This is a genomic window from Pseudovibrio sp. SCP20 (genome assembly GCF_057774105.1).
In genome coordinates, this window is record NZ_JBYMDH010000001.1 from 630,361 (window position 1) to 688,031 (window position 57,671).

Consider the following 57,671-nt stretch of genomic DNA (forward strand, 5'->3'; position numbering starts at 1 on the left):
TCACAAACTGGACTTCGGATCACTGGAAGGAACAAGCAGCTCCGATCCAACCCAATGGCCAGCTCCCTATCGTATGCGCTACACAACAGTGCCATATCTGGTGGAGATGGAAACAGACCACTGGGTGTGTGCCCCCGGAATGGAAGCCATGCGTGATATCGTGGGACTGGGAGGCAGTCACATATGATCACCCGACGCTTCCTGAACGCAGCGCTTGTCTTTGCAGCTCTTGCATTCCCATCCGCTTCCTCCGCTCTGGTGCTGAAAGAAACGCCCGGCATCCCTCCGGGCTTACCTCCTGTTGTCGACCGAGTGCCCAAAGAACCGCTCGTGACCTATCCGGAAGATATGGGCCGAGTCATCGGCGTACAGGGAGGCTCTCTGCATACGCTGATTTCACGCCCCAAGGATGTTCGCCTGATCAACGTATGGGGGTATGCGCGACTGGTCGGTTACAACGAAAACCTCGAGCTCAATCCGGACATTCTGGAAAGTGTCGACAATCACTACGACAAAGTCTTCACGCTGCACTTGCGGGAAGGACACAAATGGTCTGACGGCAGCTCTTTTACAGCTGAGGATTTCCGCTTCTGGTTTGAAGATGTGGCCCTCAATGACGAACTCAACCCTATCGGCCTGCCAGGCTTTATGCTGGTGGACGGGGAGGGGCCGGAGTTTACGGTGATTGACGAAACCGCCGTCCGCTTCGAATGGCATGAGCCAAACCCACTGTTCCTGCAAGAACTTGCAAAGGCTCGCCCCCCATTCATCTATCGGCCCGCCGCCTACATGAAGCAGTTCCATGAGAAGTATGGAAACCCCGAATTCATCCGTCAGATTGCGCGTATTGAGAAGGTCCGCGGCTGGGCACCTCTGTTTAATCGCATGGACGATATGTACGGCGCGTCGAACCCACACATCCCCACATTGCAGCCCTGGGTACCGCGCACAGCTTCAGGTGAACGCCGGGCGGTGATGGAGCGCAATCCCTTCTTCCATCGTGTTGACAATGCTGGCCAGCAACTGCCCTACATCAACCGCATCATCATGGATGTGGTAGATGGCAAACTCATCCCAGCAAAGACATTGGCAGGTGAGAGTGACCTCCAAGCACGCGGACTGGGTTTTTCTGACATCTCAGTACTCAAACGCGGCGAGCAAACGCAGGATTATGATACTCGTCTCTGGCTCAACTCCAAAGGCTCTGAAATCTCAATCCTGCCCAATCTGAGCGTCAAAGACCCAGTCTGGCGAAAACTCATGCAGGACCGCCGGTTCCGCCACGCACTCTCCTTAGGCATCGATCGTGAGCTCATCAACAAGGTGCTCTATTTCGGCTTAGGTCGTGCCGGCAATGACACCGTGCTCAACATTTCTCCTCTCTTCCAACCAGACTTCCAGACGGCATGGGCTGAGTTTAATCCTGACCTTGCCAACCAACTGCTCGATGATATCGGCCTGACGGATAGGCGCGGAGACGGTGTCCGCCTTTTGGAAGATGGGCGCCCGCTACAGCTCATTATCGAGATCACTGGTGAGAGTTCCGAGCAGGATGATGCTTTGGAGTTGGTTGCTGAAACATGGCAAGAGATTGGTGTCTCCGCTTTCATCCGCCCCAGCCAACGCGATACAATCCGTGCTCGCGCACTATCAGGTGCTCTGATGATGTCTGTCTGGTCGGGTTTTGAAAATGGTGTCCCGACGGCTGACATGCCTCCCGTAGACTACGCTCCGACACGAGAGGATTTTCTCTCCTGGGCACCATGGGGCAATTACTATGAGAGTGATGGTCATGCAGGTGTCAGACCAGACTGGCCGCCTGCCATCCGGCTGATCGAACTCTTTGATCAATGGCTTGTCAGCAGCAGCTTTGAAGAACGGGATATGATCTGGGAGCAGATCCTCCAGATCCATGCCGATGAAACCATTCATATCGGTCTGGTCAACGGCGTCCGGCACCCGGTTGTTGTTAAGGGCCTGCTCAATGTTCCAGAGATGGGCATCTATGGGTGGGATCCGGGCGCTCAGTTCGGCATCCATCGCATGGATCTCTTCTTCTTCAAGGACTTACTGTCGGATGAAGATAGCTGAAAAAGCAAACCTCCGATGTAAGCTTAAGCGCCCGCTAATGGGGCTTCTCAAACCTGATTAGATTTTCTCAGAGAAAGCCAAGAGTGCTCCTTTACACTTCACCCACGAGTGGTGTGAGAGAAGAAAGGGAAGCGGGTGCTCAATTACATCCTGCGGCGGCTTTTGGTGATGATACCAACGCTTGCCGCCATCAGTTTCCTCATCTTCTTCATCATCGAGCTGCCGGAAGGGGATTACATCTCCAACCAGATCTCCATGCTACGATCAACCGGAGAGAGCGCCTCCATCGGCAGGCTGGAGTTTCTCCGTAAAGAGTTCGCCTTAGACCGCCCCTTTGTAGAACGCTACGGCATATGGGTCGGCCTCTGGCCGGGGCCAAACGGATTTGACGGGCTCATTCAGGGCAACTGGGGCTGGTCGTTTGAGTATGATCAGCCAGTGGGGGAGGTTGTTGGTCCAACATTACCGCTCACAATTGCACTCAACCTAGCAACCATCCTCTTCATCTACTGCGTTGCTTTTCCAATCGGCATCTACTCGGCAACACACCAATACTCCGTTGGCGACTACTCCTTCACCCTCATCGGATATCTCGGCCTTGCCACACCTAACTTCCTGCTTGCTCTCGTGCTCATGTATCTGGCCAACAGCTGGTTTGGCCTGACTGTCGGCGGCATCATGGAAGAGCGTTACATCGGTGAACCCATGAGCAGCGGCAAAGCCCTTTCCATTGTTGCTCACCTTGTCGTTCCGGTCATCGTCATTGGCACATCCGGCACAGCAGCAATGATCCGCCGTTTGCGCGCAAACCTACTCGATGAACTTTTCAAGCAGTATGTCACCACCGCCCGCTCCAAAGGCATGCGAGAAAGCAAGCTCCTCGTTAAGTACCCACTTCGTGTAGCCCTCAATCCATTCATCGCAGATATCGGCAATCTGATCCCGTCGCTGGTCTCAGGCTCTGTGATCGTTTCAGTTGTTCTGAATCTACCAACAGTTGGTCCGGTTCTTTTGGGCGCGCTGCAATCGCAGGATCAGTTCCTTGCTGGGTTCATTCTGCTCTTTGTCTCCATCCTCACTCTCATTGGCATGCTGGTCTCTGATGTCCTGCTTGGGTATCTCGATCCACGCATCCGACTTGGTAAGGAGGGTGTCAGACAATGAAACAGGGAGATCGCGGAGAAGACAAGGTAGAGCACTACGTCAATCCTAAGGGCTTCGACCCCAAGGAAGTGGAAATCCTGACCAGAGAGCAGGAACGCTACTACCAGGCGCCTCAATGGAAAATCATCTGGTGGAAGTTCCGCAAACACAAGCTGGCTGTCGCGTCAGCTATTGTGCTCTTCTTCTTCTATCTCTGCGTGCCTTTTGCTGAAATCATTGCTCCTTATCCAGTCGCCAAACGAAACGTAGATTTCCTTTTCGCTCCACCTCAGGCCATCCATCTGTTCCATGAAGGCAAGCTTGTTGGTCCCTTCGTTTACGGGCTAAACCCTTCTGTTGATCTTGAGAACCTGAAGTGGGTCTACGAAACCGACACCACCAAAGTGCAGAAACTTCGCTTTTTTTGTGAGGGAGAGCCTTACAAATTCTGGGGCCTGTTCCCTGCTAAGTTCCACGTTGTCTGCCCTGCAAAAGACGGCACTCTCTTCATCGCTGGTACAGACAGGCTGGGGAGGGATCAGTACTCCGGCCTTGTCTATGGAGCACGTCTGTCTCTCACCATCGGCCTTGTTGGCGTAAGTATATCGATGGTGCTTGGAGTGATGCTGGGTGGCCTTGCCGGTTTCTTTGGTGGTTGGATCGACAGCTCCATCCAACGCGTCATTGAGATCATGCGATCGCTCCCCGAACTCCCCCTCTGGATGGCGTTATCGGCTGCACTTCCCATCACGTGGTCGCCTGTCTGGATTTACTTCGGCCTGACAGTCATCTTGGGTCTGCTGGATTGGCCGGGGCTAGCCCGTGCTGTTAGATCCAAACTGCTTTCTTTGCGGGAGGAAGAGTACGCTAAAGCAGCAGCTCTCATGGGCGCTAGCCCAAGCCGCATCATCGTCAAACACCTGCTCCCCGGATTTACCAGTCACCTAGTTGCATCGGCAACTCTGTCTGTGCCCGCCATGATATTGGGGGAAACAGCATTGTCCTTCCTCAATCTTGGCCTCAGGCGACCTGCCGTTTCGTGGGGCGTTCTGCTCAATGAAGCCCAGAATATCTCGGTGGTCACCATATATCCGTGGTTGATGGCTCCGGTTATTCCAATCATCATCGTGGTGCTTGCATTTAACTTCATGGGGGATGGGCTGCGCGATGCGGCGGACCCATACAAGTAGCTGGAGCCTCGGGTGTCATGGAAGAGCAATCAGAGGACTGGGACCGCCAGTACAAAGAAGGTCGCTGGCATTTTCTCAATGACATCAAAGAAGCAGCCCGCTACGGCATACTCACCGCATGGCTGTGTCAGATTGAGGCAACACGAACCGTGCTGGATGTGGGTTGCGGTGAAGCAATCTTGTATCACTATCTCAAAGCTTCAAGCCTACAGCACTATTGCGGTGTCGACCTTTCTGAAACCGCATTGAGTAAAGCCGAAGTAAACCCGGATGAGGCACAGCTGGTGCAATCTGATCTGGAGAGTTTCTCTCCTAAATCCGGACAGAAGTTTACAGCGATCATCTTCAATGAAGTGCTTTATTTCTGCGAAGATCCGGAGCAGCAGCTCAAAAGGTATGTTGAGTTTCTGGAGCCCGATGGTGTTATCGCAATCTCCATGTACACACCGGCTCGAGAGAAATCCGGTGCGCACAAGTCTCTCCAAAAGGTCTGGACTGAAACAGATAAGGCCACGCACTGGCAAGTGCTGGATGATTTAGAGCTGAACTCCCGCTCAAAGAACGTCGGCTGGAAGCTCCGCCTCGTTAAACCTGTCCGCTCGACAGGCTGAAGTCACGCTTCGCTTCTTCGAGCAACTCCTGAGAACTAAGCCAAACAGCAGCAGGGTGTGCTGAGGTTATCTTGAAAAACACCTCCAAAAACTCAGAGCACCCTTCGCCATGATCCAGATGGTGGGTTAGCAATCCGATAGGCTCACTCGCATTCGTCCGTCGCCGGCTGAGCTGAAGGTCTAGCCGCTTCCGTGCTGCGTCCCAACCAATAAAACGCTTGTTCTTTTTCCATTTAATGATGTCTACGTGGCTTTGCAGGCGTGGCAATCGGAAATGGTTGATCCATGTGAACGCCGAGAGGCCATAATCACCTTGTTGCTGCAGCAGTTGCACGGCACGCGGAGCAATCCTGTTCCATGGCGGCACAAACAGCGGCACAAAGCGCTCAGCAAACAAGCCTCGCAGGACCTCTTTGCCTTCCAGAAGTTCCTTCTCCATGTCCAAAGCAGTCCGCCGCCAACCAAACTCACTGGCTTTTTCACCACGAGATTTATCCTGATAGTTCTTATGCTGCCATCCATGATGAAGAACTTGAACGGTGCGCGTACGTGCAAGACGCTGGGCCAAATCCTCTGTCGCAAACTTAGGGATAACTGCAAGCGAAAGCGGAACATCGAACCGCTCAGAAAAGCCAATCAACTCGTCCAGTTCGGGCGTAGGAGAAACTGCATCATCATCGCGCCACCAGAACCTGACAGTGAGCCCACGCTCTACAAACCAATCCAGATGTTGAGTGAGTGCCTGCTCAAAATACTCCTGATCCCTATCTGTGGCTTTATCCTTTGAGAGGGCGGAAACGACAACTGCAGCAGGGCTAGAGGTCACGAGAAACGTTCCTTTCCCAGATGATCCCAACTGTACTGTCCAAAGCAGTCTCCATACCAAGATCAGCAGCAAGAATTTGTGCTGAGATCTCCGCACCATTCAGCGCCACATGCAGATCAGGGGCGGGAAGTCTAAGCGCTTTCTGAGCAGCTTGAGCCAGCGTGTTGGGGCTGAGAACCTTCTCCGGCACGGCCACCGCTCTGCGATGTTTCATCAGGCTGATGGCCCGCTGTGTCTGTTCTGTCTCCGCTTCCTGCGCAAAGGGAACCAACACAGATGGAATGCCTGCACGCAGGATATCGACCACCGTATTGTAGCCAGCTTGTGAGATGGAGAGCTTGGCGTTCCTCAAAAGAGCAGGGAAGTCCTTACGCGCCCGCTCAATAATAAGTTCAGAGGACGAATGCCGGGAAAGCTGCCGAAACTCTGCCTCAGAAATGTCATGCCCCACAAGCACTCGCCATTTGGGTGTTTTGTTTGGTGGCATGTGGTTGGGAGCTGAAAGTACAGCCCGCAGCAAAGCAGAGCCCACAGCCCCGCCACCGCAGGAAACGATCACCTCATCAGTCCCATCTGCTGAGGTCGCCTCTGTCGAACGATCATCACTGATATAGCCCGTGTAACGAACATGCGAGCTGACCCGATAAGCAAAGGGGAAGCTGTCGCCCAATGTGATGAGCTGCGGGTCGGAGTGGACAAGAATGCGGTCGTAAAAGGCCGTTGCCTGCGAGGCCATCCACTCTTCCTTCCAAGCCTCATCCTTGCGCACCAGAATATCGCGCACTGAACAGACCACCCACGGCGGAGATGATTTGGTGCCAGCACACTCCAGAAGCCGGGTCATCTCAGCAGCAAACATGCGCCTGCCAAACGGGTAGGTCTCGGTAATCAGCAGATCAAAATGTTCAGAGGAAAAGGCGGAGAGCGTCGCCGCAATACGCTTCTCCCACCATGCTTCATCAATTGGATTGTTATGCTCGTCCAGCAACACATCAAACTTGGCACTGGCCGCTCGAACTGCAGGCAACTGCACCACAGACAACCCACCACAGTCCAGCGTCGCAGGAATACGGTTGCCGGTGGCGAGTGTCACAGCAATACCCTGACGAACCAGCGCTTTCGCCAGCGCAACAGCACGCACAATATGGCCGGAGCCAAGTAGATGCTGAACATGGATGAAGGCTTTCATCATCGGCCTCCGTGCACTCTCCGCTTAAACTGGTGGTGTTCAAGAGCGGCATGGAGAACTTTGTCCAACCCTCTCGCACCAGCCTCCAGACTGTGGTTCTTGTGAATGTTCTCTATGGCGGCAAGGCCCATGTTCTCACGTTTATGCGGGTTTTTGATGAGCGACATCAGGTTCTGTGCCAATGCCGAGGCATCCCCTTCATCAGAAAGCAGACCACTGGTACCTTCCTCAACAATGTCAGGAACTCCAAACACCCGTCCACCCACCACAGGCAAGCCGCAGGACTGGGCTTCCAGGAACACAAAACCAAACGCTTCACGAATAGCGGGCCAGACGAACACGTCGTGAGAGCGATAAAGCCGGGGCATTTCCTGCCATGGGATCAAACCAACAAATTCAGTTCGTTCCGGATCAAACAGCGGCTCAACCTCACCGCGGGCAGGGCCGTCTCCAGCGATTGTCAGTCGCCATGGCAGATCTGCAATCTGTTTCAGCGCAGCCGCAAGCACCATGTAAGAAAACTGCTTGTCACCCTCACGCATCATACCGGCGCAGAGCAGACGTATCTTCCCGTCTGCAGACCCTTTGGTAACACTATGGCTGACTTCGAACTTCGCAGTCTCCAGAAAGGGGGGAAGCACTGTCAGAACATCATCATTCAACACCTCTTTCAGGCATTGAGCATCTGCGTTAGTGAGCGCGACAACTTGGTTCGCCTGCGCAAGAGCAGCATCTGCTGCATTGAACCCAAGCGCCCAGTTCCCTGCCTGTCGTTTCGGTGCGCGGCTTGCCTCCACCACCACATAAGGAATGTTGAACTTGGCGCAAAGGTAAGGGCCAATCCAGTCTGGGGCTTTGTGGTAGAGATGATAGGTGAGGAACACATCCGGCACGTCACCACGCTCAATCCAGCGTTCCGCGATTGCCTTGGCTTCTGTGATCGCAAGCTCTTTCACTTCCCGCGTAACATCTTCACCGCCCTCTGCCCGCCAACTGCGGAATGTGGACGCCACATCAACCTCATGCCCAGCCAGCTGCAATGCCCGCACAATCAGACGGCCCATGGTCCGGTCCCCCGAAGGCACAGGATGGTCGATTGGTTTCATGGGAGCGGTAAAGGCAACTTTCATGAGCAAGGCTCCAGGCTTCTCGAAAACTGTTCTTCCAGAAAATCCAGACCGGGCGAGGCACTGAAACGATCATGCACACTGCGAAACGCATTACTGCCAACGCGCTCGCGTTCTGCGGGCTGTGTAATCAGTGAGCGAAGCGCGTCTGAAAGGGAGGACACGTCTTCTGGAGGACACAACACGCCGGTTTGTCCGCTCTCGATGATTTCAGGCAGCGCTGACACCTCTGTTGAGACACAAGGCAGCGACATAGCCTGAGCTTCCATCACCACATTGGGCAACCCGTCCCGATCTCCTGATTTGGAGACACGGCAAGCCAGAGCAAAAATGTCTGCCTTTTGCATCTCGTCCAAAACCCGTGCCCGTGGTTGCGGGCCGAGCCATGAAATCCGGTCATTCAGACCAAGCTGCTTGCCAAGGTCCTCTAAAGATTGGGACAACTCACCTCCACCAACATGAGTGAAGTGCCAGTTCAACTCCTTGGGCAGCTCACTGAATGCACGCAGCAAGATATCGTAGCCCTTCTTGTCCACCAGACGCCCCACGGAAATGATCTGAACACTGTCTTTTCCTGTTCCGTCTCGCAGGGTGGCAGGATGCGGAGCCTCAGGAAATCCGCAAAAATCTAGACCATGATAAACAAGGCTGATCTTGTCAGGCTTCGCGCAAAGAGATTGCAGATATGCTAGATTGGCTTTTGTGCAGGTCACACCCCAAGCGGCATCTGCCAGCTTTGTCTTAAGCTCCCACCGCTCTGTGGTCCAGATGTCCTTCGCATGGGCGGAAAACGACCACTTGCGACCAGAAAGCATGGCTGCATAGCGGGCAACGGTGCAGGGGCTGTGGAGGTAATGCGTGTGTATCCAGATAACGTCAGCGGGCAACTCATGAGCCATCACGCAAGCTTGCCCCCAACGGCGAAACCGCTCAGCGTTCCTCTTGTGCTTCAGGTCGTTCTCAAAGCAAGCTCTGGCCGCAGCATAAGTCGGCTGCCTCTTCGCCCAGTCCAAAGCTCGCTTCACGCGTGGAGGGTCGTCTTTCAGATACTCAGTCAGATAGAGTACATCCGCCGTAATCTTCTTATGCACGTCATGCACATAAGGATCATACGGGTGACGTAAAGCGACAATGAGTTGCTCGACACCTCGCTCCTGCAAGCCATAGATCTCCTGCGCAATGAACGTTTCAGAAAGACGCGGGTACCCTTTGACCACGACTGCAATACGACCAGTCTCCATCGCTACCCCGTCTTGCAAGTCAGTTTAGGATCTGCAGAAACATTCAGTCTTTGCATCAAGGCCTGATCACTCATGCCAAGAATTTCAGCGGTTCTGAGATTGATCACATCAAGCCCGCCCAGATAGTTCTCTGAATGGGCGTGAGATGGCGGGGCAATAAACGGAAGGTTGGCGAGGGCCTTTACCATCAGTTCCACACTTGGATAGGAGTCGATAGGCAGCATCTGCGCAAGGCCAAGCCGCTGGGCCTGCTCCGCACGAATGGCTTGCTCTCTGCGAGGCACAACACGTGGCACCAGCAAGGCCGGATTATCGAAGGAAAGAACCTCACAGAAAGTGTTATATCCACCCATGCCAATCACAGCCGTCGCATTGGCCATATAGGGCTCGATTTCCGGCGTGAAGCGCAGGATCTCAACATCGCGCAGATGCGAAGCACGGGTTGTAAAAGCCTCCACATCCGCCTTGCTCATAAACGGACCAAGCACGATGAGAGCCGGGAAGAGTGGACGCAGCCGAGCTTCATAAGCACGCATCACCCAATCCACCAGTTCAACGCCATCTCCGCCGCCACCGGGCGTCACCAGCACATAAGGCGCACCATCAAACGGGGCCGTGAAATCCTGAGCTGAACTTGGCATTGACCGGCGCAGATAGCCGGTAAACAGCGTCTTTTGCATCACAGACTGGTCAAAGCCAAGTCCATCCAGTGGGTTGTTCATCACGGATGGGCCGTAAACCCAGATCTCGTCATAAAGATCATTGAGGGCAGGGTAAGCCCGCTTGCGCAGCCATTCTTCCTTCAAAACCAGCGGATCATCCATCACATCGCGAAGACCCAGTACCAAGCGCGTCTTCTGCCCTTTCAGGTACTGAAGCGTAGGCAGAACCTCACTGCGCAGCCCAAGAGGCTCTTTGTCGACAATGAAGATATCTGGCTTAAACACCTTTGCAGTGTGCTCGATGATCGATGAGCGGATTGCGATCGTCTCGTTGATGTCCAGCTGCAGCGATAGGGAGGTGTACTCCCCACTGCGCAGTTTGATCACTCCGGGTATGCGGACGAAATCAACGCGGGAGCGAAACTCAAAGCTACCAATTATCGGGGAGCCGGAAAGGATGAGGACGGACATTTCCGGGAAGGAACCAACCAGAGATTGAGCGATTGTCCGGCATCGCCGCAGGTGGCCAAGGCCAAAGGTGTCGTGGCTGTAAATCAGAATTTTTGGCGTCATTACCGTCATGCGCTTCTTATTCCATCTGCTGCGCACAAACCTCAGCGTCAGATCATAGAAGTGGGGGAGGACCACCAGACAACAGCAAAACCAGTCCATCCGCTGATAGCGTCAGAACAGAACCCCAAAATCCAAGGGATGAAGAGGGTTTTGTGCCGTTTTTTTAAGATCTTGAAGCGTAAAGTTCCCTTGCGTCAGTTGAAGTGTAAATCGCATCGCCTCAGTTTGGGTTAGCCTGGCCTGAGCTTAATCGGAGTGGACATGGAAAAATCGCTTTTCCAATTCATCTGGAAGAACTCGGCCCGCTATCAAGTGGCGATTCTTCTAGTCACCTTATTGTCCTATCCGGTCAGTTACATCCTGCTGGATCTGCCTAAGACAATTACCAATGAAGCAATTCAGGGTAGCAATTTCCCGGTAGAGTTTTGGGGTGTCCAACTCGGGCAAATCGAGTACCTGGCGGTGCTGTGTATTTTGTTCTTGGTTCTTGTTGTCGTTAGCAACTGCATCAAACTCTACCTCAACATCTACAAGGGTAGACTGGGCGAGAGGATGCTACGCCAGTTGCGGTTTGAGCTGTTTCAGCGCGTACTCCGCTTCCGCCTGCCTCACTTTAAGAAGGTCAGCTCCGGCGAGATCATACCAATGATTACCGCTGAGGTCGAGGATGTAGGAGGTTTTGTTGGCGAGGCCTTCGCTCTGCCAGCCTATCAGGGCGGTATGTTGGTGGTGCAGGTTGGCTTCATTTTCATGCAGGATCCGCTGCTTGGTCTGGCCGCTATTTCGCTCTATCCGGTACAGGGCTACATCATTCCCAAGCTGCAGCAAAAGGTCGTGCGCCTGTCTCGCCAACGCGTGAAGAATGTGCGCGTGATTGCAGACAAGGTTGGAGAGAGCATCTCTGGCATCTCTGAGATCCATAGCAACGACACTTCTGCTTGGCATTCAGCGGACCTGTCCGACCGGCTTTACCGCAACTTCCGCATTCGCTTTGATATCTACAATCGCAAGTATTTCATCAAGTTCGTCAATAACTTCATGAACCAGCTGACGCCGTTCTTCTTCTACTTCATCGGCGGTTATCTGGTCATCAAGGGCCAACTCAGCATTGGTGCACTCATCGCAGTGATCGCAGCTTACAAAGATCTGGCGGGCCCATGGAAAGAGCTGCTGGCGTACTACCAGATGACGGCAGATGTTTCGGTCAAATACCAGACCGTTGTCGAGAACTTCGATCCACCAGATCTATACGACAAGCAACGCCTCTTGGAAGACGAAACGCTACCGCTATCCGGCCCGCTCACGCTCGATAAACTCGGCCTTTCAGGTGCAGGAACAGGGCAGGAGGTGCATGGCGTTTCACTTATTGTTGAACCGGGTAAACCTCTGGCGGTCACTGGCATAGATGGATCAGGACGGGCCGAGCTGCTGCAAATGGCTGCGGGTTTGCTCAGTCCAACCTCTGGCTCGGTCAGTGTCAATCAAACCAGTTTTGAGAACATGTCGGAATCCACGCTGGGCCGGCAAATTGCCTATGTAGGCGGGCACCTTCATGTCTGGACGGGGACCATTCGCGACAACCTGTTTTACGGCCTGCGCCACAGACCGCAAGAAACCATTGACTACGAAGGCAGTGACTTGAAGAAGCGCCAACGCCAGCTGCGGGAAGCGGAGATGACGCTCAATCCTTTCTTCGATCTCAAGGCGCGATGGGAAGACTTTGATCAGGCAAACGCCAGCTCCATGCAAGAGCTGGAGGAGAGAGCCCTCGAACTATGTAAAGTCGCAGGCTTCTCGCGAGATCTCTATCTTCTGGGCGTGGAAACGGTCATTGATCAGCGCTACTGCGAGGAAGTGAACTGCGAACTGGTGCCAAAGCTGCTCGCCGCACGCAAAGCCTTCTGCGAGAAGATTAAAGGCGATGCGCGACTACAAAATCTGGTTGAGTTCTGGGATCCGGAAAAGTTCAACATGTCCGCCAATCTGGCGCAGAACCTGTTCTTTGCCAGCCCCAAAGAACACTTCATGACCATCGAGCACGTCCCGACCGATCCGCAGATCTCAGCTTTCCTTAAGCAAACCGGTTTTGATGTGCTTCTGAGCGACATCGGTCTCAAAATCGCAACGACCATGGTGGAGCTGTTTGCCGATGTCAGTGCAGACAGTGACCTGTTAAACAGATACTCCTTCATCAGCCGCGAAGATCTGCCAGAATTTGGTCGTATTGTGAATGAACAGAAAGGTGGCCAGCGTCGTAGACTGAAGGATGTCGATAGAGCGCGCCTCATCGCCCTTGCACTCAAACTCATCCCTGCCAAGCACCGTCTTGGTGTTCTGGATGACGAGATGCGGGACAAAATCGTCGCCGCACGTGCTCAGTTTATTGAGAGTGTAGGCAAGGACAACGAGCGCTTTGAGTTCTTTGATCCGGAGACATACCTGACCACGCTCAGCATTGAAGACAATCTGGTCTTTGGTCATGCAAGGTTGGACCGCCGCGATGCGCGCCAGAAAATTCAGCAGGTTCTGCAGGAACTGGTCCGGGAGCGCGATCTCATCGTCCCGATCCGCCGCGCTGCCTTCGATTATCACGTGGGAGTGGCCGGTGCGAAGCTGTCCTCACACCAGCGCAGGTTGATATGTCTGGTCCGCGCATTGTTGAAAAACGCTCATATATATATTCTGGACGAGACAGCAAACAGCGCCAGTGCGACCGACAAAGAGCTGCGTACAGACCTTAAAAAGCTGATGTCAGATAAAATTTTCATGTTTGGAGTAAGTAATGAGACCGTCGCTGAGGAGTTTGAAACGGCGGTTCACCTAGAAAATGGGAGGGTTATCGAGAGATAGTCTTGGGAACTATGGTGAAACAAAGGCGAGATGGTGTGAGCTGTAACACAGATTGCTGGATTGAGTTCAGCTATGCTCATCAAGTTATTGGGAGGGAAATGTGACTATAGATGCTGAAGTCCAAGCTTTGAGCCGCGTCCCTCTCTTTGAAGGACTGGAACCGAGCAAACTTCGTCTCCTTGCGTTCATTAGTGATCGCATGGAGTTTCAGGATGGGGAACATTTGTGCCATCAGGGAGATGATGGCGACAGCGCATTTGTTGTCCTTTCTGGTGAAGTTGCTGTGTTTGTTGATGAAAATGAGGTTGCGCGGGTCGGACAATATGCCATCATTGGTGAGATTGCGATTTTGTGTGATGTACCAAGAACTGCCACGCTGCAGTCGGTTGGAACAACACATATCCTCGCAATATCTAAGGATGACTTTCTGAAACTCATCGCGGAGTTCCCGAAAGTCTCGTTGGAAATCATGCGTGTGTTGGCGTTGCGATTGGAAAAGACGACCAGAGAACTAGCGCAGGCTCGGCCTGCGTCCACTTGAAAGGCCAGATTACTTGAACGAGTTTTCTCTTAAAATTTGGGGTGTTCGCGGTTCTACAGCTGCTGCTGGTCCCGAAACTCTTAGATACGGCGGAGAAACAACCTGCTTTGAAATACGGGCGGGGGACGTTCTGTTAATGGTCGACTGTGGGTCTGGCGCACGCAATCTGGGCAAGGAAATGATGAGAGGCGCTCATCGCGACATCGACCTTCTCTTCACGCACACGCATCTGGACCACATCTGTGGTCTGCCCTTCTTCGAGCCTGCCTACGACCCAAACTTCCGCATCCGGCTGACTGCAGGCCATTTCAGTGATCCCTGTGACCTGAAGGATATCATCTGCCGGATCATGTCCCCCCCTATTTTCCCGGTAGGGGCCAACACGTTATCTGCTGTTTCCTTTAAAAGTTTCAATGCAGGTGACACCCTGAAGAAAGACAATGGCCTGATAATCAAAACAGTTGCGCTAAACCATCCGGGCGGAGCCTGTGGCTACCGGATGGAGTACAATGGTAAGGCCATGTGCATCATCACAGATCACGAAATGGGGAGCGCTCATCACGACGCTGCTGTCCTAGATTTTATCCGTGATGCTGATGTTGTGATCCAGGATGGGATGTACACCTCAGCTGAATACCCTAAATATAAGGGTTGGGGACATTCCACATGGGAGCATGTGGTCGGAATATGCCAGCGCGCCAACGTGAAAACGCCCGTGATCTTTCATCACGATCCGCGGCGCACGGATGATGAACTGGACGAAATCGGTCTGGCCGCTCAACAGATGCATCCACGAGCTATCGTGGCTTCTGAGGGGATGGTCTTCAAACCATAAAGTTCACGCACCCGTCGCTCGCTGTTGATCTGATGAAATTGCGAGCAAACCAGCAACGCCAACTGAATGGCGTGACGGGAGAAAAGTGTGGCAGTTGGAAGTGGTCCAGAAAACTCCGATCCCTCAAAAAAACGCGGATCTGACAAAAAAACGAATGTGGACTTGAGCGAGAAATTCCACGGCATTTCCTACCAGAAAAAAGCTGAACCCTCCCTCTACCAGCAGATCAAACGCGGCGTCTTGGGCCCCAAAGCCCCGGAAGGGGATCTCCCACTGCGTGTCCGCCGCGAAGTTGCCCGTCAGGAAGCAGCGTCCGAGCGCCTCATTGGTATCGTCCAGCTTGGCGTAATCATCTTCTTTGCGATCCTCTATGCGCTTGCCCCGCGCGCAGAAGGCACAATGGGCTTCAACTTTGTCCCCATCGCCTTTTCCTGCTATTTGGTCTTTACCCTCATCCGAATTTACGTCTCCTTCAAAACCATCCTGCCGGTCTGGTATTTGGTCCTCTCTATCATGGCAGACGTGGCGCTACTGGTTGGGCTGATATTCTCCTTCCATATCCAGTACGCCCAGCACCCGACCTTCTACCTCAAGGCCCCAACCTTGATGTACCTGTTCCTCTTCATCGCCTTAAGAGCACTACGTTTTGACCCAAGATACGTGATCCTCACCGGTGTCTTCGGAGCGCTGGGGTGGCTGGGACTGGTGTTCTATGCTCTCACATATCAAGGCGGTTCCACGCTTATCACCCGCAATTACATTGAGTATCTCACGGGCGAAGCTGTGCTCATCGGAGCTGAGCTGGACAAGCTGATCATCATCCTCTCGGTGACAGCGTTGCTGGCCCTCTCAATCTTCAGAGCGCGCCGAACCTTCTTCTCTGCAATTCGCCAGAAGAACGCAGTGAAAGATCTGAGCCGTTTCTTCACCCCGGAAGTGGCCAGTTCCATTGTGGAATCTGAAAGCAGGCTCAAAGCCGGCACGGGAGAAATCAGAGATGTGGCCGTCTTGTTGGTCGATATCAGATCCTTCACCAAAACCGCAGCAAAACTGCCGCCAGAAACCACCATGCGCGTGCTCAGCCTTTATCAAAAGAAGGCGGCCAAGGCGATTTTGGGAGAGGGAGGCAAGATCGATAAGTTCCTCGGCGATGGCATCCTCGCCACCTTTGGCGCCGTCTCCGATACTGAAACTTACGCGGCGGACGCATTGCGCGCAGGCGTTGAACTGGCCCACATTCTAGAAGAAGAAAGTGCTGACCTGGAAGCAGCAGGCTGGCCAATGAAGTTTGAAATCGGTGTTGGTGTCGCAGCAGGCCCTGTGAGTGTCGGCATTGTCGGGGTGCGGGACCGTCTGGAGTTCACAGTGATCGGCGATGCCGTGAACCGTGCAGCTAAGCTGGAGGCCGCCAACAAAGTGCAGGGCACCCGGTTCCTGACAGATGGAGCGACTTATTCCATGGCCCTACGACAAGGGTATAAGGGAAATATGCTAGATTTAAAGTCCGAGTGTGTTGCAGGAATCACCGGAAAAGTAGACCTTGTGGCTTTGGCATGAGAATGATTTTCTCATGCCGACCCGCATAACAGCATTTTGCAGCTTTCAAAGAATTTTGGCGGGAGCTTTGAAAGACGCGGGGCAAACAAAATGAATCGGGATGGGATTCCATGCAACTTAATAATGAAATTGCAGCCGTAGTAACTGGCGGCTCATCAGGTCTTGGCGCGGCAACCGCACGGAAATTGGCCAGCCACGGCGTGAAAGTAACTCTTTTTGACGTGAACGAAGAAGCTGGGAATGCGCTTGCACAAGAAATCGGCGCTCAGTTTGTAAAAGTTGACGTCACCAGCGATGACAGCGTGAAAGCAGGTCTGGATGCAGCTGAAGCAGCGCACGGCCCAACTCGCATCCTCGTCAACTGCGCAGGTATCGCACCAGTTGCCAAAACCACTTCTCGTGGTGAACCGCACCCGATGGATATGTTCCAGACGGTCATTAACGTAAACCTTGTTGGCACGTTCCGCTGTACATCGTTTGCTGCAACACGCATGGCAAACCTTGACCCACTTACAGAAGATGGTGAGCGCGGTGTGGTCATCTCAACCGCATCTGTCGCAGCGTTTGACGGTCAGATCGGTCAGGCAGCTTATGCAGCTTCCAAAGGTGGTATTGCAGCTCTGACACTGCCTGTTGCGCGTGACCTGTCCAAATCCGGCATCCGCGTAATGACCATTGCACCGGGCATCTTTGAAACCCCAATGCTGCGTGGTCTTTCTCAGGAAGTGCAGGACTCTCTCGGTCAGCAGGTTCCATTCCCATCTCGTCTGGGTCGTGGTGATGAATACGCGCAGCTGGTTGAAGCAATCTGCACCAACCCAATGCTGAACGGCGAAACCATCCGTCTGGATGGCGCGATCCGCATGGCTCCGCGTTAAGTTTTTATAGCCTGAGAGCGCACAGCTCTCAGGCCCGCTTTATGTCGTAAATGACAAAACCTACCTATATGGTCTAATCCAAAGGTCGACTAAGTGCTTAGGCACACGCTCGTGCAGTGATATCTTAGTCCTGCTAAGTTCGTCAGATTGTAATTACAGATCTGATTCCTCGAGACCTTCATGGCGACCTATACCAGCTCCACCCCACAGCAGTTTTTTGGCAAGCTTCCTGAGCAGACAGATGTTCTGATCATTGGTGGCGGCGTTATCGGTACCTGTACAGCCTATTGGCTGGCGCAGAAGGGCGTGAACGTCACGCTCTGCGAAAAAGGCCGTGTTGCTGGCGAGCAGTCCAGCCGAAACTGGGGCTGGGTGCGCCAACAGGGCAGGGATGCTGCTGAGCTCCCTATTTCCATGGAAAGCAATCGGCTTTGGCAGCAATTGATGAAAGAAACTGGTGAGGATCTCGGCTTCCGCCAGCACGGTGTCTTCTATCTGGCTGAGAAAGAAGAAGACCTCAAAGGCTACGAGAGTTTTCTGGAACTTGCCAAACAACACCAGCTCGATACGCGGCTGCTGAGCAAAGATGAAATCTACGCTGAGATCCCGGGTAAACCAGGTAAATGGGTTGGCGGTATGGTCACTCCAAGCGATGGCCGTGCTGAACCTTGGGTCGCCGTACCTGCCATCGGGCGGGCTGCTGAGCGCAATGGCGCTGTTATCGTTGAAGACTGTGCAGTCAGAACACTGGAGTTTGAAGGTGGCAAGCTGACTGGTGCTGTGACGGAGAAAGGAACGATCAAAGCGGACCGAGTGTTGATCGCAGCTGGTGCCTGGTCATCTCTCTTCGCGCAAAACCTCGGTGTGTCTATGCCGCAACTGTGCGTGCGGGCAACCGTTGCTGCGACCAAAGCAGCGCCTGATCTCTTCAGTGGCGATGCAGCAGATGGCACATTTGCGTTCCGCAAGCGAGTAGATGGGGGCTATACCCTTGCAGTGAGTGACATTCATGATCACTACATCGGTAAGGATTCCTTCCGCCACCTCTTCAAATGGCTTCCGGCAATCAAAGCATCTTTCAAAGGCATCACCTTTGGCATGAACTCGCCGAAGAACTATCCGGACGCCTGGAGCCACAAGCGCCGCTGGACAGGAGATGAAGTCACTCCGTTCGAAACTTGCCGCGTCCTGAATCCCGATCCAAGCCCACGAGCTCTGAAGCGGATTCAGGAGCGTCTGGTCGATCGGTTCCCGCAGCTCAAAGATCTGCAGCTGGAAGAAAGCTGGGCCGGAATGATCGATGCCATGCCAGACTTTGTCCCAATCATGGATGAAGTGCCCACGCAACAGGGTGTCTTCATCGCAACCGGCTTCTCTGGCCATGGCTTCGGCATCGGACCCGCAGCAGGGCGCGTCATGGCGGATATGTTGATGGGCAAACCAGCAGGATATGACTTGACCCGCTTCCGTTACTCCCGTTTCTCCGATGGCTCCAAGATTGAGCTCGGACCGTTTATCTAAGTTTCTTGAGTTAGTGACGTGATTTATTCAGAAAAGACACCGCAGCAGTTCCATGATGAGCAGCCGCAGGAAACCGACGTGCTTATCATTGGTGGAGGCATCATTGGCGTTTGCACTGCCTACTATCTCGCGAAGAAAGGCGTCAGTGTTACTCTCTGCGAAAAGGGTCGCGTAGCGGGTGAGCAGTCCAGCCGCAACTGGGGCTGGATCCGCCAGCAAGGCCGGGATGAGCCAGAAATTCCTCTTTCCATCGAAGCGCGCCACCTCTGGGCGCAGCTGAGCAAAGAGACTGGTGAAGATCTGGGTTACAGCGCAACAGGTGTCTACTATCTTGCTGAAAAGCATGAAGATCTAGAGAACTTCGAGAAGTTCGTTGAGCTGGGCAGGAAGTACGACCTGGACACCTGCATGATCTCAAGAGCGCAAGTCCACGAAGACATCAAAGGCAAGGAAGGTCGCTGGATTGGTGGAATGCACACCGCCAGTGATGGCCGCGCTGAACCCGGACAAGCGACACTGGGCATCGCCAAAGCCGCGCAACGCCTCGGAGCTGTCATCTGCGAAAACACAGCGGTCCGCACGCTGGTGAAGTCCGGGGGCAACGTTGTTGGTGCTGTAACAGAGCAAGGCGAGATCAAAGCAGGTCAGGTGATGTTGGCAGGAGGGGCCTGGTCCTCTCTGTTTGCAGCCAACGCAGGTATTAAGCTGCCACAGCTCTCCGTAGAGCTGACAGTGGCTGCAACCGAAACGATGCCGGATGTCTTCCCTGCCAACGCCTCAGACAACACCTTCGCCATGCGCCGCCGTCAGGATGGCGGTTACACGCTGGCTCACAAGAACAACCAGACCCACCACATCGGCTTGGATTCCTTCCGCTTTCTGAAACAGTGGCTGCCAAACATGGCGGAGAACCTGAAGGGCACCAGCATCAAACCATGGTCACCGAAGAACTATCCGGACCACTGGATGCAAAAGCGCCGTTGGACCGGAGCAGACACAACCCCATTTGAAGCCATGCGTGTTCTAAACTCCAAGCCGGATCAAAAGGAACTCGCGGCACTGACACACGCTCTTGCAGACCGTTTTCCGCAGCTCAAAGGAACCAAACTCCAATCAGCTTGGGGCGGCCTCATTGATGCAATGCCGGACTTCCTGCCCGTCATCGATCGGGCACCTGCTCAGGAGAACCTGCACATTGTAACGGGCTTTTCTGGTCACGGATTTGGAATCGGCCCATCCATAGGGCGGCTTATGGCGGATGTGCTCACAGGAAAACCGGCGGGGCACGACCTCTCCAGTTTCGCCTTTAACCGCTTCTAAAAGCAGGAAGACTTGAGGCACCGGCAGACGACACCCGAGAAATGCTCAAGCGAACAGAAGGGGAGAGGCGTACCGGCGGGTACTCTTTTTCTCTTTAGTGGTGTAAGCTGAAGAAAAGTTGCCAAATTAGTCCGATAAAACTAACTATACCGCAACGCGTAGATAACATTTCGCCAGATTGGGGTTTTCAATGCCAAACTATCGTTCACGCACATCCACACACGGCCGCAATATGGCAGGCGCCAGAGGTCTGTGGCGTGCAACCGGTGTTAAGGAAGGTGACTTCGGCAAGCCGATTATTGCTGTCGTAAATTCCTTCACGCAGTTCGTGCCTGGCCACGTGCATTTGAAAGACCTCGGTCAGCTTGTCGCTCGTGAAATCGAACAGGCCGGCGGCATCGCAAAAGAGTTCAACACCATCGCAGTCGACGACGGCATCGCGATGGGCCACGACGGCATGCTCTACTCGCTGCCATCTCGTGAACTGATCGCAGACTCCGTTGAGTACATGGTCAACGCACACTGCGCTGATGCCATGGTCTGTATTTCCAACTGTGATAAGATCACTCCAGGCATGCTGATGGCGTCTTTGCGCCTCAACATCCCAACCGTGTTTGTGTCCGGTGGACCGATGGAAGCGGGCAAAGTAACGCTCGCAAACGGTGAAAAACGCAAAGTTGACCTTGTCGACGCAATGATCGCCGCAGCCGATGACAGTGTTTCTGACAGCGATGTTCAGAGCATCGAGCGCAGCGCATGCCCGACTTGTGGTTCCTGTTCTGGCATGTTCACCGCGAACTCCATGAACTGTCTGACTGAAGCTCTAGGCTTGTCCCTTCCGGGCAATGGATCCACGCTTGCAACACACGCAGACCGGAAACGTCTGTTCATCGAAGCAGGCCACCTGATCGTGGACCTGGCCAAGCGCTACTACGAACAGAACGACGAAAATGCTCTTCCGCGCAACATTGCAAACTTCAAAGCTTTTGAAAACGCAATGACAATGGACATCGCCATGGGCGGCTCCACCAATACCGTTCTGCACCTGCTTGCTGCTGCTCAGGAAGGTGAAATTGACTTCACCATGGACGACATTGATCGTCTGTCCCGTCAGGTGCCAGTCCTCTGTAAAGTCGCCCCTTCCGTTGAAAACGTTCATATGGAAGACGTCCACCGCGCAGGTGGTATCCTCGGCATTTTGGGCGAACTCGACCGCGCAGGCCTGATCGATACCTCCGTGAAGTCTGTCCACGCGAAAGATATGGCAGAAGCTCTGGAGCGCTGGGACATCAAACGCACAGACAGCGCTAGCGTGCGCGAATTCTTCTCCGCAGCGCCGGGCGGCGTTCCAACGCAAGTCGCGTTCTCTCAAAGTTCTCGCTATGAAGAAGGCGTTGATGATGATCGCGAAAACGGTGTCATCCGCTCCAAAGAGCACGCCTATTCTCAGGACGGCGGTCTGGCTGTTCTCTTCGGCAACCTCGCTGAAGACGGCTGTATCGTTAAAACTGCAGGCGTTGACGAGAGCATCCTCAAGTTCTCCGGTCCGGCCCGCATCTTTGAATCTCAGGATACAGCTGTAAGCGCAATCCTGACCGGCAAGGTGAAAGAGGGCGACATCGTTCTCATCCGTTACGAAGGTCCACGCGGTGGTCCGGGCATGCAGGAAATGCTGTACCCAACCAGCTACCTCAAGTCCAAAGGCCTTGGCAAAGCGTGTGCGCTGGTCACTGATGGTCGCTTCTCTGGTGGATCGTCTGGTCTATCCATCGGCCACGTATCACCGGAAGCTGCGGAAGGCGGTAACATTGGTCTGCTGGAAGAAGGCGATATGATCGATATCGATATTCCAAACCGCAAGATCGAAATGCGCGTTTCTGATGAAGAACTTGCATCCCGCCGTGCGGCAATGGAAGCCAAAGGCAAAGATGCCTGGAAGCCTGCCGAAAAGCGCACCCGCAAGGTCTCTACTGCACTGAAAGCCTACGCTGCTATGACAACCAGCGCAGCAAAAGGCGCGGTCCGCAAAGTCGACTAAGCGTAAAGCAACACTGAACAATCAAAGCCCCGTGGAGTTCTGCTCCACGGGGCTTTTTCTTTAAACTCAAAATTCGAGTGCTTAACTCGGAGCGTTCACATACCGCAGATACGGCAGAACGGTTTTGACAGCACCAAACTTGTTCTCAGCATCCTCTGTAGTGACGGCTGGTGGTACGATGACATCTTCACCAACTGTCCAGTCAGCAGGTGTTGCAACGCCTTTGGCGGACATCTGAAGCCCATCCAAAGCGCGAAGGATTTCTGCGAAGTTGCGGCCAACTGTCATCGGATAGGTCATCATCAGCTTGACCTGCTTGTCAGGCCCGATGATGAAAACGGAGCGTACGGTTGCTGAATCTGCAGGTGTTCGGCCATCTGGCAGAACGTATTCTGCAGGCAACATGTCAAAGGCCTTTGCCATCTCAAGCCCCGCATCCGCAACGATCGCGAAATCAGGTTTGCTGCCGCCAACGGCCTCAATGTCGACTTTCCACTTCTTGTGGTCCTCAACACCGTCAACGGAAACACCAAGAACCTTGGTATTTCGTTTGGCCCATTCGTCACCCAACTGGGCAACTGCGCCAAACTCCGTGGTGCAAACCGGGGTGAAGTCCTTGGGGTGAGAGAAAATGATCGCCCAGCTGTCACCGACCCAATCGTGCAGATTGATCTCTCCATGATCAGTAGGAACGGTCAAATTAGGGATCGTATCGTTTATGCGCAAAACCATGACTTGTCCTCTTCTGATATGGCATCTGGACTGAGATAAGACCGCAATATGCCTTTTTTCGGCCCGCCACTATCTTCCTTCAGATTAGTTTTCCGCGAAACAATAGAGGCAAACTACAAGAGCAGGCCATCATTGAGTTTTGGCAGAAGGCCTCCTAGTTTGACAACTTGCGGATGAAAATCTAAGGCAGACTATGGCTTGCAAAGGCATTGGATAGGCTAAACCAATGAAATTGCCGCTCAACAGGAGATGAGAATGATCACGCCAGTGGTGAAAATGATCAAAGTGAACTGCACTCCGGAAAAGGCATTTGAGGTTTTCATTGGTGACTTTAGCAAATGGTGGCCGACACAAACTCATTCGGTCACAGCAATGAGAGGCGGAGAGCTGCCAGATGTCTTCTGCGAGCAAAAAGAAGGCGGCAAGCTCTATGAAATTGCCGGTGATGGTACACGTCATGACTGGGGCACCATCAAGCTCTTTCAACCACCTAAAGCACTCTCAATCCTATGGCACATCAACAATCCTGAAAGTATGGCGACCTGTGTCGACGTAACTTTCGAGAAGGATGGTGAGGGGGCGAAAGTCGTCTTGAGCCACCACGACTGGGAGAAGCTCGGCGAAATCGGCTCCACAATGCGTGAAAGCTACAACAACGGCTGGGTGAGTGTGTTCGAGCATCACTTCAAAGATGCGTGCAACGCGAGTGCAGAGTAGCATGTAAAACCTCGCTGTCATCTCCAGCGAGGTTCTCTTCTAGTGACTATCCCCGCCAGCTCAACAAGGCTTTTTCAGCTTTTCCGATCAGCCAGCTCACGCAGAGCCCTAGAATGGAAAGCATAGCCACGCCGACGATCAGCTGGTCGGTCGCAAACAAAGATCCTGCCATTAGAACATAGGCACCAATGCCGTACTCGGCACCGATCATTTCTGCTGCTACCAGCAGGATGATAGCGATACTGGCAGAAATGCGCGCGCCCGAAAGGATCGCTGGCAAAGCTCCCGGCAAGATGATCTTCCTGACAATAGAAAGCCAGCTCATCCCGAAGGACTGCCCCATACGGATCAACCCACGCTCCACATTATCAACGCCGCCATAGGTAGCGATAACAGTTGGGAAGAAGGTGCCAAACAGAATCGTTGCGACTTTGGAGCCCTCGCCAATGCCGAACCAGATGATGAAGAGCGGCAGCAAGGCGATCTTTGGAATAGGAAAAAAAGCTGATGTAAGTGGCAGCAAGCTGGCTCGTGCCAGTGAAAACAACCCAATCAGCAAGCCAACCAGAATGCCGAGCGCTGTTCCGATGCTCCACCCAAAGACCAGACGGTAAAGGCTGGTGCTCACATGCTTCCAAAGCAACCCGGAGTTATAGAGATCCAGAAATGCCTGAAAGGCTTCAGAAGGTGCCGGTAACAACAGATTGCTGATCAAACCAGTGCGGGAGCCAAACTCCCAGAACAGCACCAGAGCGAGAAACACAAAGGGCGCAACAAAGCGGATAGGCCGCGGCTTGAAGCCACCACCGCGAAACGGAACTTTTCTGCGATTGAACTGATCAGACATCAGCAAGCTCCCTGTCTGCTGCCAGAGCTTCTTCGCGCATCATGTGCCAGAGTTGTTGCTGAATATCTTCCAGCTCTGGTGCCCGTTCGCGCCGTTGTTCCAGTGGCATGTCAATCTGAACCACCTCACGCACCTTTCCGGGGCGGCGCGAGAGTACGATCACCTTGTGTCCGAGACGTACAGCTTCAGCCAAATTATGGGTCACATAGCAGGCAGAGAACTTCTCCCGTGCCCACAAATCAACCAGATCATCCATCAGCAACTCTCGAGTCTGGCTATCCAGAGCTGATAGCGGCTCGTCCATCAGCAAAAAAGCCGGGCGTACGGCAAGGGCTCGTGCAATGGCCACACGCTGCTTCATGCCGCCAGACAGCTGGCGAGGAAGGGCATCATGAAACTCAGAAAGATTGGTGCGTGCAAGCACATCGGTGATGATAGCTTCACACTCTTTCTTCGGCAGCTTGTGGTCTTCAAGAACCAGAGAGATGTTTCCTGCTACCGAACGCCAGGGCAGTAATGCGAAGTCCTGGAATATGTAGGTGAGGGGATTGAGAGAGCCCTCAGGCACTTGCCCGGCAATGTAAGCAGCGCCTTGGCTCGGTTCTTCAAGCCCACCCATTAAGCGCAATAGGGTCGATTTACCACAGCCTGAAGGACCGATGATCACGGCGATCTCACCGGGCTCAAAAGTCAGATTGATGTCTTGGAGCACCTCGACAGGGCCGTAGGAGTGCCTAAGATTTTCAATGGAAATTTGCATGTAATCCAACCGGATTATGGGGAAGGGGTATTGCCCGATAACGGCCAATACCCTTGTTGGATTAGAAGGTTTCGACGAACTTCGCGTCAACCAGCTTGTCGAGTGTTACGCCAGCTGGCACGAGCTTTTCGCTCTTGAACCAATTGAGCTGATCTTCAACACTCGCCATGTTCAGAGCAGCACCTTCATTCAGACGCATCGCACCGTTGCGAATGGAGGGTGCAGCTTTCTCATAGGGGCGATCTGCATAAACGTACTTGTGAATGAGCTTCACCATGTCTTCTGCAGCAGCATCACCTGCGGATTTATCAACCAGAGCCGCATTGAAATCTGCCGCGCCCTTGGAGTAAGCGCCAAGGAAGGTCTTAACCAGCTCAGGATTGTTACTGGTGTTTTTCGTAGAGGTGAAAACTGTGGTCACCTGATAGTTCGGCACATAGTCAGACACTTTGCCGATCATTTCCACCTGAGGAGACTTTGCCAGACCTTTGGCAATGTGCGGGACGATGGACCATGCATCGATCTGACCGCTCTTAAGCGCACCAATCACAGCGCCAACTTTCTGTAGCGGACGGATCTTGATGTCTTTGCGCTCAAAACCTTCCTTGTCAGCAATCTTGTGCGCCATGTAGTGGAAAGAAGAACCGGCAGTGGTCACACCAAAGCTTTTGCCCTTCAGGTCTGCAGGGGTTTTCAGGCCAGCATCAAAGGCTGCTTTGGAAGCAAGGATCATCTGGCCATCAATGCCATCTTCTTCCTGCAGCGCCCCACCAATCACCTTCACAGCACCTTTGTCTGCAAGGCTGATCAGACCACCGGAAATTGCGGTAAGACCAAAATCAACGTCGCCAGATGCAATCGCGAGCGCCATTGGCTGTGCCGCCTGGAAGAACTTGAATTCTACATCCAGACCAGCGTCTTTGAAGTAACCTTTTTCAAATGCAACAAAATTTGCGGCATGAGAAGTAAAGCGCAGGGCGCCAACGGTGATCTTCTCTTCTGCTGATGCTGTGGTCGCAAACGTTCCGGTCAGAACTGCTGCGCCCATCAAAACGCCGCTTAAAATACCGCGTACTTTCATCTCTATCCTCTTAAGTGAACGGTGAGAGCAAACTCTCGTCAATCAAAGCGTTTCCCGAAAAGTGGCAATCTGTCTTCGGGCAGTAACACGCAGGAATAAATCAAATGCAGTTGCCCGATCTTTATAAGAGACAACCGCGTCAACCAGTTCAATCGTGCATAGATTAATCATATAACGCAACCCGGCACACCTGAGACTTGCAATATTCTCAATCTGAATAGGTTCGCTCTCGCAACTCTGCGCATTTATATGCTGCAAATTCGAGAAGACTTAGCCAAAGATGCTTCAAGGTTTCATTCAGATAAACCATCTGCACAAAACTCTAGTAAAAAGGCCGGAAGTGATTATTCATCTCCGGCCTCATATCGAGTCCAATTGATGAACTCAATTTGATCTGTGATCAGCTTCAGCCCTTTGTAAGAAGCTTGGTCATCACATTTTCGATGATCTGATGGCCACCATCCTGATCCAGTGACATGATGGATTCTGGGTGGAACTGAACAGCACCAATCGGCTCGCTCTTATGTTCGATCGCCATAATCACACCGTCTTTGGTCTCTGAAGTCACCTCAAAGCACTCTGGCAACACATCACGCTTAGCAAACAGTGAGTGATAACGACCAACCGTCACAGGAGAACTCAAGCCATCAAACAGCACGGAGTTATGCGTGAAAGAGACAAGAGATGGCTTGCCGTGAACCGGCACATCCAGCTGATCAAGCTCACCACCAAACGCTTCTGTCAACGCTTGCAGGCCAAGACAAACACCAAAGATCGGCAGTTTACGAGCACGCGCCCGCTCAATGGTTGCTGTACAATCAAAGTCCTTCGGCGAGCCCGGACCAGGGGAGAGAACCACCAGATCTGGATTAACCCGATCAAACACTTCATCTAGCACCGGACTACGATAGGTCACAACCTCAGCGCCAGTCTGGCGGAAGTAGTTCGCAAGGGTATGAACGAAACTGTCTTCATGATCCACGAGCAGGATCTTCTTGCCCTTACCCGGCTTGGCTTTGACCACTTCTTCTTCAGATGTCAGTGCCAGGCCTGCTTCACGAACCGCAGCAATCATTGCAGATGCTTTCAGTTCGGTCTCGGCCTCTTCATCCTCAGGAATGCTATCATAAAGCAAAGTCGCACCTGCGCGGATCTGAGCGACACCCTCTTTGATGCGCACGGTGCGCAAGGTCAGACCGGTGTTCATGTCGCCGTTAAACAGCACAGCACCAATCGCACCACCATACCATGCGCGCGGGCTCTTCTCATGGTCCTCAATAAACTGCATGGCCCACCGCTTCGGCGCACCGGTCACAGTCACAGCCCATGTGTGGGAAAGGAAGGCATCCAGCGCATCCTTACCATCCAACAAGGTGCCTTCAATATGGTCCACGGTGTGGATCAGACGGGAGTACATCTCAATTTGGCGACGTCCGATGACACGAACAGACTCAGGCACGCAAATCCGACTCTTGTCGTTGCGGTCCACATCAGAACACATGGTCAGCTCTGCTTCATCCTTGGTGGAGTTCAGCAGTTTGCGGATTTGCGCTTCATCCTCAATAGCGTTCTTGCCTCGACGGATGGTGCCGGAAATTGGACAGGTCTCAACACGGCGACCACCAGTTACACGCACATACATTTCTGGTGATGCACCAACGAGGTACTCAGCATTGCCTAAGTTGATGAAGAACGAATACGGAGATGGATTGATCTGCTGCAAACGTCGGGAAACAGCAGATGGAGGATTATTGCAAGGCTCGTAAAAGACCTGTCCCGGAACGGTTTCAAATAGATCACCTCGTTTGAAGTAATCAACCGCAGAACGGACCAGATCAGCGTACTCACCCGGCTCATGATCACCACGTCCTGGTGTTTCAGTCGCTGGCTTATACGGAGTTTCTTCGCCATCACGCGGCAGACCATCCGTGGTCTTGGCGTTGAACTCAAAATCGTATTCAAGCACGTGAGCCTTGCGGCCATAGTGGTCAACGATCAGGATTTCATCTGGCAGAAACAACACCATATCCCGCTGATCATCAGGACGCTGCAGTTTCTGATTAATAGGCTCAAACTGGAAGGTCAGATCATAGCCAAACGCACCATAAAGACCGAGCTGATCATCATCACAGGAAAATAGATCAACCAGCGTGCGAACAACTGAGAAGGTCGACGGTTGACGGGAACGCTCTTCCTCAGAAAAAGCACGGTCTGGTGTCTTCACAGACAGATCGATACGGTACTCATCCGCAGAAAACTCTGCGATATCTTCATGGCCTTCCAGAGCACCTGTAACAGCTGGCATAAGTACACAGCCACGCTCGTTCAGGGCCTGAATGGTGATCTTGCGGTCATTGGATTCAATCAGCAGCGGTGGATTGGCCAGAGCCATATCCCAGCGTGTGTAGCGGCCCGGATATTCGTAGGATGAGGAGAGAACTGCACCGCGCTGGCGATCCAGTCTGTCCATCCATTCGCTTGTACCAGCGGCATAATCAGCATTGCGGCTTTTGCGGCGGATGATAACGCCGCCTTTGCTCTTATAAGTCCGTTCTGCCGTGATCGGCATGGTCAATCCTCCGGGTCGTGCACACCAGTTTCCGATGTTTGCGAGGCGGTAGATACAACAAAGCCGCCTGCAGGGAATGCGGCGGCTTGGAAATTACAGGTCTTCAAGACATGCGTGATCAGCCACCGTCACCGGCGCCACCACCACAGCATGTTTTGAGCTTGCATAGTCATCATGCGATTTTCATAACCTAAGGAGCGAAGAGGTGCAACTCCTGAAACAAAATTGCACCCACCAATAAGCGAAAGACCACTTCACCCCTTCGTGAAGTGGCCTCGTTTAATCGCTACGCACAAGCGTGTTTGATTAGGCGATCGAGGAAGGCGTCGCATTTGTCGAGTTCGGATTTTTTGATGAACTCGTCAGGTTTGTGAGCCTGTTCGATATTGCCCGGACCGCAAACAACGGTAGGGATATCGAGAATGTTCTGGATTAGGCCAGCTTCGGTTCCATAAGCAACTTTGGCATGGTCGTTACGACCTGCCAGTTTCTTTGCCAGAACAGTCACGTCTGCTTCAACGTCCGTATCCAGTCCCGGGATCTCGGAGAATGGAATAAACTCGATGTTGGCCTCAGGATATACCTTGCGCATTTCCGGCAGAAGCTCTTCAAAAGCATAGCGCTCAACTTCGTCCATGCACGCCTTGGTGCTTTCAGAAGGCAGCATGCGGAACTCAAAGATCACTTCACAATGCTCAGGTACAATGTTGAGAGCGGTACCACCCTTGATTACACCAGTGTGGGCGGTGGAGAAGGGCAGATCATAAAGCGCATCGCTTGGACCAGCAGCCAGCTTGCGAGCCATCTCTTCCAGTTTTGTGACCAGTCGGGCACCATAGTGCACTGCATTCACACCGTGTGGGGCGAGGGAAGAGTGGCAGGAAAGACCTGTAAATACTGCGCGATAGGAAGATTTGGATTTGTGCGCGACAACCACCTGCATTTCAGTTGGCTCACCAACAAAGCACGCCTCAGCCTTGAAGTCATCACCGGCAAGCTTATGCAAAATAGGCTGGACGCCAATACATCCAACTTCCTCATCATAAGAGAACATAAGGTGGAATGGCTTCTTCAGCGGTGCTTTTAGCATGTCCGGCACTTTAGCCAGAGAGCAGGCAACAAAACCTTTCATGTCACAGGAACCACGGCCATAAAGCAAACCGTCCCGCTCGCGAAGGGTGAATGGGTCGGTAGTCCAGTCCTGACCTGCGACCGGCACAACGTCTGTATGGCCTGAAAGAACATAACCATCTGGCCCATCACCACCGATCGTCGCAAACAAGCTCGCTTTCTCGCCGGTCTCGTCTGGCAGAGTGAAGGAGGACACCCCCAGATCAGTCAGATATTCTTCGATCCACTTAATCAGGGGGAGATTTGTTTTTGCGCTGACCGTGTCAAAGCTAACCAGCTTTGCAAGGACTTCTTGGCTTTTCATTGTCATGGAAATTTCTTTCGGGAAATCAGAATCGTGAAAACCGACTATAGAAAGAGAAATCCATTAGGAAAAGTACGTTTACGAGCTTTCGTTGACCTGCCCTTGCGTTGTTTCACCCTTACCCCACAGCCAGGCGGCACCGCGAACACCAGAACTGTCGCCGTGTTTGGCCTTGCGGATATCAAAATCATACCCGTCGGAGAAAATGTAAGGACGCATTGCAGCTGGAAGATCCTTGTAGATCTCATCTACGTTGGACATGCCACCCGCCAGCACAAAGCAATCTGGATCCAGAATGTTGGCAGCCATTGCCAGCGCGCGGCCCAAACGGCTCACATAACGCTGATAAGTGCCCATGGCAGCTTCATCACCAGAGCGCATGAGCTCAATGATCTCGAGACCTTTTAAAGCCTTGCCAGTCGCGTTTTCATAATCCCATTGAAAGCCTGTGCCAGAGCAAAGCAGGTCGATCGTACCGTGGTGTCCGGTCCAGTTCAAGGGTCCCGGAAACTCACCTTCCTGCATCCATGGTACGGTCACGTTGCCCCACTCGCCGCCAATACCATTGGCCCCTTTATGTGGGCGGCCATTGATGGCAATGCCAGATCCGCAGCCAGTTCCGATGATCACGCCATGGACAACACCGCAGCCTGCGCCCGCACCATCTATGGCTTCGGAAACAGCCATGCAGTTGGCATCGTTCTGAATACGCACTTCTCGGCCAAGAGCATCACACAGATCTTTATCGAGCGGCTTTCCATTCATCCATGTGGAGTTTGCGTTCTTGACCAGTCCTGTGCTTGGAGAGATGGAGCCTGGAATCCCGATACCGACAGTGCCGGTCTCTCCAGTAGCTGCTTCAACATCTGCAACAAGTCCGACAACAGCCTCTACACAGCCTTGGTAATCATTCTTGGGTGTTGGAACACGCTTGCGAAACAGTTCGTCACCTTCGTTAGAAAGTGCCAGCGCTTCAATTTTGGTGCCACCCCAGTCAAGTCCAATTCGCATGTTCCAATCATTCCCCCGTTACATGCATATGAGGCCTTGGCCTCTGCATTTATTGTTGTTCTCTGGTTTAGTCTCGTCGCTGGGGCATTTCAAACGCGCCCGCGTCGTCTCCATCCAGAGCATCCAGTTGTTTGCCGTAGCTTTTAAATTTTCGCAGTATCTCTTTCATCTCGGTTGGAGAAAGAGGCGCAGGTTCTCCCAGAACCAGCGCAGAAAGATATTGATCAGCCAGTGCTTCCACTTCACCTGCGAGCCCAAATGCCTTGTTCAGTGATGGGCCGTAAGCGATTTGTCCGTGATGAGCCAGCAAACAGGCTCGGCGATCTTCTAAAGCTGCAATCATCGCGTCTGAGAGTGCTTTCGTGCCAAAGGTAGCATAGTCCGCACACTTGATCTCATCTCCACCCGCCACAGCGACCATGTAATGAAACGCCGGGATGCCTCGGTTGTGAGTTGAAAGTGCAGTCGCACGCGGTGAATGGCTATGCACCACCGCCTCCGCAGCTTCATAAGTACGGTAGATATCCAAATGCATGCGCCATTCGGAAGAAGGCAGAAAATCTCCGTAATAACCGCCTTCCAGATCCATAAAGACGATCTTCTCTACCTCCAGATCCTCGTAAGGAACACCTGAAGGGGTAATCAGCATGCCGTTGTTGCAGCGTGCGCTGACATTGCCAGAGGTGCCATGTGTCAAACCAGTGCTTTGCAAAGCACGCGCCGTCTCAATGATTTCTCGGCGAAGCTGGTTTTCAGCTGTTGTCATAACACTTCTCCAGTGCGCTGCGGCCAAAACGTGAGCAAGGCTAGCGGCAACGGTTCATCTCAGGCAATAGCGCTCAATGCGTATCTTTGCTCTCTTCTTCTCTACGCCTGCGCAAGGCCTCATTGAGGTCAGGCGCAGCAGAAACAAGGATACGTGTATACGGATGCTTCGGGTTGGAGAAGACCTCTCCGGTTGGGCCTTCCTCAACGATCCGGCCAGCATTCATCACAATTACGCGGTCCGTAATCGCCTGCACGACGGAAAGATCGTGCGAGATAAACAGATACGCCATCCCGAGACGATCACGAAGATCAGCAAACAGATCGAGGATCTGTGCTCGGATTGAAACATCCAGCGCAGACACTGGCTCATCCGCCACAATCAGACTTGGGTTGGTCACCAAAGCACGTGCAATCGCAATACGCTGGCGCTGACCACCTGAAAACTCATGCGGATACTTGTTTGCATCAGCGGAGGTAAGCCCAACGCTCTCCAATACTTCATGGACCCGTTTCCGGCGCTGTATGCGGGACAGCTCCTTGCGCATCAGGTGCAATGGCTCGCCTACTGTGCGTTCAACGGTATGGCGTGGATCAAAGCTGCCATACGGATCCTGAAAGACGGCCTGAATACCAAGCTGAAGATCTTGCCGGTCTTTGCGAGAAACAGAATAGGGGTCTTGCCCCAGAAACTGAATGTGCCCGCCATCAGGTGGCGTCAGGCCCAAGATGGTGCGAGCCAATGTGGACTTGCCACATCCACTCTCGCCCACCAGCCCCATACTCTGACGGGGCGCCACATGGAAGGACACATGCTGAACTGCACGGTGCCATTGCCGACGGGTGAAGAAGCTGGCGCGCGGAAGCGGATACTCGCGCAGCACATTGCTCACTTTCAGCAGCGGCTGTGTAACCTCATCAACCGGTTCTTGTCGTGGCACCGGCACGTGGTTGGAGGCCTCAAACAGCTTCTTGGAGTACGGATGGGAGAGATTGTCGAACAACTCGCAGGTTGGACCACGTTCAACAATCACACCATCCTTCATAATCGCCACATTGTCTGCCATATCCGCAACAACAGCCAGATCATGCGAAATGAGCAGCATTGCCATCTGCTCTTTCTTCACGATGTCCTTCAGCAATGTCAGGATCTGCGCCTGAACGGTCACGTCCAGTGCAGTTGTCGGCTCATCGGCGATAAGAACTTTTGGCTTACAAGCAATCGCGATTGCAATGACCACACGCTGCCGCTGACCACCGGAGAGCTGATGCGGAAAGCGATCAATCAATCCGTACTCAAGGCCAAGACCAACACGCTCCAGAACGTCAATGGTCTGTTCCATCGCTTCTTTGCGGGAAAGGCCAAGATGCCAGCGCAACCCTTCAGACACTTGCTCACCAATGGTGCGTGTCGGATTTAGGGCTGTCAGCGGCTCCTGAAACACCATGGAGATGTCTTTGCCACGAATGTGGGTCATCTCGGGATCGGTCGCGCGCGTGAGGTTCTTGCCCTCAAACATCAGCTCACCGATCTGATTGGCACCTTCTGGCAGCAGCTGCATGGCGGAGAGCGCGCTCATAGATTTACCTGAGCCACTTTCGCCCACAAGACCAAGAATTTTGCCTTGCTCAAGCGAGAAACTCACATTGCGCAAGATCGCCTTGTCACCAATGGAAACGCAAAGGTCTGTCGCGGAAAAGACAGAGGTCATGCCACTCTCCTCCGCATTTTGGGATCCAGCAGATCGCGCAGGCCATCACCCAGCAGGTTGAAGCCAAGTACAGAGAAGATAATTGCAAAGCCCGGATAAAGTGCCAGTTGTGGTGCAAACGCGACCATGGTCTGCGCCTCATAGAGCATACGACCCCAACTCGCCATCGGCGGCTGTGTGCCCAGACCAAGATAAGAAAGTCCGGCTTCCGACAAAATCGCCAGTGACAGCTGAATGGTCGCCTGCACAATCAGCAGATTAGCGATATTCGGAATAACGTGCTCCAGCGTGATCAAGAAGGAGTTCTTGCCGGAAAGCCGGGCAGCAAGCAAAAATTCACGGCCTGAAAGGGATAGCGCACCACCTCTGGCCACACGTGCAAACACCGGAATATTGAAGATGCCGATTGCGATCACCGCGTTGATCGTACCTGGTCCAAAAATGGAGGTGATTAGAACAGCGGAAAGCAGGGAAGGGAACGCAAAGATAAGGTCATTGGTGCGCATCACCAGTTCTTCCAGCAGTCCTTTGCGTGCGGCTGCAAGTAGTCCTAGCGGAACACCAATCAGCATACCAATGCCAACGGCAATCAAAGCCACAATGATGGAGGTGCGCGCACCCACCATCAACATCGAAAAGATATCGCGGCCATACTGATCTGTTCCGAACCAGAACTCAGAGCTCATTGGCTTCAGGCGGTTGGCAACGTTCAGAACATCAATTGCATAAGGCGTCCAGAAGATGGAGAGCACGCCAGCTATCAATATAACGATGGCAAGGAAGGCACCAATCAGAAAGGAACGACTATGCAGAGCCTTCCTCCAGATGGAGATTTCATCATAGGTAGCAAGCGACGGGTAGCTTGGAAGTTCCTGATTCATACTCGTCGCCTCAATCTTGGATCAATGGCTGCATAGGCGATGTCGACGAGAAACGTCACAAAAATGGTAAGAGCAACAAGCAGCATCACACTGCTTTTCACAACAATGAGATCACGCTGAGTGATGCCTTGGAAAATCAGACGTCCCAGTCCAGGCAGATAGAACAGGTTCTCAATGATAACAGTACCCGCAATCAGGAAGGAGAATTGAAGGCCAAGAATGGTCAGCACCGGAATAAGAGCATTTCGCACACCATGGCGCCAAAGCGTGGCTTTGTTGGAAAGGCCTTTAGCGCGCGCGGTGCGGATATAATCCTCATGCAGTACATCCAGCAGAGCGGAACGCATCACACGAGCCAGAATGCTGGCTTGCGGCAAGGCCAAAGCCACAACAGGCAGTATCAGCGCCTGCAATGAGCCAAAAAAGCTCACTTCCCAACCGGGGAAACCGCCCGATGGCAACACACGCAGCACAATCGCGAATACGTAAACTAAAAGAATAGCGATCCAGAAGTTCGGGATCGCAATACCAATCTGCGCTGCAGACATGATGCCCGTATCAATGACCTTGCCATGATACCGCGCTGAATAGACGCCGATTGGGATTGCGATGATTGTAGAGAGGATCAGAGCGCCAGTAGCCAGTGGAAGGCTGATCTGAATGCGCTCTCCGATGAGTTCTGCAACTGGAACGGAGTAGGTATAGCTGATCCCGAAATCGCCCTGCAGCATGCCAAGCACCCAATTAATATAGCGGGTGGTGACAGGTGCATTCAGACCCAGTTCGGCACGCAGCGCTGCCAGCGTATCAGGCTGTGCGTTCAGCCCAAGCATCACTTCTGCCGGATCACCGGGAATAACCTCAAGCACAACGAAGATTACGAGGCTTGCGGCCAATAGAGTTGTCAGTAAGCCTATGAGGCGAAGGAACGCGAACCAGAGCATTCGACAAATCCGCAAAACCAATCAAACTTGCGTCGCACAAGCAAATTGTACAATGAGAGAAAAGGGTTACCGCTAGAGTAACTATCGGTTTGAAATCGCTTAAACCAATTGGTCTGGAATAGCAATTGAGAAGGGCTGTGATTACGGTTGCAACCGCAGCCCTGTGCAAATATCTACGTGTATTTGCTAGGTGATTTTAGTTATTTGCCCAGTGAACCTGCGACAGGTCATTGCCCGGTGTCGGAGAGTTGCGCCAAAGCCCCTTCACATTGGCATTCCAAACACCAGACTTCGCCAGCTGGAACAGATACACATTCACTGCATCATCAGAGATGATCTGCTGAGCCTGTTTCAAAAGCTCATAACGTTTCTCTTCATCAACTGTCACATTCAGCTCTTCAATCACATTCTTGAAGGCGTCACTGTTGTAGTTGAAGTAGTACTTCTCACGCGCATAGATACCAATATCCATTGGCTCAACGTGAGAGACGATGGTGAAGTCGTAGTTGGTCTCTTTGAATACCTCAGAAAGCCACTGCGCCCATTCAACCGGAATGATCTTCAGATCAATGCCAACTTTCTTCAGATCTGATGCAATCAATTCACCACCACGGCGCGCATAGGTTGGCGGAGGCAATTTCAGTGTCGCACTGAAGCCATCAGAATAACCAGCCTTGGCAAGAAGCTCTTTCGCTTTTACTGGATCGTAAGGATAAAGCCCCGTCAGATCGTTATAGGCAGGATGGTGCGGCGCAAAGTGCGTGCCGATCGGAGTACCCAGACCGAACATCGCCCCATCAATCAGCGCCTGCTTGTTAATCGCGTGAGAAATAGCCTGACGGACAAGCTTGTTCTTGAGTGGGCCGCGGGTGTTGTTCATCGCTAGGATGGTTTCACCCTCAGTGGTCCCAATCGCAACTTCAAAGCGTGGATCAGCTTCAAACTGAGCAATCGTTTCCGGGGCAGAGAAGGTTGGGAACGCATCAAGGTCGCCGGAGATCATGGCTGCAAAAGCAGCATTGGGATCAGAGATGAAACGGAACGACGCCTTATCCAGCTGAGGTTGATCACCCCAATAGCCATCAAAGCGGGAAATGCGGATTTCCTGCCCCTTCATCCAGCGATCGAACTTGAATGGTCCGGTGCCAATCGGTTTCGTTTTGTTACTCTCGGCTGATTTAGGAGAAACGATAACGGCGTCACCCCAAGCCAGATTATAAGCAAGATTGCCACTTGGTGTGGTGAGCTTGATATCAACGGTTTCCGGATCAATCACCACTACTTCATCAATCGCTGCAAACAAAGGCTTCTGAGCATTCACACTGCCTTCCCCCCGTGCGCGATCAATGGAAAATTTGACGTCCTCAGCTGAAAACGGTGTTCCATCATGGAAGACAACACCCTTTTGCAGGTGGAAGCGATAGGTCATCCCATCTTCGCTCACATCCCAGGATTTGGCGAGAGAAGGCTGAACACTTCCATCCGGGCCGATACGTGTCAGGCCCTGAAAGATGTTTTGATAAACCACTTCATCAATTGCAGCAGCTGCGCCTGCAGTTGCATCAAGATGAGGAGGTTCGAGTACCATTCCCAAAGACAGGGATGATTTGGCTTCAGCAGAACCGTGCGCACCTGTAAGTGCTGCAAGGACGAGGGCCGCGCCTCCAGCAAGGCAAAGCAGCCGACTTTTTAATGACTTTGCATGCATTCCATTCCGTCCCTTATACTTTAAGAGTGCACGTGATCAGACTGTGTTCTTGTTATTGGGCTTGCATCAGGCTCTGTAAGAAGAGAGTACGCCGCCAGTGCCATTACTTTTGCGCTGTCTACGAGATCCTCGATTCCAACAAATTCGTCCGGCCTGTGCGCCATCTCAAGTTTGCCTGGGCCATACGCAATACAATCGTGCAAGTGGCCAAGCCGTGTTATGTGCTTCTGATCATATGTCCCCGGAGAGACCACATATGATGCATCCTTTTGAAGCACGTCTTTAATTCCGTCTGCGACTGCGCGCGCGACTGGGGAGTCTTTGTCGGCCATCACAGGGAGAACTTCAAGGAGATCCTTAAGTTCATATTCGAAATTTCTACGTGTTTTACGCAGATTTTCTAATATTTCAACTATCTCTTGTTTCACGTCCTCCAAAGGCTCTTCAATCAGGAAGCGACGATCCAGTACGATGCGGCAGCTATCTGCAACACAAGGGGAGGGAAGACCGTCATGTCCTTCATCCTGCCCGCCATGTAACGAATTGATATTTAACGTAGATGATCGGGCGCCGGGAGGAATAACCGGCATTTGTGTTTGTTTTTTGCTGAGTGCGGGGTAAAGCTCGTTTTCAAGCACATTCAAAAACGCCCCCATGTGACGAATTGCGCTGTCTCCTAGGAACGGCATTGAGCCGTGGGCAATGGAGCCGCGAGTCTCGATCTCACTCCACCACACACCTCTGTGCCCGAGGCAAACTTGATCTTTATGCAGTGGTTCCGGGATGATTACGTGATCAACGCGAGGCTTGGAAAAGTATCCATGTCTGGCGAGATAAGCCACGCCGCCAAGCCCGCCAGACTCTTCATCAACAGTGCCTGAGATCTCAATCGCACCGCAAAACTCAGGGAAACACTCAATCAGAGATTCAGCAGCAATAATGGAAGAAGCCAAGCCGCCCTTCATATCGCAGGCTCCACGCCCAAAGACCTTACCGTCTTTGACAACCCCTGCAAATGGATCAACCGTCCAGCCATATCCAACTTCAACCACATCAATGTGTGAGTTGAAATGAACGCAAGGCCCGGGGCCGCGTCCCTCATAGCGACAGATGACATTGATACGCGGATAACGATCAGAGTCGCCAGGGGTGCTTTCACCTCTGACATACCCAACCTGGAAGCCTTTGCGCCTCAAGCGCTCCCCAATGAACTCGGCACAGGGGCGATAAGCTTCTCCGGGAGGATTGATAGTCGGAAACGCAATCAAATCCCGTGTCAGAGCCACAAGCTCCTCTACTTTGCTCTCGACAGATTGCCTGAGTTCATCCCGCATTGTCCCCCCAATCAAATGCTTAAATGAATTAACGAATATCGTGACCCGTCCCAAATCGACTGAATACCCCTGAAAAGTACTAGGTAAGTTGACGATAAAGAGACTGGTAAAATACCTTAATTATTTTCGAGAGAATGTGTGGAACACTGAAACTCCACGTGTTTTGAGGGTTTTTGCCTGCACCTTCTAAGTTTACGAATAGACTATTCGTTTGTTTGAAAGTGATCCTGAAAATATGACTGGCAATAGCATGAGCAAAATCACACCTGTGATTCTGTCGGGTGGGTTTGGATCTCGCCTCTGGCCTCTGTCCCGTAGAGAAAGGCCAAAACAATTCTTGCCAATCTTCTCAGGACAAAGCCTCTTTCAAAAGACATGCGAACGCGTCAGTTCTGAGCAGTTTTGTGCCCCTCTGGTCATTTCCAATCAGGACCACCGCTTTCTGATTGGCGAGCAAATGGCAGAACTCGGTATTGAGCCTCAGGCCATCGTGCTGGAGCCATGCGGACGTAATACCGCTGCACCAGCAGCTCTTGCAGCTCTTATGGCACTACAGACAGATGAAAACGCCATCGTATTGCTGCTACCCTCAGACCATCTGGTCGCTGATGATAAAGAGTTCCTGTGCGCTGTAGAAGCTGCGCATACTGCTGCTGATGCTGGGCAGATCGTGACCTTTGGTATCGAGCCAAGCGAACCCAACACCGGTTACGGCTACATTAAGCTATGCGAGGGCAGTGAGTCTGTCCGCAAGGTCGATGCCTTTGTCGAAAAGCCGAACCTGGCAACCGCAGAGGAGTTCCTCAAAGACGGCAACTACCTTTGGAACGCCGGCATCTTCATGTACTCAGCTGCTGCCATGCGCGATGCTTTCCAAAAGCATGCCCCTGATATCTGGGAGCAGGTGGCCAAGGCCTCTGAGAATGCAAGGCACGATCTGGACTTCTTGAGACTGGAAGAAGAAGCCTTCGCACAGGTGCGCAATATCTCCTTTGACTATGCGATCATGGAAAATGAAGAGAATGTTGCCTGCGTTCCCACTGATCCGGGATGGAGTGATCTGGGTTCTTGGCCTGCAATCTGGGAGTCCATGGCAAAGAATGATGAGGGAAACTCCGCTTTGGGCGACGCGATCTTCGAACAGTCCAAAAATTGCCTCGTTTATTCTGAAGATGCCCTCGTCAGCGTTGTCGGCTTGGAAGATGTCATGGTCGTCAACACCAAGGACGCACTCCTCGTCGCCGCAAAAGATAAGGCGCAGGACGTGAAGAAGGTGGTGGAGCAACTGGACAAGGCAAACCGGCCTGAAACTGTTCAGCACCGCCGCGTTTATCGCCCATGGGGATGGAGCGAGCGTATCTCAGAAGGCGAGCGCTTTCGTGTGCAGTCCATGATGATCGAACCTGGTAAAGGCCTGACACTGCAGCGCCACATCCACCGTGCAGAGCACTGGGTTGTTGTGAGTGGGACGCTGGAAGTGACCATTGATGGGAAAGATGAGCTGATTTCAGAAAATCAGTCCGTCTTTGTCCCGCTTGGAGCAAGGCACAAACTACAAAATCCGGGAAAAATCCCGGTTCGCATGATCGAAGTCCAGTCCGGCGCATACATCGCCGAGGATGATATCCTGCGAGTATAACGTGAATTTGAAAACCGTTTGGTGGGTAACGAAACACATTCAAACGGAGTTTGATAAAAGCGTCACGTCTCTGCACTACCAGTGATCTGATGCTTACCTAGGAGAAAATATGTCAGTTAAACCGGTTTCACAGCTAACGCCGAACACCTTGGCCTATGAAACGACACCGTTGGTCAAGCCGACCGGTTTTCGCGAGTACGATGCGCGCTGGCTCTTTGAAGAAGAGATCAACCTGAAGGGCATTCAGGCTCTGGGCGAGGGGCTCGGAACTCTCATTCATGAACTTGGTGTTCGCCCTGAGATCGTAACCGGTCATGATTTCCGCGGTTATTCTGCGTCTATCAAAATGGCCCTAATCACCGGTCTCATGTCCGCTGGCATCAAGGTGCATGACATTGGCCTCGCCATGTCTCCAATGGCTTACTACGCGCAGTTTGATCTGGATGTCCCATGCGTGGCGATGGTTACAGCCTCCCACAATGACAATGGCTGGACTGGCGTAAAGATGGGCGCAAACCGCCCGCTGACCTTTGGTCCGGAAGAAATGGGGCGCCTGAAAGAAATCGTTCTGGAAGGGAAAAGTGATCTGCGTGGTGGTGGTTCCTATGAGTATCACCCGGATCTGGCAGACCGCTACATTGCGGACCTGACTGAACGCGAGAAGCTGAAACGTCCGATCAAAGCTGTCGTAGCATGTGGTAACGGCACAGCAGGTGCCTTCGCACCGCGTATTCTTGAAGCGCTGGGCGTGGATGTCATCCCACTGGACTGCGAGCTGGATCATACCTTCCCGAACTACAACCCGAACCCGGAAGACATGAAGATGCTTCATGCGATCCGCGACAAGGTGTTGGAAACCGGCGCCGAAGTTGGCTTGGGCTTTGACGGTGATGGCGACCGCTGTGGTGTGGTTGATAACGAAGGTGAAGAGATCTTCGCAGATAAAGTTGGCGTCATGCTCGCCCGCGATATCTCCGCACTGCATCCTGAAACCCAGTTCGTCGTGGATGTGAAGTCAACCGGTCTTTACCACACGGACCCGGTCCTCAAGGCCAATGGTGCAAAGACTGACTACTTCAAAACCGGTCACTCTTATATCAAACGCCGCGTGACTGAGCTTGGTGCGATCGCTGGCTTCGAGAAGTCCGGCCACTATTTCTTCAACCCACCAATCGGTCGTGGGTATGATGACGGTGTTGTCTCCGCTGTTGCAGTTCTAGATATGATGGATCGCAACCCGGATAAGACGATGGCTGATCTGCGCCGTGACCTGCCAAAGACCTGGGGCTCCCCAACCATGGCAGCAAAATGCGCAGATGAGATCAAGTACGATGTGGTTGATCGTGTTGTTGAGCGTTTCAAGTCTATGAAGGCGGAAGGCGCGAAAGTGTCTGGTCATGACATTGATGACCTCATCACCGTAAATGGCGTTCGCGTTGTTTGTGATGACGGCACCTGGGGCCTTGTTCGCGCTTCCTCTAACAAACCTGAACTGGTTGTTGTGGTGGAAAGCCCAGTTTCTGAAGAGCGCCTGCACGAGATGTTCAAAGCAATGGATTCAGTCCTGCGCGAAAATCCAGAGGTTGGTGACTACAACCAGACACTTGCTGAACTGGCCTAACGCCTAAACAGAATAAAGACGCTAAAAACGCCGGCCTTATGGGGGCGGCGTTTTTGTTATGGGACTACTCGCACAAGGGGTGGGGGATCGCTAGTAGCCCGCAAAGTAAAGCAGGTCGACAATGTACTTGCGCACCGCTGGGCCATGCGGTTTCGGCAACCCAATGGTCGCATCATAAAGGCGGACTTCACTGTCACAGAGTTGTTTGTCGGTCGGGTCCGCAGCAAAAATGCGGCTCAGTGACTCCATTGGGTACACTTTCACAAGTGCGTCAAAGGCGGCATTCACCGGAAGATACAAGTCCGTATCAGTCGGCTTATCTGTTACCTGACCAGTCACACGGATTTTCTTCTTCAATGGCTTTGCCGGGTATTGAATGACAAGCCCGTCATCCTTGGCTTTTACTTGCGCATCTGCAAGCAGTTGGAAGAGTACCAGCCCTTCTTTGGTGCTTTCGCTTTCCACCTCTGTGTAGCTGTCCAGAAACGCGCCAGTTGACCCGGAAAAGACCTGCGCACAAATCAGCTCACCCTTGCTCTTTTTCAGCTTCAAAGTGAGGGCGCGCTTGGCTTTCAGGACCTCGATGATTTTATCGTCATCAGCATACTTCAAAAGTGGTCGATACACCTGCAGGGCACGATAAAGCATATCATGTAAACTCTTGGCCAACACCCGCTCATCAGCGCCTGATTGAATCTCTTTCTCAATTTGACTCTGCAGGTCTTTGTAAAGACTCGGAAAATCTCCCTTGATCACGGGCAGTGAGGGAATGTCCGCGACAAGCGCATCCAGCACTTTGGGCTGATGCTTGCCATCAGCAGCCTGGCTTTCCTGCGTCAGATATCCGCCAAAATCAAAGTAAAGCAAGGTCGCCACGATAGTGACAACAACCAAAGGAACGCCAACGTACTCCGCAAGCTTACCAATCATCTCATTTTGCCTTCAAGTTACAGTCAGGAGGGTATGTCGACTGTATATTATAAATTATCAAAAATGACAATTTATAATTTTAAAGGCTTGAAACCGACTCTAAATCAGTGAGTTACAGGTGGTTTCTAAAGAGATCCTTCTCTTGTTTTACCAAGTCACTGATAAAATCCGAGACAGCCTTGATACGGCGCAGGTGACGCGCGCTTTCATGGGTCACAAGGTAGTAACTGCGTGAGATCCGCCGTCCGGGCAGCACAGGCACGAAGTCATCATTACCGTCCGCAATAAACCCGTGAAGGATGCCGATCCCGCTGCCAGCGCGTACGGCTTCCGTCTGCCCAAGAGCACTGGCGCACTCCAGACGTGACTGCCACTCCTTGGAGAACTCAGCGGAGTAGTTGAGAGAGGAGGCAAAGATCAGATCGTCCACATATCCAATCAGGCGATGCTGCTTCAGCTCTTCTTCGGTCTGCGGCAGGCCATAGCGATCAGCATAGGTACGGGAGGCATAAAGACCCAGCGAATAGTCTGTCAGTTTACGGCTCACCAACCGCCCATGTTCTGGTTGGCCCACTGTCACGGCCAAATCAGCCTCGCGCTTTGAAAGCGAAAAAGCGCGGTGGAGTGGAACCAACTGCAGCGTAAGATCGGGATAACGTTCATTAAGAGCGCCAAGGCGAGGAGCCAGAAACGCAACACCAAAGCCATCAGGAGCACCAATGCGCACCGCGCCGGAAAGTTCCACATCCGTCCCGCCGATTTCAGCGCGAGCAGAAAGCATCTCCGTTTCCATGCTCTCAGCAAACTCAAAGAACCGCTCACCTTCGCTGGTCAAGGCGCAGCCTGTGGTTCGGCGGTCAATCAGTTTAGCCTGTAATGCAGCCTCAAGCGCGGAGAGGCGGCGGGCAACGGTTGCATGGTTGAGGCCTAGCCTTTGAGCAGCTCCCAAAATCTGTCCGGAGCGCGCCACGGCAAGAAACACTCTTGCATCATCCCAGTTCATGATTTTTGATTGCTCCCATTCCAAGTGCTGCGCAGTTTGTTATTTAATTTTCGCACAACGGTTTCGAATATTATCTCATTGATATGCGAAAAATATAGTTCATGCTAGGGGCATAAAGAAATTCGCTCGCAGACCTGTAAAACGCATGCGTTTGCGGGCCGCAAGAATAGACCTGGAGAGGGAGGACCTCATGGAAGAGATCGGTCATTTCATCAATGGACAGCGCGTTGCAGGCAAGTCTGGCCGCGCAGCTGACGTTTTCAACCCGGCAACCGGTGAAGTTACAGCAAAAGTTGCTCTGGCAACCACAGCTGAACTGCAGGAAGCAGTAGCGATCGCTGAAAAAGCGCAGGTAGGCTGGGCAAAAACCAACCCACAGCGCCGCGCTCGCGTAATGATGAAGTTCGTATCCCTGCTTCATCGCGACATGGACAAGCTGGCATCCAAGCTGTCCGCAGAACACGGTAAAACCTTCCCTGATGCGAAGGGCGACGTGATCCGTGGTCTCGAAGTTGCAGAATTCTGCATCGGCGCACCGCACATGATGAAGGGTGAGTTCACCGAAGGCGCTGGTCCTGGCATCGACATGTACTCCATGCGTCAGCCACTAGGCGTTGTTGCGGGCATCACTCCATTCAACTTCCCTGCAATGATCCCGATGTGGAAGTTCTGTGTTGCGATCGCAGCTGGTAACTCCTTCATCCTCAAGCCATCCGAGCGTAACCCTTCCGTGCCTATGATGCTCGCTGAGCTGATGCAGGAAGCTGGTCTGCCAGACGGCGTTCTGAACGTAATCAACGGCGACAAAGAAGCTGTAGATGCAATCCTTGATGATCCGATCATCCAGGCTGTTGGCTTCGTTGGTTCTACTGCGATTGCTGAGTACGTTTACACCCGCGGTACAGCTTCCGGTAAGCGCGTACAGTGCTTCGGCGGCGCGAAAAACCACATGCTCATCATGCCGGATGCTGATCTGGATCAGGCAGCTGACGCTCTGGTTGGTGCAGGCTTCGGTGCTGCTGGCGAACGCTGCATGGCGATCTCCGTTGCTGTTCCAGTTGGTCAGGAAACCGCAGACCGTCTCATCGAGAAGCTCATCCCACGCGTTGAAGCTCTCAAGGTTGGTCCTTACACCGCTGGCGACGACGTAGACTTCGGTCCTGTCATCACCCCACAGGCCCGTGACCGTATCCTCGGTCTGGTGAACTCCGGTGTAGAGCAGGGCGCTAAGCTTGTTGTAGACGGCCGTGACTTCAAACTGCAGGGCTATGAAAACGGTAACTTCGTTGGTCCTTGCCTGTTCGACAACGCAACCAAAGACATGGACATCTACAAAGAAGAAATCTTTGGTCCGGTTCTGACCGTTGTGCGCGCAGAAAACTACGAAGAAGCTCTGAGCCTGCCAATGGATCACGAGTACGGCAACGGCACTGCAATCTTCACCCGTGACGGTGACACTGCACGTGACTTCGCAAGCCGCATCAACATCGGCATGGTCGGCATCAACGTGCCAATCCCTGTGCCGCTCGCTTACCATACCTTCGGCGGTTGGAAGCGTTCTGGCTTCGGCGATCTGAACCAGCACGGCCCAGACGGCTTCAAGTTCTACACCCGCACCAAGACAGTGACTTCTCGCTGGCCTTCAGGTGTTAAAGAAGGTGCAGAATTCTCTATCCCAACAATGGGCTAAGCCTTCGGGAAACAGATTTGGAAAAGGCGCTCTTCGGAGCGCCTTTTTTCATTCGTTACTGCCAAGAGGGTAGGCGCAGGGGGCAGCCCCCACAGCCCGGCAGGGCTCGTAGTAGGCGATTTTGCTCTTGCTGCCATCATCCCACGTCAATTGAACTGCCAGCGCCTGCACGGTCCCGCCAGGAAATTCCATGATGTAAGGCTGATGAATGCTCTGAGCTTCTACGCGGAAGGGGTATTCCGGATCGCAATCAGGAATAGGGAAGCTCTCATTGAGATCCTTGGAATCGATGGAATACTTAATTTCCTTCAGCCTGCAACGCAGCGACATGATAGGTGCAAAGTTCACGATCTGCTTGCCGTCCAGCGTCTGAAAGGTGATCCAGCCCTGAGGCTGCAAATCATCCGCCATCGTTTTGAAAATCTCCAGCGGCGGAATCACATCACTACGCTCAGCAGTAAAACCTTGCTTTTCAGAGGCAATGGATGCGGAGGTAAGGCCCAGGCCCCAAATTGCCGTCAGGCAAAGACGGCTAAAAGAGCGAAACATGGCAGGTTCTCTCCTTTTTGTTGTTATTCAGCAATATCAATTCGTTAGTTCGATGTAGGCTGAGATGTACAAGAGAACCCGGGGACCCTAGCGGAAAGCAGTTAATATTCCCGAAAATTCGGGAATCCATGAGCCATTTTGATTTTTATCGTGGCAGCTCTTCGGTAAAACCCCGTAAACCTCGGCAAAAGCAAGGCGCTCTGAGGCACCTTAGATCTCTCCATGCGCGCACCTGTGCGCTTATGTCCCATACTAAATGGGGGGTCTTCGCCTCTGAGTTTATTGCGATTTATTAAAAAACTGGAGTAATTCTAACGAGCATGTTGCAGTGGAACACCGGACGGGTCGATTCCTTTGCGCAAGCAAGTCTAGGCAATTGAAGAGTTTTTTCGGAAATTGCTGATTAGAGTTACAGGCAGATGCCCCGGCTAAGAGGGAACCGGACAAGCGGAATGACTGAAAACCTAGCAGATGTAACAGAGCTATCCGATGCTGAAGTTGCGGAGGCAGATGCCACCGCCAAGAAACGTGGACGCAAAAAGTCCGCGGGTCAGATCTGGCTTCAGGAAGCGGTTCGCCCGGAAATGAAACTGGTGAAGCGCGGCGCATTGTTGCAAGGCCTCTCGGAACTCCTTTGGATTCCGCAGGCTGCACTTCTGGCTCTGGCAATTGCTGGCCTGATTGATCCTCACGGACCGGGCCTCGATCCATTTTATGCAACAGCCTCCATTCTTATCCTGTCCGCCATTCGCCATGTGCTGAAGGTGAAGGGTGGTGAGATTGCCGTTCGCGCAGCCTCCAAGGCGCGTCACAGACTGGAAACCAGCCTGCTGAGCAATCTGACAAACCTGTCCCCGGCAACAGAGCTTCCTGCAAGTGGTAAGATCGCATCCATCGCCGTTGAGCACATTCAGGCGATCGGCCCCTATCTGGGCCGTTTCCTCCCAATTCAAGCACGTTTGTCGCTTGTCCCTCTCGTACTGATTGCATCCGTTGCTTACGTCAGCTGGTTCGCAGCACTTTGCCTGTTGGTGTTTGGTCCTCTCGTACCTGTCTTCATGGCAATCGTTGGTATCCGCGCGAAGAAAGCTAGCGATCAGCAGCTCGGCGTTCTCGCTGATATGGGTGGTCTCCTTCTTGACCGCCTCAGAGGCATGGAAACCCTGCGCCTGTTCGGTGCAGTTAAACGCTCCGAAGACGACATCCGCAAACTGGGTGGTGACTTCCGCACGTCCACCATGCGCGTTCTGCGCATCGCTTTCCTCTCCAGCACAGCGCTTGAGCTGTTCAGTGCTGCAGCCATCGCGATCACAGCGATCTACGTTGGCTACTCTCTGCTGGGTGACTGGAGCTTCGGCACCTATGGTTCTCCGCTGACACTGGCAGGGGGCCTATTCGTGCTGATGATCGTCCCTGAATACTTCGCACCACTCCGCGCCTTTGCTGCAGCCTATCATGACCGCGCAGCAGGCCTTGCGGCAGCGGATCACATCGTTGAGCTGCAAAAGCAGCTGGAAAAGGACGGTCTGGAAGATATCATCGGAACAGGCCTTGATGTTGTGCCGCTGCCGGAAACTGGCGCGCTGACGATCAGAAGCCTTAGTGTCTCCCGCGGCCACCGCACGATCCTTGAGGACGTAAACCTGTCTTTGGGAGAGCCGGAACTGGTTGTCGTCAAAGGCCCAAGCGGTACCGGTAAATCCACTCTGATGGACTGCATCCTTGGTTTCCTGCCAGCAGATCAGGGCCAGATCGCATATGGCGGCCTGCCATTGACCTCATACGGCCTGACCAACTGGCAACAAGCCATCTCAGTCCTTTCTCAAAACCCAGAGCTGTTCCACGGCTCCCTGCGCGCTAACCTGCGCCGCGCGGATAAGTCCGCTGATGATGCAACGTTGACCGAAGCTTTGAAGCTGGCAGCCGTTGATGAGCTGCTCACCAAAATCCCGGATGGTTTGTCTGGTCAGATCGGTGAAGACGGCAAAGGCCTGTCTCTAGGCGAGCGTCGCCGTTTCGCTCTGGCGCGTGCAGCTCTGCGCAAAGACGCAAGACTGATCATCGCAGATGAACCAACCGCTGATCTGGATGGCGCAACCGCGCAGAAAGTGGTCGCAGCTCTCAAGAAGCTGGCGCATAACAAGCCTGTTCTGGTCGCTACCCATGACCCGCGTGTCGTCGGGTCTGCTGACCGCGTGCTGACCCTGAAAGAAGGCGTGCTGGTTGAAGTGAATGAACGTGAAGGAGAAGAGCAATGAGATCGTCCCTTCGCATCATCTGGCTCCTGCAAAAAGAAGAGCCTTTAGCATTCTGGGGTGGCCTGTTTCTGGCCTTCCTTCCAGCTGCTGCTGGTATCGCACTGCTGGCCGTTTCCGGTTACTTCATCACCGCAACCGCCATCGCAGGCCTGTCTGCTGGCGCGATAGCCTTTAACAGCGCTGCTGCGAGCCACATTCGCTGGTATGCCGCCATCCGTATCTTCGGTCGCTATCTGGAGCGGGTGATTACCCACGATGCCACTTTCCGCTTTCTGGCTAACCTACGCTCCGGCGTGTTCCGTGGCCTTGTCGCCCGCGAAAGCAACGGCACTTTAAGCCAACGCTCTGCAACTGCGCTCTCCCGCGTGGTGAGCGACGTGGATCAGCTTGATGGTTTGTTCCTGCGTCTGGTGGTTCCGCTTGCTTCTGCAACCATTATCACTGGTCTGACCCTCGTCATCCTCTGGCAGTACTCTCCAATGGCGTCCATCGCTCTGGGTGCGGTACAGGCAGCAGGGCTGACAGTTCTGGCAAAGTCCGGTGGACATCGCCAGAAAGCACATGCGCGCAGGCTCAACGCAGCCCGTGATGCTCTGCGCGTCCGAGTCTCAGATCTGGTGCGTGGTCGCCGTGATCTTTCTGTTTTCGGTGGTCTGGAACAACAGCGTCAGGCAGCTCTGAAAGCCGTCAACCAGCTGGACGATGCGCAAGAGCAGACCGAACTGACCGACATGCGCAATCAGGCCGTTGTCAGCACCATGAGCCAGGTGATGGTGGCAGTGACGTTCCTGTTCGCAGCCTATTCCTATCAGCAAGGCCAAATGGAGCTGAAGCACATCGCTCTGTTCGCCTTTGTGGCCCTCGCGTTGCCAGAGCTGCTCATCTCCATCGCCAACAGCGCTGGCAGCTGGAGCAAGATGTCCGGTGCAGCTGACCGCGTCCGCTCTCTGCTTACAGTGGGGCAGGACAGCGAAGCTCTGCAAACGGCGCGCAGCAACTCTGAGACACCTGTGTTTGAAGCAGGCAACGATGCACTGAGCCTCAAGGATATCCAGTTCGCCTACACCTCAAAGGCTGCTGCTATTCTGGACAATGTTGACCTGGCTCTGCCAACCGGCAGCCGTACCGTGGTCATTGGCCCAAGTGGTGCTGGCAAATCCACTCTGGCAGCCATCGTGGCGCGTCTGCAAACTCCGCAGAACGGTTCTATCCAGATCGGCGGTGTTGAACTGCGCTGTCTGGCAGAAGACAAACTCCGCGCAACCCTGACTGTTGTCGGACAGCGCACGCAGATCTTCCACAGCACCATCGCAGAAAACCTGCGTGTGGCACGCGAAGACGCAACAGATGCCGAGCTCTGGGAAGCTCTGGCCCACGCTGGTCTGAAAGAGCTGGTAGAAGGCCGTCAGGAGAAGCTGGAAACCCGTTTGGGTGAAGGTGGTCTTGGCCTGTCTGGTGGGGAAGGCCGCCGTCTGGCGCTCGCCCGTGCATACCTGCGCAATCCGGAAATCTGGATCGCAGACGAGCTGACCGAAGGCCTCGACCATGCGACAGCTGATAAAGTGTTGGCCTCCTTCCGCGCCATGACACGTGGCAAGACCGTGCTTATGGTCTCTCACCGTGCCAGCGAGCTGGAAGGCGCAGACCGCGTGTTGATGCTGGATGAGGGTAAGCTGACGGAAGTTGCTTTGCCACTCTCTGACGAAATCAAAGGTCGCCTTCGCGACGATTAAAACAAACGCACTGGTGACGCCTGACGTTGCCAGTGCTTTGCCGCCGCATTCATTCCGCAGTGCGCCGATAAAAATCCATCTTCACACCACCCGCCGTATGCCCCGACTTGATGTGCTTTAGCGCGCGAACCGGTGCGCCATCCTCAAACAACTTCTTGCCCTTGCCAAGGATCACCGGGAAGGTCAGAAGCCGGAACTCATCAATCAGATCATGCTCCAGAAGCTGCTGAACAAGCCTCCAGCTTCCATGTACTTGCAGCAGTGGCCCGTCCATCGCTTTCAAAGCACCAATCACCTCAGGCAGATCCCCATGGATGCGCTGTGTGTTGACCCATCCCAAATCATCCTGCTGAGACGTCACCACATACTTCTGAGCTGAGTTGATAGCTTGGGTGGCGGGATCGTCAGGATCTGCCGTTTGCCAGAAAGCGGCGAACAGATCGTAGGTCTTACGCCCGTAAAGAAAGTCGTAGGGCAGGGACATGGCTTCGGCTTTTACAAGCTCCATCACCTCCATCCAGTAGGGCTGTGCCCACCCACCAAGATCAAACCCCTCAGAGCGATCCTCATCAGGATGGCTCGGCGCCTGCATGACACCATCAACGCTTTGGAAGGTCAGAATTGCAAGATCACGCATGACGTCTGGTCTCCGGGGCCATATGAAGTGAACTGAGTATGCAAGTCGCCCATGGTGAAACTAAGAAGGGCGAGGGAAGTTGAAACGTGCCTTTTAAAATCTATGCATAATACAGGGCGCGTCACGCCTTGCATCGATACCTGTAAAAAAGCGCAGCCCCAGATCTGAGACCGCGCTTGAGTTCTCTTATGGATCACGAGGATCAGTCAGCCTTAAGCAGCCATCTGATTGCCCGGTGTTTCATGATCGGTATCACCGTTGTTGTACAGGCTGCCGAAGCGGTTGGAGAGGAAGTCGTGCAGGTTGATGCTTTCCTGCTTCACGAAGCCCTTTGCGTTCAGCTTGCCTTCCATCATCAGATCCAGCGTGGCACAGATGCTGGCTGCGGTAGTAATCTGAATACCGCTCCAGTGCTTGCCCATGATCTCACGGTCATTGACCACGTGAGAGTAGGACTTCTGCTGGAAACGACCATCCTTCATACCAGTGGCAGTGATGAAGATGAGAACACGGTCCTGCATGGTCACAGGAATGGAATCTTCCATCACTTCCTTCAGCAGCTCACGCTTGTTGATGAAGCCCAGATCCTTCAGCAGCAACTCCATGATGTCACGATGACCCGGATAGCGGATGGAAAGATAACGCAGGCTCTGCACTTTACCCTTCAGCGTCTCGGATAGGGAGCCCAGACCACCGGACGTGTTGAACGCCTCATAATCAACGCCATCGAGAGAGAAATGCTGCAGGCCTGCCAGAGCAGGCACCTTGGTCAGCTCGCCATTCTCAATAGCAAGGCAAGGGTTGCAGTACTCGTTGATCAGACCATCGGTGGACCAAGTCAGATTGTACTTCAGCTTGTTGGTCGGGTAACGGGGCAGGGCGCCCACGCGCAGATGCAGGTCTTCAAGACTGTCAAACTGCTTTGCCAGATCATAACCGGCAATGGAAACGAAACCGGGAGCGAGGCCGCATTGCGGAGCAAACGCCTTGTTGGCGCCTTCTGCAATCTTCTCCACTTCCGCAGTGCTGGCCACATCTTCGGTCAGGTCAAGATAATGACAGTCTGCATCTTTGGCGGCCTGCGCGATCACCGGCGTCAGGAAAAACGGTGCAGCGGAAATAACTGCATCGCATCCTTTAAGAGCTTCCGTGAGTTTTCCCAGATCACTCACGTCCAGTGCTTCTGTTGTCACATGCGGCACGTCCAGCGCTCCCAGCGCTTCCACACTCTGGTCCAGCATTTTGACCTGATAGTCACCTGAACCTTGCAACAGTGCAGCAATCATCCCACCGATCTTACCTGCACCCACAACAGCAACATGATGTCGGCTCATAAGCCCCTCCAAGCTTGTTTCGATTGACTCGGAGTCTACGTGAAAACACTGCCGGAGTTTACGGGGCAACTTGCCGAAATGACGTTTTATCTCGTTGAAGTGACGGTGATTATGTCATATTGACATTAAAAAAGTGAAAATGACGATCTAAGCGTGTAAGGCGCACACGATTCGCCTCAGTGAAAATACACAGCTGAGGCCATTTAAATCACCTGGGCAAAATATACGAATGCGCAAGAGCTCTTACTTCTCAATGCTATAGGTGTTTTGAGGCATGAAAGGGCGCTGCCGTTCAAACTTCTTCGTCAGCACGATAGAAGAACGTGTGCGTTCTACACCCGGGATAGCAGCAATCTCATCGAGCACCGCATCCAGCTCTTCCAGACGATCCGGCTCCACAATAAGGCAGAGATCAAACTCACCGGAGATAGTCAGGCAGCTGCGAATTTCAGGATAGGACTCCAGCTGGGCAATCAACTCGCGAGAACGTTGTTGAGCCACAGAAAGCATCACAAGGGCCTGAACGCGCTTCTGATCCTGTTCATCCCCAAGGATGGCTGTGTAGCCGATAATGATCCCTTTGCGCTCAAGGCGGGCAATACGCTCCTGAACGGTGGAGCGGGCAACGTCCAGACGCCGCGCAATTGAAGAAACCGGTTCCCGGGCATTACCCTGCAAAATGGCAATCAGCTTACGGTCCAGCTCATCCTTAATCTCGGCCATACAATGTCCTTCAAATTTTTGCGGCAATATAACAGCAATATCGTCAATTTGGCAGTATGATCAGGCAAAACTAACAGCTTACGATGCGATCTGCCGACAAAGCCTTTGAGATCAAAGGATAAACTCATATCTGATCTTCAGGTTTTCCCAAGGCTGCAGAAATCCCAAAAAGCCCGTTGCGCTCCAAAATATGTGACGTTATAAAGTAACAAAATTTGAATGTAATACTATAACGGATGGTTGTGGCACGTATGAAGCATCTCCTGAGTTCAATGAGTATTCTTGGCCTTCTCGCAGGAAGCGTCTCCTTCCCGGCTCTGGCACAGGCTGAGGTCAAAGTGGTGGCTTCTATCAAGCCGGTCCATTCGCTTGTCGCGAGCGTCATGGAAGGTGTTGGTACACCTGATCTGGTGGTGGAAGGAGCAGGGTCCCCGCACACCTACAGCTTGCGTCCGTCCACCGCGCGCAAAATCGCAAATGCGGATGTGGTGTTCTGGGTTGGACCTCAGATGGAGAGCTTCCTTGAGACTCCGCTTAAAAACCTTGCGGACGGCGCAACTGTTGTAACGCTGAAAGACGCCCATGGTCTTACTCTTCTGAACTTCCGTGAAGGCGGCAACTTCGAAGGACATGATCACGGTGATCATGCAGGCGAAACTGCTGCTGAACATGCAGAACATGCCGACTACGCCGAAGAGAAGCATGAGGAACATGCCGACCACGATCATGAAAAGCATGAAGAGCATGCGGACCATGACCATGAGAAGCACGAAGAGCACGCAGACCATGATCATGAAAAGCATGAGGAACATGCTGAGCATGCAGATCACGCTGATCATGGGGCAGAAGCGTTTGACATGCACATCTGGCTCGATCCGCAAAATGCCATCGCAATGCTGCATGAGATTGAAGAAGCGCTCTCAAAAGCTGACCCTGCAAATGCTGCCAAGTACGCTGCTAATGCTAAAGCGGAAGCTGAGGAGATCTCCAAGGTTTCAGATGCTCTGAAAGCGGATCTCAAAGACTATCAGAGCAAACCGTTCGTGGTGTTCCACGATGCTTACCGCTACTTCGAAGAGGCTTATAACCTCAACGCAGTTGGCTCCGTGACTGTCAGCCCCGAAGTGCTGCCAGGTGCAAAGCGCCTGACTGAAGTGCGCGCTAAGCTGGAAAATCTGGGTGCGAGCTGCGTCTTCTCAGAGGCTCAGTTCAATCCTAGAATGGTTGCAGTGCTGAAAGAGGGAACTGGCGTAAACTCTGCTGAGATCGATCCACTAGGGTCCACTCTGGACTCTGGTCCGCAGCTTTACACAGAGCTGCTTAAGCAGATGGGTTCCGCGTTCAACACCTGCCTCTCTGGCAGTTTGTGATTTTTCAGCAATCGAATCTGTTATTAGTAGCGGCCTTGAATGATTTGGGAACAAAAGTTGATGAACTTTAGACCTCTCAGGGCCGCTCTACTCTTTGCTAGTTTGCTTTTAATCGGATGTGCTCAGACGATGACCGCAACGGTAGTTGAAATCGATGTTTCAGAGCATTCTCGAAAAAGTGTACAGCTAGTTGAAATAGCAATCAAAAAGAAGGTTTCGGAAATGGGCGGCGTTTGTGAAGAGTTCCGCGAGTTTCCAAGACTTGAAAAATGCTACATTCCCGGAGAAACTTTCGGAGTTAGCTACGGGTTTAGGCGAGTAGATAAAGATAATCCAGATAGAAACTTTTTTATTTTTATCAACTCAAACTACGTTCACTTGTTTCCTCCAAGCAAAGCTGATGTCGTACAGGGACGTTATGTTTTGGAGGAGCATAAGAGCTTCGAAGCTTGGTTTTTAGATAGTATTCCTGCAGACATCATTGTGAAAAAAGTCAGAGAATACCTGGGGTACGAAACAAAAATCCCGCTTTAGGTGTTTAAGTTATTGAAAAAGGCGGCTCCATATCAATATGGGCTGCCTGTTTCGCTCACCCCCAAACTGGGGCCATGGGCTGCAAACGCACTCCCGAAAATCTTCTACCAGTTTTCATAAAGGGCCTGCGAGAAGATCAGGTGCATAGACGGGTGTGATCTCCCTGATGGGGATTACATCGCACCTTCTTCTTCCAGCCTGTGGCTCCATCTTTCCAGAATACCTTCCAGAGCTTCCCGATCTTTCGGGTCCAGCACCTTCAGCATCTCCGCTTCTAACGCAAAATGCTTGGCGGCAACTTCTTCCACCAGCGCGCGGCCCTTATCTGTCAGGTGGATCATCAGCGCACGGCGGTCTTCTGGATTAGGATTGCGGCACACCAGCCCCAGCTTCTCCAGCTTGTCTAACCGGCTGGTCATGGTGCCTGATGTCAGCATGCTGGATTTGGTGAGTTCGGTCGGGCGCAGCGCGTAGGGCTCGCCGCTCCGGCGCAAGGTTGCCAAAACATCAAAGTCACCCGTCGCCAGACCAAACTTGGCAAAGTTGGCCGAAAGATCCTTGTTGGTCTGCATGTTGATCCGCATCATCCGCGCCAGCACATACATCGGGCTGGCATCGACCTCAGGATACTCGCTCTTCCACTGGCGCACGACGCGTGCAACGTGATCACTCATGGTCACTCTCAATAATCTGGCTCGCAGCAATCTGCTGTATATTGCAGAGGAATTACTTGATATCAAGATACTTGACGGTTCTGCGTATACATCCTAAGCATCGTGTAATTTAGTTTGAAATCGAAATAATTGAGGTCGAGATATTATGCTCGTTCAGCTGCGCACAGCGCTCACCCCCGCCATCTGGGGCACCACCTACGCTGTCACCACGCTGCTTCTGCCATCAGAAGATCCGGTCTGGATGGTCGTCTACCGCTTGCTACCCGCCGGCCTGCTGCTTCTTGCCTTTGCACCAGGTGTGCTGAAAGGCCAATGGGTGAAGCGGGCCATGATCATTGGTTTGACCAACCTTTCCATGATCTTCTTCGTGTTCATCGCCGCCTTTCGCCTCCCAAGCGGCATGGCCGGAACCCTCATGGCAACGCTGCCGCTGCAGATCATCTTCTACATTTGGATACTGGACGGCAAAACGCCGGTCGCACGCCAGATGTTTGCCTCACTCATCGGCCTGTTCGGCGTTGGCATGTTGCTGCTGGGGGCTGTGGAACTGGATTGGATCGGTATCAGCGCTGCACTCGCAGCCTGCTTGAGCACCTTCACCGGCGTTTATTTGAGCGGGAAGTGGGGCAGGCCAGATGTCAGCATGGTGACGTACACCGGTTGGCACGTAACCCTTGGCGGTCTTTACGCCGTACCAATCGCGCTTATGCTGGAAGGCGCTGCTCCAGTACCAGACCTGAATATGGCACTGGCGTTCTTCTGGATCGGCATTTTAGGGATGGGCTGGGCTTCTGTGAACTGGCTCAATGGTATCGTCCAACTCAATCCCACAACCATCGGCTTCCTGTCACTGGTCAACCCAGTCTCAGCAGTACTCTGCGGGCAGTTGCTAGTTGGGGAGGAGTTTGGCTGGCGCCAGTGGACTGGCATCATCATCGTGCTGGGAAGTATCGTCTACGCCCTGAAGACTCCAAGCGCGGCGAAAGTTGCAACACAAACGAAAGATGCGGCGGCAACCAGCTAGATCGCGTTCCGTTTGATTGAGTTCAATCAAACGACAAGAATTCGCTCAAAATAAAGAAGTTAGAGTATGAGGCGTGAATGCAAATGGGCGCAACATGCTCTAAAGCGTTTTCCCGAAATTCGGGTTCGGTTTTCGGGAAGGAACATGCATCAACGTGGAGAACGAAAGATTAGCGCAGGTAAGCGATGTAAGCGTCCTGCGCTTTTTGCATGGCCTCAACCTTGTCGTTGACGTCACCTTTGCACACAACACCGTTGTGGTGCAGTTCCCACCGCCATGGCTTACGGTGTGTATCGCCGTCTTCGCGATGCACGCGCATGCTCATTTCAGTACTAAGAACGCCCGTACCAACGCTGTGATCAGGGACATTTCTCCAAAGCTGACGCCACTGAAACTTCTTGGACATAGTAATTTAGCACCCGATGTTCTTCCTATGTTCTCATTGTGAAATGATTCCATTAAAATTCTCCTAACGGATGTTAAGGATTGGCCCCGCAACCACGCAGAAACAGCCCAAACACGCGGTTTGGGCTGCCCAATTTTCATGAAATTTTCTGTTCTCAAACGGCCTGTTTTATAGAACAAAGCCTCTGGATACAGATGCCTCTATCTGGAAGGCTTCGGTGCCTGCACCTTACCATCCGGCATCACTTTACCCTTCGAGCCACCTTCCAGATCGAAGCGATAAGCATCTCTGTTCACCGCATCTTCTTCGGCAGTTTCCAGCTTGGTCTCAAGCTCGCCAACAACCTCTTCACTGGAGATCTCAAAACCCTTGCCTTTGATCGGCTCAGAGAATGGTTCTGTATAAAGATCAGAACCCCATTGAGGCTTCAGGCCGTGGTTGGCAGCACCTAGGTTCACTTCCACGGCAGAGTGGTGCTCATCACCAACCAGATATCCCGTGGCCAGCCAGCGCCCAAGTTCTTTCACTTGGTTCTCAGCGTTTGGACCTTCCAGACCCAGCTCTTTCATCACACCCTTACCAAGCAGGCGAATACCGGTGAGGAAGCGGTCTGTTGTACCGGACGGACCTGCCACCGTCGGCTTGTTGTGCATCTCGGCATCCTTGGCAAAGCCAGTGCCGTCTTTCACATCCCAGACAGAGAAGCCAGGCTGATGCTCAACAATCACCTTATCGTCAGGCATATCGCCGCCTTTGACAGGTTTGCCTTCTTTGAATTGATAGTCCTCACGGTCATGACGGTTGCGTGGATTGGTTCTTGCGAAGTTCTCCTCGCGCTCTGTCAGGCGCTTGTTCGC

The 57,671-nt window shown here is 52.9% G+C and carries 49 protein-coding genes (2 of these 49 only partly in view); 22 read left to right on the forward strand and 27 right to left on the reverse strand.

Going from position 1 to position 57,671, the window contains the following annotated elements; translation table 11 throughout:
- The 5 genes from AC3CB2_RS02920 to AC3CB2_RS02940 all read left to right on the forward strand — a co-directional run.
- A protein-coding gene (locus AC3CB2_RS02920; RefSeq protein WP_352930983.1) for an ABC transporter ATP-binding protein crosses the window boundary here: on the forward strand, nt 1-187 show its end. The gene continues 1,715 nt to the left of window position 1, outside the view; 187 of the gene's 1,902 nt are visible here — the last part of the coding sequence; its start codon lies beyond the left edge, outside the window; it ends in the stop codon at nt 185-187.
- Complete coding sequence (locus AC3CB2_RS02925) at nt 184-2,091, forward strand: ABC transporter substrate-binding protein (RefSeq protein ID WP_352930981.1); 1,908 nt, start codon at nt 184-186, stop codon at nt 2,089-2,091. The genes AC3CB2_RS02920 and AC3CB2_RS02925 overlap by 4 nt, the downstream gene beginning before the upstream one ends.
- Nucleotides 2,092-2,226: 135 nt before the next feature.
- Nucleotides 2,227-3,255: an ABC transporter permease gene (locus AC3CB2_RS02930; protein ID WP_352930979.1), complete on the forward strand. Its 1,029-nt coding sequence runs from the start codon at nt 2,227-2,229 to the stop codon at nt 3,253-3,255.
- The gene (locus AC3CB2_RS02935) at nt 3,252-4,424 is read left to right on the forward strand and encodes an ABC transporter permease (protein ID WP_352930977.1); all 1,173 of its coding nucleotides are present in this window, start codon (nt 3,252-3,254) and stop codon (nt 4,422-4,424) included. The genes AC3CB2_RS02930 and AC3CB2_RS02935 overlap by 4 nt, the downstream gene beginning before the upstream one ends.
- Nucleotides 4,425-4,441: 17 nt before the next feature.
- Nucleotides 4,442-5,035, forward strand: a complete 594-nt coding sequence (locus tag AC3CB2_RS02940; RefSeq protein ID WP_352930975.1) for a class I SAM-dependent methyltransferase — start codon at nt 4,442-4,444, stop codon at nt 5,033-5,035.
- On the opposite strand, the gene AC3CB2_RS02945 is transcribed toward AC3CB2_RS02940, so the two are convergent.
- From AC3CB2_RS02945 to AC3CB2_RS02965, 5 genes are read right to left on the reverse strand one after another with little or no spacing between them, the layout of a single operon-like run.
- On the reverse strand, nt 5,010-5,861 hold the full coding sequence (locus tag AC3CB2_RS02945; RefSeq protein WP_352930974.1) for a polysaccharide deacetylase family protein: 852 nt from the start codon (nt 5,859-5,861) through the stop codon (nt 5,010-5,012). The two genes, AC3CB2_RS02940 and AC3CB2_RS02945, sit on opposite strands and share 26 nt — an antisense overlap.
- Nucleotides 5,851-7,050 carry a glycosyltransferase family protein gene (locus tag AC3CB2_RS02950; protein ID WP_352930972.1) on the reverse strand — a complete coding sequence of 400 codons (1,200 nt, stop codon included), beginning with the start codon at nt 7,048-7,050 and terminating at the stop codon, nt 5,851-5,853. Before AC3CB2_RS02950 ends, AC3CB2_RS02945 begins: the two co-directional genes overlap by 11 nt.
- Entirely contained in the window at nt 7,050-8,180 is a 1,131-nt protein-coding gene (locus AC3CB2_RS02955) for a glycosyltransferase family 4 protein (RefSeq protein WP_352930970.1), read from the reverse strand. Before AC3CB2_RS02955 ends, AC3CB2_RS02950 begins: the two co-directional genes overlap by 1 nt.
- On the reverse strand, nt 8,177-9,418 hold the full coding sequence (locus tag AC3CB2_RS02960) for a glycosyltransferase family 4 protein (RefSeq protein WP_352930968.1): 1,242 nt from the start codon (nt 9,416-9,418) through the stop codon (nt 8,177-8,179). Before AC3CB2_RS02960 ends, AC3CB2_RS02955 begins: the two co-directional genes overlap by 4 nt.
- A 2-nt stretch (nt 9,419-9,420) precedes the next feature.
- Entirely contained in the window at nt 9,421-10,662 is a 1,242-nt protein-coding gene (locus AC3CB2_RS02965; protein ID WP_050773912.1) for a glycosyltransferase family protein, read from the reverse strand.
- A 252-nt stretch (nt 10,663-10,914) separates the two neighbouring features.
- Here AC3CB2_RS02965 and AC3CB2_RS02970 point away from each other — a divergent pair, with 252 nt between their 5' ends.
- The 8 genes from AC3CB2_RS02970 to ilvD all read left to right on the forward strand — a co-directional run bounded on the left by AC3CB2_RS02970 (nt 10,915) and on the right by ilvD (nt 22,193).
- The gene (locus AC3CB2_RS02970) at nt 10,915-13,503 is read left to right on the forward strand and encodes an ABC transporter transmembrane domain-containing protein (RefSeq protein WP_352930966.1); all 2,589 of its coding nucleotides are present in this window, start codon (nt 10,915-10,917) and stop codon (nt 13,501-13,503) included.
- A gap of 100 nt (nt 13,504-13,603) precedes the next feature.
- The gene (locus tag AC3CB2_RS02975; protein ID WP_174519203.1) at nt 13,604-14,044 is read left to right on the forward strand and encodes a cyclic nucleotide-binding domain-containing protein; all 441 of its coding nucleotides are present in this window, start codon (nt 13,604-13,606) and stop codon (nt 14,042-14,044) included.
- A gap of 13 nt (nt 14,045-14,057) precedes the next feature.
- Nucleotides 14,058-14,879, forward strand: a complete 822-nt coding sequence (locus AC3CB2_RS02980; RefSeq protein WP_352930964.1) for an MBL fold metallo-hydrolase — start codon at nt 14,058-14,060, stop codon at nt 14,877-14,879.
- 87 nt (nt 14,880-14,966) lie between these two features.
- A complete protein-coding gene (locus AC3CB2_RS02985; protein WP_075698147.1) occupies nt 14,967-16,436 on the forward strand; it encodes an adenylate/guanylate cyclase domain-containing protein in 1,470 nt (489 codons plus the stop codon).
- Nucleotides 16,437-16,546: 110 nt separating this feature from the next.
- Nucleotides 16,547-17,314, forward strand: coding sequence for an SDR family NAD(P)-dependent oxidoreductase (locus AC3CB2_RS02990; protein ID WP_008549579.1), 768 nt, complete (start codon nt 16,547-16,549; stop codon nt 17,312-17,314).
- A 180-nt stretch (nt 17,315-17,494) separates the two neighbouring features.
- Complete coding sequence (locus AC3CB2_RS02995) at nt 17,495-18,835, forward strand: NAD(P)/FAD-dependent oxidoreductase (RefSeq protein ID WP_352930962.1); 1,341 nt, start codon at nt 17,495-17,497, stop codon at nt 18,833-18,835.
- 18 nt (nt 18,836-18,853) lie between these two features.
- Nucleotides 18,854-20,155: an NAD(P)/FAD-dependent oxidoreductase gene (locus AC3CB2_RS03000; RefSeq protein WP_352930961.1), complete on the forward strand. Its 1,302-nt coding sequence runs from the start codon at nt 18,854-18,856 to the stop codon at nt 20,153-20,155.
- A 190-nt stretch (nt 20,156-20,345) separates the two neighbouring features.
- On the forward strand, nt 20,346-22,193 hold the full coding sequence (gene ilvD / locus AC3CB2_RS03005) for a dihydroxy-acid dehydratase (protein ID WP_352930959.1): 1,848 nt from the start codon (nt 20,346-20,348) through the stop codon (nt 22,191-22,193).
- 81 nt (nt 22,194-22,274) lie between these two features.
- On the opposite strand, the gene AC3CB2_RS03010 is transcribed toward ilvD, so the two are convergent.
- The gene (locus AC3CB2_RS03010; protein ID WP_352930957.1) at nt 22,275-22,925 is read right to left on the reverse strand and encodes a peroxiredoxin; all 651 of its coding nucleotides are present in this window, start codon (nt 22,923-22,925) and stop codon (nt 22,275-22,277) included.
- 255 nt (nt 22,926-23,180) lie between these two features.
- Here AC3CB2_RS03010 and AC3CB2_RS03015 point away from each other — a divergent pair, with 255 nt between their 5' ends.
- Nucleotides 23,181-23,642, forward strand: coding sequence for an SRPBCC family protein (locus tag AC3CB2_RS03015; protein WP_352930955.1), 462 nt, complete (start codon nt 23,181-23,183; stop codon nt 23,640-23,642).
- 46 nt (nt 23,643-23,688) lie between these two features.
- Here the strand turns inward: AC3CB2_RS03015 and AC3CB2_RS03020 are convergent, their stop codons facing one another.
- From AC3CB2_RS03020 to AC3CB2_RS03075, 12 genes are all read right to left on the reverse strand, one after another.
- A complete protein-coding gene (locus AC3CB2_RS03020) occupies nt 23,689-24,489 on the reverse strand; it encodes an ABC transporter permease (protein ID WP_352930953.1) in 801 nt (266 codons plus the stop codon).
- Nucleotides 24,482-25,249, reverse strand: coding sequence for an ABC transporter ATP-binding protein (locus AC3CB2_RS03025; RefSeq protein ID WP_352930951.1), 768 nt, complete (start codon nt 25,247-25,249; stop codon nt 24,482-24,484). The genes AC3CB2_RS03020 and AC3CB2_RS03025 overlap by 8 nt, the downstream gene beginning before the upstream one ends.
- Before the next feature lie 61 nt (nt 25,250-25,310).
- Entirely contained in the window at nt 25,311-26,330 is a 1,020-nt protein-coding gene (locus AC3CB2_RS03030; RefSeq protein WP_352930949.1) for an ABC transporter substrate-binding protein, read from the reverse strand.
- A 406-nt stretch (nt 26,331-26,736) separates the two neighbouring features.
- Complete coding sequence (locus tag AC3CB2_RS03035; RefSeq protein WP_352930947.1) at nt 26,737-28,899, reverse strand: anthranilate synthase; 2,163 nt, start codon at nt 28,897-28,899, stop codon at nt 26,737-26,739.
- 286 nt (nt 28,900-29,185) lie between these two features.
- The gene (argE, locus tag AC3CB2_RS03040; RefSeq protein WP_352930945.1) at nt 29,186-30,340 is read right to left on the reverse strand and encodes an acetylornithine deacetylase; all 1,155 of its coding nucleotides are present in this window, start codon (nt 30,338-30,340) and stop codon (nt 29,186-29,188) included.
- A 72-nt stretch (nt 30,341-30,412) separates the two neighbouring features.
- Nucleotides 30,413-31,345, reverse strand: coding sequence for an ROK family protein (locus AC3CB2_RS03045; protein ID WP_352930943.1), 933 nt, complete (start codon nt 31,343-31,345; stop codon nt 30,413-30,415).
- A gap of 67 nt (nt 31,346-31,412) precedes the next feature.
- The gene (locus AC3CB2_RS03050; RefSeq protein ID WP_075698135.1) at nt 31,413-32,111 is read right to left on the reverse strand and encodes a class II aldolase/adducin family protein; all 699 of its coding nucleotides are present in this window, start codon (nt 32,109-32,111) and stop codon (nt 31,413-31,415) included.
- 73 nt (nt 32,112-32,184) lie between these two features.
- Nucleotides 32,185-33,822, reverse strand: coding sequence for an ABC transporter ATP-binding protein (locus AC3CB2_RS03055; RefSeq protein ID WP_352930941.1), 1,638 nt, complete (start codon nt 33,820-33,822; stop codon nt 32,185-32,187).
- Nucleotides 33,819-34,703 (reverse strand): ABC transporter permease, encoded by an 885-nt coding sequence (locus AC3CB2_RS03060; protein ID WP_054784732.1) that lies wholly within the window; start codon nt 34,701-34,703, stop codon nt 33,819-33,821. The genes AC3CB2_RS03055 and AC3CB2_RS03060 overlap by 4 nt, the downstream gene beginning before the upstream one ends.
- A complete protein-coding gene (locus AC3CB2_RS03065) occupies nt 34,700-35,647 on the reverse strand; it encodes an ABC transporter permease (protein ID WP_352930939.1) in 948 nt (315 codons plus the stop codon). Before AC3CB2_RS03065 ends, AC3CB2_RS03060 begins: the two co-directional genes overlap by 4 nt.
- Before the next feature lie 196 nt (nt 35,648-35,843).
- A complete protein-coding gene (locus AC3CB2_RS03070; RefSeq protein ID WP_352930937.1) occupies nt 35,844-37,355 on the reverse strand; it encodes an ABC transporter substrate-binding protein in 1,512 nt (503 codons plus the stop codon).
- A gap of 20 nt (nt 37,356-37,375) precedes the next feature.
- On the reverse strand, nt 37,376-38,689 hold the full coding sequence (locus tag AC3CB2_RS03075; RefSeq protein WP_352930935.1) for an acetylornithine deacetylase/succinyl-diaminopimelate desuccinylase family protein: 1,314 nt from the start codon (nt 38,687-38,689) through the stop codon (nt 37,376-37,378).
- A 250-nt stretch (nt 38,690-38,939) separates the two neighbouring features.
- Between AC3CB2_RS03075 and AC3CB2_RS03080 the strand changes: the two genes are divergently transcribed.
- Complete coding sequence (locus AC3CB2_RS03080) at nt 38,940-40,328, forward strand: mannose-1-phosphate guanylyltransferase/mannose-6-phosphate isomerase (protein WP_488390222.1); 1,389 nt, start codon at nt 38,940-38,942, stop codon at nt 40,326-40,328.
- Between the two features lie 109 nt (nt 40,329-40,437).
- A complete protein-coding gene (locus tag AC3CB2_RS03085; protein ID WP_352930931.1) occupies nt 40,438-41,949 on the forward strand; it encodes a phosphomannomutase/phosphoglucomutase in 1,512 nt (503 codons plus the stop codon).
- Between the two features lie 90 nt (nt 41,950-42,039).
- Here AC3CB2_RS03085 and AC3CB2_RS03090 read toward each other — a convergent pair whose 3' ends face one another.
- A complete protein-coding gene (locus AC3CB2_RS03090; RefSeq protein WP_352930929.1) occupies nt 42,040-42,879 on the reverse strand; it encodes a hypothetical protein in 840 nt (279 codons plus the stop codon).
- A gap of 112 nt (nt 42,880-42,991) precedes the next feature.
- Nucleotides 42,992-43,882 carry a LysR family transcriptional regulator gene (locus AC3CB2_RS03095; RefSeq protein WP_352930927.1) on the reverse strand — a complete coding sequence of 297 codons (891 nt, stop codon included), beginning with the start codon at nt 43,880-43,882 and terminating at the stop codon, nt 42,992-42,994.
- Between the two features lie 190 nt (nt 43,883-44,072).
- Here AC3CB2_RS03095 and AC3CB2_RS03100 point away from each other — a divergent pair, with 190 nt between their 5' ends.
- On the forward strand, nt 44,073-45,572 hold the full coding sequence (locus AC3CB2_RS03100; RefSeq protein ID WP_352930925.1) for a CoA-acylating methylmalonate-semialdehyde dehydrogenase: 1,500 nt from the start codon (nt 44,073-44,075) through the stop codon (nt 45,570-45,572).
- A 48-nt stretch (nt 45,573-45,620) separates the two neighbouring features.
- Here the strand turns inward: AC3CB2_RS03100 and AC3CB2_RS03105 are convergent, their stop codons facing one another.
- Nucleotides 45,621-46,121: a hypothetical protein gene (locus AC3CB2_RS03105; RefSeq protein ID WP_054784739.1), complete on the reverse strand. Its 501-nt coding sequence runs from the start codon at nt 46,119-46,121 to the stop codon at nt 45,621-45,623.
- A gap of 452 nt (nt 46,122-46,573) precedes the next feature.
- On the opposite strand from AC3CB2_RS03105, the gene cydD reads away from it, so the two are divergent.
- Nucleotides 46,574-48,379 carry a thiol reductant ABC exporter subunit CydD gene (gene cydD / locus AC3CB2_RS03110; protein ID WP_352930923.1) on the forward strand — a complete coding sequence of 602 codons (1,806 nt, stop codon included), beginning with the start codon at nt 46,574-46,576 and terminating at the stop codon, nt 48,377-48,379.
- The gene (cydC, locus tag AC3CB2_RS03115; RefSeq protein ID WP_352930921.1) at nt 48,376-50,112 is read left to right on the forward strand and encodes a thiol reductant ABC exporter subunit CydC; all 1,737 of its coding nucleotides are present in this window, start codon (nt 48,376-48,378) and stop codon (nt 50,110-50,112) included. Before cydD ends, cydC begins: the two co-directional genes overlap by 4 nt.
- Before the next feature lie 49 nt (nt 50,113-50,161).
- Here the strand turns inward: cydC and AC3CB2_RS03120 are convergent, their stop codons facing one another.
- From AC3CB2_RS03120 to AC3CB2_RS03130, 3 genes are all read right to left on the reverse strand, one after another.
- Nucleotides 50,162-50,749 carry a dihydrofolate reductase family protein gene (locus AC3CB2_RS03120; protein ID WP_352930919.1) on the reverse strand — a complete coding sequence of 196 codons (588 nt, stop codon included), beginning with the start codon at nt 50,747-50,749 and terminating at the stop codon, nt 50,162-50,164.
- Between the two features lie 212 nt (nt 50,750-50,961).
- The gene (locus AC3CB2_RS03125) at nt 50,962-52,083 is read right to left on the reverse strand and encodes a saccharopine dehydrogenase family protein (RefSeq protein WP_352930917.1); all 1,122 of its coding nucleotides are present in this window, start codon (nt 52,081-52,083) and stop codon (nt 50,962-50,964) included.
- 243 nt (nt 52,084-52,326) lie between these two features.
- Entirely contained in the window at nt 52,327-52,806 is a 480-nt protein-coding gene (locus tag AC3CB2_RS03130; RefSeq protein WP_008549632.1) for an Lrp/AsnC family transcriptional regulator, read from the reverse strand.
- A gap of 272 nt (nt 52,807-53,078) precedes the next feature.
- Between AC3CB2_RS03130 and AC3CB2_RS03135 the strand changes: the two genes are divergently transcribed.
- A complete protein-coding gene (locus AC3CB2_RS03135) occupies nt 53,079-54,176 on the forward strand; it encodes a zinc ABC transporter substrate-binding protein (protein ID WP_352930915.1) in 1,098 nt (365 codons plus the stop codon).
- Nucleotides 54,177-54,305: 129 nt separating this feature from the next.
- A complete protein-coding gene (locus AC3CB2_RS03140) occupies nt 54,306-54,710 on the forward strand; it encodes a hypothetical protein (protein ID WP_352930913.1) in 405 nt (134 codons plus the stop codon).
- Between the two features lie 173 nt (nt 54,711-54,883).
- Here the strand turns inward: AC3CB2_RS03140 and AC3CB2_RS03145 are convergent, their stop codons facing one another.
- A complete protein-coding gene (locus AC3CB2_RS03145; protein ID WP_352930911.1) occupies nt 54,884-55,384 on the reverse strand; it encodes a MarR family winged helix-turn-helix transcriptional regulator in 501 nt (166 codons plus the stop codon).
- Between the two features lie 145 nt (nt 55,385-55,529).
- Between AC3CB2_RS03145 and AC3CB2_RS03150 the strand changes: the two genes are divergently transcribed.
- Nucleotides 55,530-56,408, forward strand: a complete 879-nt coding sequence (locus AC3CB2_RS03150; RefSeq protein WP_352930909.1) for a DMT family transporter — start codon at nt 55,530-55,532, stop codon at nt 56,406-56,408.
- 169 nt (nt 56,409-56,577) lie between these two features.
- On the opposite strand, the gene AC3CB2_RS03155 is transcribed toward AC3CB2_RS03150, so the two are convergent.
- Both AC3CB2_RS03155 and AC3CB2_RS03160 read right to left on the reverse strand, forming a co-directional pair.
- Nucleotides 56,578-56,814: a hypothetical protein gene (locus tag AC3CB2_RS03155; RefSeq protein ID WP_008549615.1), complete on the reverse strand. Its 237-nt coding sequence runs from the start codon at nt 56,812-56,814 to the stop codon at nt 56,578-56,580.
- A gap of 200 nt (nt 56,815-57,014) precedes the next feature.
- Nucleotides 57,015-57,671, reverse strand: the end of a protein-coding gene (locus tag AC3CB2_RS03160) for a type III effector (protein WP_352930907.1). Its footprint extends 828 nt past the window's final position; the window shows 657 of its 1,485 coding nt (coding positions 829-1,485); its start codon lies beyond the right edge, outside the window — the gene reads right to left on this strand; it ends in the stop codon at nt 57,015-57,017.

Excerpts from the sequence above, each read along its gene's own strand:
- AC3CB2_RS02925 (WP_352930981.1), top strand. The coding sequence starts at position 184 with ATGATCACCCGACGCTTCCTGAACGCAGCGCTTGTCTTTGCAGCTCTT.
- AC3CB2_RS02935 (WP_352930977.1), top strand. The coding sequence starts at position 3,252 with ATGAAACAGGGAGATCGCGGAGAAGACAAGGTAGAGCACTACGTCAAT.
- AC3CB2_RS02940 (WP_352930975.1), top strand. The coding sequence starts at position 4,442 with ATGGAAGAGCAATCAGAGGACTGGGACCGCCAGTACAAAGAAGGTCGC.
- AC3CB2_RS02950 (WP_352930972.1), bottom strand. The coding sequence starts at position 7,050 with ATGAAAGCCTTCATCCATGTTCAGCATCTACTTGGCTCCGGCCATATT.
- AC3CB2_RS02955 (WP_352930970.1), bottom strand. The coding sequence starts at position 8,180 with ATGAAAGTTGCCTTTACCGCTCCCATGAAACCAATCGACCATCCTGTG.
- AC3CB2_RS02960 (WP_352930968.1), bottom strand. The coding sequence starts at position 9,418 with ATGGAGACTGGTCGTATTGCAGTCGTGGTCAAAGGGTACCCGCGTCTT.
- AC3CB2_RS02965 (WP_050773912.1), bottom strand. The coding sequence starts at position 10,662 with ATGACGGTAATGACGCCAAAAATTCTGATTTACAGCCACGACACCTTT.
- AC3CB2_RS02970 (WP_352930966.1), top strand. The coding sequence starts at position 10,915 with ATGGAAAAATCGCTTTTCCAATTCATCTGGAAGAACTCGGCCCGCTAT.
- AC3CB2_RS02990 (WP_008549579.1), top strand. The coding sequence starts at position 16,547 with ATGCAACTTAATAATGAAATTGCAGCCGTAGTAACTGGCGGCTCATCA.
- AC3CB2_RS02995 (WP_352930962.1), top strand. The coding sequence starts at position 17,495 with ATGGCGACCTATACCAGCTCCACCCCACAGCAGTTTTTTGGCAAGCTT.
- ilvD (WP_352930959.1), top strand. The coding sequence starts at position 20,346 with ATGCCAAACTATCGTTCACGCACATCCACACACGGCCGCAATATGGCA.
- AC3CB2_RS03010 (WP_352930957.1), bottom strand. The coding sequence starts at position 22,925 with ATGGTTTTGCGCATAAACGATACGATCCCTAATTTGACCGTTCCTACT.
- AC3CB2_RS03015 (WP_352930955.1), top strand. The coding sequence starts at position 23,181 with ATGATCACGCCAGTGGTGAAAATGATCAAAGTGAACTGCACTCCGGAA.
- AC3CB2_RS03020 (WP_352930953.1), bottom strand. The coding sequence starts at position 24,489 with ATGTCTGATCAGTTCAATCGCAGAAAAGTTCCGTTTCGCGGTGGTGGC.
- AC3CB2_RS03025 (WP_352930951.1), bottom strand. The coding sequence starts at position 25,249 with ATGCAAATTTCCATTGAAAATCTTAGGCACTCCTACGGCCCTGTCGAG.
- AC3CB2_RS03030 (WP_352930949.1), bottom strand. The coding sequence starts at position 26,330 with ATGAAAGTACGCGGTATTTTAAGCGGCGTTTTGATGGGCGCAGCAGTT.
- AC3CB2_RS03035 (WP_352930947.1), bottom strand. The coding sequence starts at position 28,899 with ATGCCGATCACGGCAGAACGGACTTATAAGAGCAAAGGCGGCGTTATC.
- argE (WP_352930945.1), bottom strand. The coding sequence starts at position 30,340 with ATGACAATGAAAAGCCAAGAAGTCCTTGCAAAGCTGGTTAGCTTTGAC.
- AC3CB2_RS03045 (WP_352930943.1), bottom strand. The coding sequence starts at position 31,345 with ATGCGAATTGGACTTGACTGGGGTGGCACCAAAATTGAAGCGCTGGCA.
- AC3CB2_RS03050 (WP_075698135.1), bottom strand. The coding sequence starts at position 32,111 with ATGACAACAGCTGAAAACCAGCTTCGCCGAGAAATCATTGAGACGGCG.
- AC3CB2_RS03055 (WP_352930941.1), bottom strand. The coding sequence starts at position 33,822 with ATGACCTCTGTCTTTTCCGCGACAGACCTTTGCGTTTCCATTGGTGAC.
- AC3CB2_RS03060 (WP_054784732.1), bottom strand. The coding sequence starts at position 34,703 with ATGAATCAGGAACTTCCAAGCTACCCGTCGCTTGCTACCTATGATGAA.
- AC3CB2_RS03065 (WP_352930939.1), bottom strand. The coding sequence starts at position 35,647 with ATGCTCTGGTTCGCGTTCCTTCGCCTCATAGGCTTACTGACAACTCTA.
- AC3CB2_RS03070 (WP_352930937.1), bottom strand. The coding sequence starts at position 37,355 with ATGCATGCAAAGTCATTAAAAAGTCGGCTGCTTTGCCTTGCTGGAGGC.
- AC3CB2_RS03075 (WP_352930935.1), bottom strand. The coding sequence starts at position 38,689 with ATGCGGGATGAACTCAGGCAATCTGTCGAGAGCAAAGTAGAGGAGCTT.
- AC3CB2_RS03080 (WP_488390222.1), top strand. The coding sequence starts at position 38,940 with ATGAGCAAAATCACACCTGTGATTCTGTCGGGTGGGTTTGGATCTCGC.
- AC3CB2_RS03085 (WP_352930931.1), top strand. The coding sequence starts at position 40,438 with ATGTCAGTTAAACCGGTTTCACAGCTAACGCCGAACACCTTGGCCTAT.
- AC3CB2_RS03090 (WP_352930929.1), bottom strand. The coding sequence starts at position 42,879 with ATGATTGGTAAGCTTGCGGAGTACGTTGGCGTTCCTTTGGTTGTTGTC.
- AC3CB2_RS03095 (WP_352930927.1), bottom strand. The coding sequence starts at position 43,882 with ATGAACTGGGATGATGCAAGAGTGTTTCTTGCCGTGGCGCGCTCCGGA.
- AC3CB2_RS03100 (WP_352930925.1), top strand. The coding sequence starts at position 44,073 with ATGGAAGAGATCGGTCATTTCATCAATGGACAGCGCGTTGCAGGCAAG.
- AC3CB2_RS03105 (WP_054784739.1), bottom strand. The coding sequence starts at position 46,121 with ATGTTTCGCTCTTTTAGCCGTCTTTGCCTGACGGCAATTTGGGGCCTG.
- cydD (WP_352930923.1), top strand. The coding sequence starts at position 46,574 with ATGACTGAAAACCTAGCAGATGTAACAGAGCTATCCGATGCTGAAGTT.
- cydC (WP_352930921.1), top strand. The coding sequence starts at position 48,376 with ATGAGATCGTCCCTTCGCATCATCTGGCTCCTGCAAAAAGAAGAGCCT.
- AC3CB2_RS03120 (WP_352930919.1), bottom strand. The coding sequence starts at position 50,749 with ATGCGTGATCTTGCAATTCTGACCTTCCAAAGCGTTGATGGTGTCATG.
- AC3CB2_RS03125 (WP_352930917.1), bottom strand. The coding sequence starts at position 52,083 with ATGAGCCGACATCATGTTGCTGTTGTGGGTGCAGGTAAGATCGGTGGG.
- AC3CB2_RS03130 (WP_008549632.1), bottom strand. The coding sequence starts at position 52,806 with ATGGCCGAGATTAAGGATGAGCTGGACCGTAAGCTGATTGCCATTTTG.
- AC3CB2_RS03135 (WP_352930915.1), top strand. The coding sequence starts at position 53,079 with ATGAGTATTCTTGGCCTTCTCGCAGGAAGCGTCTCCTTCCCGGCTCTG.
- AC3CB2_RS03140 (WP_352930913.1), top strand. The coding sequence starts at position 54,306 with ATGACCGCAACGGTAGTTGAAATCGATGTTTCAGAGCATTCTCGAAAA.
- AC3CB2_RS03145 (WP_352930911.1), bottom strand. The coding sequence starts at position 55,384 with ATGAGTGATCACGTTGCACGCGTCGTGCGCCAGTGGAAGAGCGAGTAT.
- AC3CB2_RS03150 (WP_352930909.1), top strand. The coding sequence starts at position 55,530 with ATGCTCGTTCAGCTGCGCACAGCGCTCACCCCCGCCATCTGGGGCACC.
- AC3CB2_RS03155 (WP_008549615.1), bottom strand. The coding sequence starts at position 56,814 with ATGTCCAAGAAGTTTCAGTGGCGTCAGCTTTGGAGAAATGTCCCTGAT.